Genomic DNA, 47,060 nt, shown 5'->3' on the forward strand with positions numbered 1-47,060 from the left:
AAGAAACAGGCTTGCGTGCGGCGCGCAGCGTCGCATGGGGGGTGCGGGGTGGGAACCCCCCGCCGGGACGCCGCGCCAGCGGCGGCCCAGCTAGCACAGCTAGCTCAGGTCGAACCAGTGGTCGTCCTCGCGGGCGTCGATGACTTCGGCGGAGGGGGCCCAGGCCTCGTAGAGGCCGCGTTCGACGCAGTGGGCGCCGAGGCGGGCGACCTGGTCGCCGTCCGGGCGGCTGAGGCGCAGGCGGAGCCAGTCGCCCTCCTCGCGGATGACGGTGCAGCGCGCGTCGCGCCAGTTCGCGGACGGGACGCGGCGGGCCAGGGCGTCCAGGGGGTAGCGGGCGGCGCGGGTCTTCGCCGCGACCCGGAACTCACCCGGCGGGTCGACGATCGCCTCGTACACGTTGTCGCGGTAGCGGCCCACGTAGCGGGCCAGCGGCGTGGCGGCCGGGAAGTACTCCTGGTCGGTGGCGATGGTGTCGGGCAGCAGGTGGCGCCATTGCGGGCCGTGCATGCGGCTCCAGGCGCGCTGCTCCGGCAGGTACGTGTACAGCGTCACCTCGGTGCCGTCGCCGGTGTAGGCGACCAGTGAGGTGTTCGCCGGGACCGGGAGCTCGGCCAGGTCGCGGGTGACGAACTCGGGCACGATGTGCCGGCCGCTCGGGGCGAAGCCGGTGCCGATGACGGGGGAGCCGAGCCGGTCGTGCGGTGGCATGGAGACGAGGCCGCCGTACGAGTCGGCGAGGGGCACCTCGTAGTCCCACTCGTCGACCGCCCGCCAGCGGATCGCGAAGACGACCCCGCCGTCGGACTCCGGGATGCCGCCGCTGAGGATCGCCAGGTCCATCGGGGTGCGCAGGTGGGCGACGTCGAAGGCGCGGTAGCAGAAGCCGCTGATCGGCCAGCCGCGCAGATGGCCGCCGAGCTGCCGGCCCGTCAGGAATTTGATCATGCGGGTGCCGCGGCGGATGACCGCGGTGCGGCGGATCGGGACGAGCTGGGCGGCGGCGGACGGGGTCTGCGTGAGCTTGTGCAGGCCGGCCCAGTCCAGGGTGCGGGTGACCGGCATCAGCAGCGGCTGGTCCTCGAAGCCCGAGAAGCCGGACATGGCCGCGGCGACCTCGGTGGCGTGCACGAACCGCCGGAACGGCCAGCGGGCACCCGGCCGCGGGTTGGGCAGGAAGCCGGGGGCGGGTTGTGTCGCGTACACCTCGTACGCGGCGCCCTGTGCGATCTCCTCGGCCGGGTAGGTCGTCCCGTCGAGGGTCACGCTGTGGGTCGCCGATCCTTCCGCATGCCCGATCACTGTCACATTCGCGACGCTAAGGCGGGGTGGTGTTGCCCAGGTGAACGAATCGTGAACGCCGGACCGGGGGTGGCATGCTTGTGCCCGATGAGTGCGAGAAAACACAGTCGCGAGGGCACGTTCCCTCCGCCGCCCGAGCCGCTGCCGGTCCCGGTGCTGGACAGCCACACCCACATCGACATCACCCTCGAGGACGACGGAGTCGGCGGTCCATCGACCGTAGCAGATGCCATCGCCCTGGCAGCCGCCGCCGGTGTCGACCGGCTCGTGCAGGTCGGGGTCGACGTGCCGTCGTCGCAGTGGGGGGTACAGGTGGCCGAGGAGCACCCGGGGGTGGTGGCGACGGTCGCCCTGCACCCGAACGACGCCCCCCGCCTCAACGACCTGGACGGGGCGCTGCGGGAGATCGAGCGGCTCGCCGCGCACCCGCGGGTCCGGGGGATCGGCGAGACCGGGCTGGACTACTTCCGCACCGGCGACGACGGCCGCAAGGCCCAGCACGAGAGCTTCCGGGCGCACATCGGGATCGCGAAGCGGCACGGCAAGACCCTCGTCATCCACGACCGTGACTCGCACGACGACATCCTGCGCGTGCTGGACGAGGAGGGCGCCCCGGACCAGGTCGTCATGCACTGCTTCTCCGGCGACGAGGTGTTCGCCCGGGAGTGCCTGGACCGCGGCTTCCTGCTGAGCTTCGCCGGCACCCTCACCTTCGGCAACGCGAAGCACCTGCGGGCCGCGGCGGCGATCACGCCGCTGGACGGGCTGCTCGTGGAGACCGACGCGCCGTTCCTGACTCCGACGCCGTTTCGCGGCCGGCCGAACGCCAGCTACCTGATCCCGCTGACGGTCCGCGCCCTCGCCGAGGTGACCGGGCACGACCTGGACGCGCTGTGCGCGGCCATCTCCGCCAACGGCACCCGCGCGTTCGGCGAGTGGCGATGACGCTGCTCGGGCCGGCCGAGATCCGGGAGCTCGCCGCGTCGCTGGGGATGCGGCCGACCAAGCAGCTGGGACAGAACTTCGTCCACGACCCCAACACGGTCCGGCGGATCGTGCGCGCCGCCGAGCTCACCGACGACGACGTGGCCCTGGAAGTGGGCCCGGGACTCGGCTCCCTCACCCTCGGCCTGCTCGAGGCGACGAAGACCGTGTGTGCCGTCGAGATCGATCCGGTACTGGCGAAGGCCCTGCCCGGCACGGTGGCCCGGTTCGCCCCGGAGCACGCGGACCGGCTGCACGTGATCGAGGGCGACGCGCTGCGGGTGACCGTGGACCAGGAGCCGACCGCGCTGGTGGCGAACCTGCCGTACAACGTCGCCGTGCCCGTCGTGCTGCACCTCCTGGCGACCCTGCCGTCGCTGCGCAAGGGCCTGGTCATGGTGCAGAAGGAGGTCGCGGACCGGCTCGTTGCCGGCCCCGGGGGTCGCGTCTACGGCGTGCCGAGCGTGAAGCTCGCCTGGTACGCGACGTCGAAGCTGGCCGGCAAGGTGTCGCCGAGCGTGTTCTGGCCGGTGCCGAACGTCGACTCGGGCCTGGTGGCGTTCACGCGGCGGGAGCCACCCGAAGGCGCCGACCGCAAGGAGACGTTCGCCGTCGTGGACGCCGCGTTCGCCCAGCGCCGCAAGACGTTGCGGGCCGCGCTCGCGGGATGGGCCGGCGGGCCCGACGTCGCGGAGCGGATCCTGCGCGCCGCGCAGGTCGATCCGGGCGCCCGCGGGGAGCAGCTTACGGTGCAGGACTTCACCCGCATCGCGAGCCAGCGGCAGGCACACCCGTCGCCCAGGTAGGGTGCACCACGTGACCGAGCCGCTCTTCTCCGACGATGACGAGGAGTTCGACCGGCCGCGCCTGGCCGCGCACGGGCCCGTCCGGGTCCGCGTACCCGCGAAGATCAACCTGCACCTGCACGTCGGCCCGGCGCGTGCCGACGGCTTTCACGAGCTGACCACGGTGTACCACGCGATCGGGCTCTACGACGAGATCACCGCCCGCCGCGGCGACACGCTGACCCTCACCATGGAAGGCGAGGGGACCGGCCAGCTGTCGCTCGGCGAGGACAACCTCGTCATGCGGGCCGCGCGGGCACTGGCGGATGAGACGGGCCACGACCCGCACGCCCGGCTGCACCTGAAGAAGCAGATCCCGATCGCCGCGGGCCTGGCCGGCGGCAGCGCCGACGCGGCCGCCGCGCTGGTCGCCTGCGACCAGCTGTGGGGGACCGGGCTGTCCCGCGACGACCTGGCCGGCATTGGTGCGGCCCTAGGCTCGGACATCCCGTTCCTGGTCCTGGGCGGCACCGCGCTGGGCACCGGCCGCGGCGAGCTGGTCAGCCCGATCCTGACCGGCGGGCACGCGTGGCACTGGGTGCTCGCCGTCGCCGAGGAGGGGCTCTCCACGCCGACGGTGTACAAGACGTTCGACGAGCTGGGCGCGCACAGCGAGGCCGGGCCGCCCGACGGGCTGCTCGCCGCGCTGCGCCAGCGCGACCCCGACCTGCTCGCCGCCCACCTGGCCAACGACCTGCAGGCCGCCGCGCTGCACCTGCGTCCGGAGCTGCAAGGGGTGGTGGACGCGGGGATCGACGCCGGCGCGCTCGCCGGACTGGTGTCCGGCTCCGGGCCGACGATCGTCTTCCTGGCCGAGGACGCCAGGCACGCCGCGCTGCTCGCGGCGGACCTGGAGGCCGCCAACTGCTGCCGCGCGGTGCGCACCGCCGTCGGTCCCGTGCCCGGAGCGAGAGTGCTGTAGATGGCCAACATCATCAACCTGGACAAGGTCGGCAAGACCTACCCCGCGGGCCGGATCTTCGACGAGGTGTCGCTCGGCGTCGACGACGCCGACCGGATCGGCGTCGTCGGGCTCAACGGGGCCGGCAAGACCACCCTGCTGCGGATGCTCACCAAGGCCGACGAGCCCGACGAGGGCCGCGTCACCCACCGGCGTGACCTGCGGGTCGCCGCCCTGCCGCAGGCCCTGGACCTGCCGCCCACGGCGACCGTCCGCGACGTCATCATCGGCACCGCCTGGCTGCCCGCCGCGTTCGCCGCGGAGCACGAGTGGGCCGGCGACGCCGGCGTGCGCACCGTGCTCAACGGGCTCGGCATGCCGCACCTGGGCCTGGACGCGCCGGTCGGGCCGATGTCCGGCGGCGAGCGGCGGCGCATCGCCATCGCCGCGCTGCTGGTGCGCCCGTCGGACCTGCTGATCCTCGACGAGCCCACCAACCACCTCGACGTCGCCGGCATCGCCTGGCTGGCGCGGCACCTGCTGCAGCGCCGCGGCGCGCTCATGGTCGTCACCCACGACCGCTGGTTCCTCGACGCGGTCTGCACGACCACGTGGGAGGTCGCCGACGCCACCGTGCGCGCCTACGAGGGTGGCTACGCCGCCTGGACCCTGGCCCGGGCGGAGCGGCTGCGGGTCGCCGCCGAGACCGAGTCCCGGCGGCAGAACCTGCTGCGCAAGGAGATCGCCTGGCTGCGGCGCGGCCCGCCGGCCCGCACCAGCAAGCCGAAGTTCCGCATCGACGCGGCCAACGCGCTGATCGCCGACGTGCCGCCGGCCCGGGACACCGTGTCGTTGCAGCGCATGGCCGTCACCCGGTTGGGCAAGCAGGTCTACGAACTGTCCAAGGTGGACCTGCGGGTCGGCGAGCGGGCCCTGCTGTCCGGGGTGGACTGGCTGGTCGGCCCCGGCGACCGGATCGCGATCCTGGGCGCCAACGGGGCCGGCAAGACGACGCTGCTGCGCGTGCTCGCCGGGGTCCGCGATCCTGACGGCGGCCGGTTCGTGCGCGGCAGCACCGTGCGGGCCGCGTTCCTGTCGCAGGAGCTCAAGGAGCTGCCGGCCGGGCTGCGGCTGCTCGAGGCCGTCGAGGAGGTCGCCAAGCGGGTCAAGCTCGGCGACCGGGAGCTGACCGCGTCGCAGCTGGCGGAGGTCTTCGGCTTCAGCGGCGCCCGGGTCTGGACGCCGGTCGCCGACCTCTCCGGTGGCGAGCGCCGCCGGCTGCAGCTGCTGCGCCTGCTCGCCGCGGAGCCCAACGTGCTGCTGCTCGACGAGCCGACCAACGACCTGGACATCGACACCCTCGCCGCGCTCGAGGACCTGCTCGACTCGTGGCCGGGCACGATCGTGGTGGCCAGCCACGACCGGTACCTGGTCGAGCGGGTCGCCGACGTGGTCTACGGCATGTTCGGCGACGGGAAGCTCGTGCACCTGCCCGGCGGCGTCGACGAATACCTTGAGCGCATCGCCGGTGAGGGGGAGGGCTTCGGCGCGGGCACGAACCCGGCGCCGGCGCTCAGCCGGGAGAAGGCCGCCGACCTGCGCGCGTCGGACAAGGACGCGCGGGCCGCGAAGAAGGAACTGTCCAAGCTGGAGCGCAGCATGGACCGGCTCACCCAGAAGGAGGCGGCGCTGCACGCCCAGCTGGCGGAGCACGCCACCGACTACACCCGGATCACCGCTCTGGACGCGGAGTTGCGCGCGGTACGGGAGGAGATCGCGCTCATCGAGGAGCAATGGCTCGCCCTCGCCGAGATCGCCGGATGACCCCGTCCTAGAATGCGGTCATGGCCGCTCACTTTCCGATCAACCACCACCTCCGGCCCCTGTACCGGCTGCTTTGCGTCGTTGCGGGCCTCTACATGCTGGTCTTCGGCGTGGTCGGCTTCGCCCAGACGTCGGGGAACGACTTCTTCACCCAGGACAAGGCGGAGTGGGTGCTGGGGCTGCGCACCAACGCCGCCTTCGCGCTGCTGTCGCTGGTCGCCGGGGTCGTCGTGCTCGGTGCCAACCTCATCGGCCGCAACCTGGCCCACTACATCAACCAGCTCGCCGGGATCGTGCTGACGATCGTCGGCATGGGCTCGCTCGCGCTGATGCAGACCGAGGCCAACATCTTCGCGTTCTCGATGGTCAACGTGATCGTCACGTTCATCCTCGCGGGCATCACCGGCGTCGCGAGCCTCTACGACCGGGTCGGCAGCGCTTCGGACGCGGAGGCCGAGGAGCACTTCCGGCACGGCGCCCGCGTCGCGGTGAGCGAAGGCGGCGCCGGCGGCGCGTGAGTGAAGGCGGCGCCGGCGGCGCCGCCTTCAGCTACTTGCCCTGCCTGGTGACGAGGGTCGGTTTGCCCTCCATGTTGGACAGCCCGTTCCACGCGAGGTTGACCAGGTGGGCCGCGACGACCTCCTTGCGCGGCTTGCGCACCTCCAGCCACCACCGGCCGGTCAGCGCGACCATCCCGACGAGGGCCTGCGAGTAGAGCTCGGCGAGCTTCGGGTCGAAGCCGCGGCGTTTGAACTCCGAGCCCAGTATGTGTTCGGCCTGGTGCGCGACATCGTTGAGGACGCTCATGAAGTTGCCGGTGGGCGACATCACCGGGGACTCGCGGACCAGGACCCGGAAGCCGTCGGTCTCGTTCTCGATGTAGTCCAGCAGCGCCAGGGCCGCCTGCTCGAGCAGCTCGTGCGGGTGGCCCGCGGTCAGCGCGTTGGTGATCCGGTCGAGCAGGTTGCGGACCTCGCGGTCCACGACCACCGCGTAAAGCCCCTCCTTGCCGCCGAAGTGCTCGTAGACGACGGGTTTGGAGACCTTCGCACGCGACGCCACCTCCTCGATGGAGGTGGCGTCGAATCCCCGCTCCGCGAACAGCTTCCGTCCGATGACGATGAGCTGCTCACGGCGCTGGGCGGCGGACATCCTGACCCGTGACTTCGGCAGTGCCGGCGGCGGCGGTGGGCTCGGTCGTTGAACGGGCGGTGGCTCCTCCGGAAGGTCGGTCACCCGCTCATCGTGCCAGCAGGGCCACTAGCGGCGGCGACCCGCTTCGCATCGAGCCGGTCACGCTTCGGCCAGCGCACGTCGGTGGCCCAGCCGAGCCTCTCGAAGATCCAGATCAGCCGGGCGTTGATGTCGATCTGGCCCTTGTCGACCCCGTGGCGGGCGCAGGTCGGGTCGGCGTGGTGCAGGTTGTGCCAGCTCTCGCCGAAGGACAGGATCGCCAGGGGCCAGAAGTTGCTGGCCTTGTCGCCGTCGCGGGTCTCGAACGGGCGCTCGCCGTAGACGTGGCAGATCGAGTTGATCGACCAGGTCACGTGGTGCAGCAGGCCGATGCGGACCAGGCCGGCCCAGAAGAACGCCGACAGCGCGCCCTGCCACGACCAGGTGACCAGGCCGGCGATGATCGCCGGCAGCGTGGCCGACAGGACGACGATCACCGGGAACGCCTTGTCGATGCGGCGGATGTCCTTGTCGGCGAGCAGATCGGGGGCGAAGCGCTCCCGGTTGGACAGCTCGCGGAAGAACAGCCAGCCCACGTGGGCGTAGAACAGCCCCTTCACCAGGCCGCCGAAGGACTCCCCGAAGCGCCACGGCGAGTGCGGGTCGCCCTCGCGATCGGAATACGCGTGGTGGCGGCGGTGGTCGGCGACCCACTGGGTGGGGCTGCCCTCGATCGCGGTGCTGCCGGCGATCGTCAGCGCGACGCGCAGCCCCCGGTTGGCCTTGAAGGCGCCGTGGGTGAGATACCGGTGGAAGCCCGAGCCGATGCCGAGCCCGCCGATCACGTAGAAGACCGTGCCAAGCGCGACGTCGAGCCAGGTGAGGCCCCACCCCCACGCGACGGGAACGGCCGCCAGGATGGCGACGAACGGCAGGACCACGAAGCCCCAGAGGGCAACCAAAATCCCGATGCTCTGGCGGCCCTCGGTCAGGGCTTTTGGCCCGCGTTCGGAGGTCTGACCTGGAACGGGATCAAGGAGTACAGCGGACATGGCACCTCTCACAGGCTCTTCGCCGGGCGGGGGGAGATCGACGGGCTACGCTTACGTCACCGTAACTTACGGGAGCGTAGGTTCGCCATACGAGCTCCGTGTCAAGCTGATTACCCGCCGTCTTGTGTGATCTTCATCCAGAAGAATCGGCCAGACCGTCCGATGGGTGAGCAAACCGTGCCTCGATACGAGTCGGATTCCGGCGACCGGTAGGCTGCACAGGCAGATCTTTGGGGTGTGGGGTAACGGCAGCCCGCAGGCCTTTGGAGCCTCGCAGTCCAGGTTCGAATCCTGGCACCCCAGCCACCTGACTACGATGAGGCGCACCGACACCGTCGAGGAGCGCGCCCGTGCGAAATGTGATCATCCTGGCCGCCGGCGAGGGAAAGCGGATGAAGTCCGCCCTGCCCAAGGTGCTGCACCCGCTGCTCGGCCGGACCCTGGTGGGCCACGTGCTCGCCGCCGCCGAGGAGGCGATCGGCGGATCCGCCACCGTGGTCGTCGGCCACGGCGGTGAGCTGGTCCGAGCCCACCTGGAGCAGGTCGCCCCGGCCGCCGTGCCGGTCACCCAGATCGAGCAGCGTGGCACCGGCCACGCCGTGCGCATCGCCCTGGACGAGACGCCCGACCTCACCGGGACCGTCGTCGTGCTCGGCGGCGACACCCCGCTGCTGCGCGCGGAGACGCTCAGCGCGCTCGTCCACACGCACGAGAACACCAAGGCCGCCGCCACCGTCCTGACCGCCGAGGTCACCGACCCCACCGGGCTCGGCCGCATCGTGCGCAACAAGGGCGGCGAGTTCACCGCCATCGTCGAGGAGCGCGACGCGACACCCGCCCAGCGGGCCATCCACGAGATCAACTCGGGGGTGTACGTGTTCGACGCCGAGCGGCTGCGCGAGATGCTCGGCAAGCTCTCCACCGACAACGAGCAGGGCGAGGAGTACCTCACCGACGTCATCGGCCTGCTCGCCGCGGCCGGCGCGCCGATCGTCGCGCACCGCGCCCCGGACGCGACAGAGACGCTGGGCGCCAACGACCGCGCCCAGCTCGCCGGGCTGCGGGCGATCATGCGGGACCGGATCAACGACGAGTGGATGCGTGCCGGCGTCGCGATCATCGACCCGGCGACCACCTGGATCGACGTCACCGTCACCCTCTCGCGGGACGCCGTCGTCGAGCCCAACACCCACCTGCGCGGCGCGACCCGCATCGGCGAGGGCGCGGTGGTCGGCCCCGACACCAGCCTCATCGACGTGGTCGTCGGCGACGGCGCCACCGTCGTGCGGACCCACGCGCTGTCCTCCGAGATCGGGCCGCAGGCGTCGGTCGGGCCGTTCGCCTATCTGCGCCCCGGCACCAGGCTCGGGCGCAAGTCGAAGATCGGCACGTTCGTGGAGACCAAGGCCGCCACCGTCGGCGACGGCGCGAAGGTCCCGCACCTGTCCTACGTCGGCGACGCCGAGATCGGCGAGGGCACCAACATCGGCGCCGCGAGCGTCTTCGTCAACTACGACGGGGTGCAGAAGCGCCGCTCGGTGATCGGCGCGCACGCACGGACCGGCGCCGACAACATGTTCGTCGCGCCGGTGCACATCGGCGACGGCGCCTACACCGCGGCCGGCAGCGTGATCACCAAGGACGTGCCACCGGGCGCGCTCGGGGTGTCCCGGGCCCACCAGCGCAACATCGAGGGCTGGGTCGAGCGCAAGCGACCTGGCACAGCCGCCGCGCAGGCCGCGCGCGACGCCCTCGCACGTGAACAAAACCACGTCCTCCCCGGTCAGGTGGCCGACGTGGGGCCGCGCGACGAACAATGAGCCCAACCACGAGATCCGGGAGCGGGCGACCCTAATGGCCAGCATCAGTTCGGAGAACCGCAAGAACCTCATGCTCTTCTCCGGACGCGGGTTTCCCGCGCTCGCTGAGGAGATCGGGGCGGTGCTCGGCGTCGAGCCGACACCGATGGACGCCTACGACTTCGCCAGCGGGGAGATCTTCATCCGCTACCGGGAGTCGGTGCGCGGCTCGGACGCGTTCGTCGTGCAGTCGATGGTCGCGCCGATCAACGACTGGTTGATGGAGTGCCTGATCATGGTCGACGCGCTCAAGCGCGGCTCGACCAAGCGGATCACGGTGGTCCTGCCGTTCTACCCGTACGCACGGCAGGACAAGAAGCACCGCGGCCGCGAGCCGATCTCCGCCCGGCTGGTCGCCGACCTGCTCAAGACCGCCGGCGCCAACCGGATCCTCACCGTGGACCTGCACACCGCGCAGATCCAGGGCTTCTTCGACGGCCCGGTCGACCACCTGTTCGCGATGAACACCCTCGCCGACCACATCGAGGCCAAATACGCCGGGCGCCCGATCACGGTCGTCGCGCCCGACTCGGGCCGGGTCCGGGTCGCCGAGCGCTGGACGGACCGCCTCGGCGGCTGCCCCCTCGCCTTCATCCATAAGACCCGCGACCCGATGAAGCCCAACCAGATCGTCGCCAACCGGGTCGTCGGCGAGGTCGAGGGCCGGGTCTGCCTGATCGTCGACGACATGATCGACACCGGCGGCACGATCGTCGGCGCCGCCGACATCCTCTTCAACGAGGGCGCCGCCGACGTCGTGGTCGCCGCCACCCACGCGGTGCTGTCGGACCCGGCCTGCGACCGGCTCGACGCCAGCCGGATCAGCGAGATCGTGGTGACCAACACGTTGCCACTGCCGGGTGACAAGAAGGTCGACAAGATCACTCAGCTCTCGATCGCCCCGCTGCTGGCCCGGGCCATCCGCGAGGTGTTCGACGACGGGTCGGTCACGACCCTTTTCGGCGGCCTGTCCTGATTTTTCGGCGGGTGCCGCGGCCCGTCCGGTTGACACGGGCGCGTGATCTGCACAACCGGACGGGTGCGATGTGAGGGTGATCGGGAGTCTCGGGTAAGCTAGTGCGGTTGCCACGGCGAGGGTGCTCCAAGGGCCGGGCGTGCGTTCCAGTGACCACCGCGGAAGCGGTCTTCGCCGGTTCAGCATGACGGCCATGTGGGCTCCGTGATCGACGCGGTGCTCCGGGCCTGTGCCCCGTGCGCCTCCTCGCCCGAGCGCCGCACTACGACAACTGTTACCGGTCGCGCCGGCCGGTGCCCGCCGCACAACCGCATCAGGAGTTTTTGCCGTGTCCGAGGTAAAGATCAGCGCCGAGCCCCGCACCGAGTTCGGCAAGGGTGGTGCCCGCCGCACGCGCCGGGCCGGCAAGGTGCCCGCCGTGCTGTACGGCCACGGCGAAGCGCCCCGCCACATCGCCCTCCCCGCCCGCGAGTTCGCCGCCGCCATCCGGCACGGCGGCAAGAACCAGATCTTCAACATTGAGATCACCGGCGGCGGCACCGCGCTCGCCCTGCCGAAGGCGATCCAGCGCGACCCGATCAAGGACACCTACGAGCACGTCGACCTGCTCGTCGTGCGCCGTGGCGAGAAGGTCACCGTCGAGATCCCGGTCCACCTGACCGGTGAGGCCGCCCGCGACACCCTCGTCATGGTGGAGAACACCACCCTCGCCATCCTCGCCGACGCGACCAAGCTGCCCGAGTTCGTCGAGGTCTCCATCGCGGGCCTCGATGCCGGCAGCCACGTCACCGCCGGCGACGTGCAGCTCCCCGCCGGGTCCGAGCTGGCCGCCGACCCGGGCCTCGTCATCGCCGTCGTCACCGGCGCCCCGACCGCCGAGGCACTCGAGGGCGAGGCCGCCGAGACGGCCGAGCCCGCCGAGGCCGAGGCGACCCCGGAGCCGGCCGACGCCTGAGTCGTCATGTCAAGGTCGCGGGCGCCTGACGGCACCCGCGGCCTTGCTGTTTTCAGCTCCCCGAGGCTGGCGCCTCGCGGCTCCGTGGCGGGCTGCGCCACCCCACACCCCCCATGGAAGCTGCGCTTCCACTGAGCCTTGTGAGGGGACCCGATGACGGACACCGCGCCCTGGCTGATCGTCGGGCTGGGCAATCCAGGCCCGGAGTACGCCCGCCACCGCCACAACATCGGCTTCATGGTTGCCGACCTGATCGCGCAGCGGGCCGGGCTGCGGTTCTCCCGGCACCGGCGGGTGGCCGCCGAAGTGGCAGAAGGCCGCCTGCGCATCGGCGGACCGCGGATCGTGCTGGTGAAGCCGCTGACCTTCATGAACCTGTCCGGCGGCCCGGTCGCCGGGCTGGCCCAGTTCTACAAGGTGCCGGTCGCCCAGGTGATCGCCGTGCATGACGAGCTCGATGTGCCCTACGAGCAGTTGCGGCTCAAGCAGGGTGGCGGCGAGGGCGGCCACAACGGGCTGCGGTCCATGTCGACGTCGCTGGGCAGCAAGGACTACGTGCGGGTCCGGTTCGGCATCGGCCGCCCGCCCGGCCGGCAGAACCCGGCGGACTTCGTGCTGTCGGACTTCACCACGGTGGAGCGCAAGGAGCTCGACTTCTTCATCGACCGGGCCGCGGACGCCGTGGAGATGGTAATCGAGCGCGGGCTCGAGCCGGCGCAGAACCAGTATCACGCGTCGTAAGAGCCCCGTTGTCCATCGTCCGTCCGGTCTGAACCTTGCATGCCGATCCGTGTGTCGCCGTGACGCATGTCCGAGTTGCACGTTGTACTCCAAGTCGCACCTTTTGCAAAGAAGGCGGACTTGAGGAGGCGTGCGTGGCGGTCGACAGCGGGCGAACGCGGGACGGCTTCCACCGCCCGGCCCATCTCCGCCCCGAGGACCGCCCCGGCGGCCTGCGCCGCGAGGACCGCATCGCCGGCCCGCGCCGCGACGAGCGCACCGGTGCCCCGGCCCGCGAGGAGCGCCCCGCCGGCACTCGCCGCGAAGAGCGCCCCACCGGCCTCCGCTGGGAGGAACGGCCGGGTGGTCTCCGCCGCGACGAGCGCTCCGGTGGCCTGCGCCGGCCCGAACGGCAGAGCAACGCCCTGCAGGCCGACCACCGGCCCGGCACCGGCGACGTGAAGGCCGCGGAGCCCGTGACCAGGGTCAAGGTCGCGGAGCCCGTGACGCGGGCCAAGGCCGCGGAGCCCGTGGTCAGGGTCAAGGTCGCGGAGCCGGTCCAGCGGGTCAAGGCCGCGGAGCCGGTCCAGCGGGCCGACACCGTCGAGCGGCAGGTGATCCGGCGGCGGCCCAGCCCGATGGGCACCGTCCCGCGGCGCCCCGAGCGACTGCCGTCGGCGGCCGCGCGGACCGTCGCCCCCGTCTCGCCGGCCCCCGGGCCGCCCGTCCCGCCCGCGCACGTGTCCGCCCAGCTCGAAGCCGAGGTCGAGGAGGCCGTCGGCCGGGCGGCCACGTTCGTGCCGGCCGCGAAGCCCGCCGAACCGGTGACCGAACCCGCCAGGGCGCCCCGGCACCGGGCCCGCTGGGCGTGGGAGGGCCGCTACCTGCGGACCCTGCTGCTGATCGACACCGTGATCGGCGTGCTCGCCGGGCTGGTCGCGTTCGAGGTCCGGTTCGGCTCGGTCCTGACCAACTACAACAGCCGCTACGCGCTGCTGTCCGCCCTCCTACCGGTCGCCTTCACCGCGACACTCGCCGCGAACCGCGCCTACGAGAAGCGCTACCTGTTCGTCGGGACCGACGAGTACCAGCGGGTGCTGCGGGCCGGCCTGGCGCTGACCGCCGCGACCATCGTCGGCGCCTACGCCGCGGAGATCTCCATCGCCCGTGGCTGGTTCGTGGTGGCGCTGCCGCTGGTCACGTCGGGATGCCTGGTCTCACGGTTCGTGCTGCGGCAGCTGCTGCACCGGGCCCGCAAGACGCGCGGCGCCTGCATGCGGCGGGTCGTGGTCGTCGGCCACGAGCTGGCGGTCGAGGCGATGACCAGCCAGCTGCGCCGGGAGCGGTATCACGGCCTGAAGGTCGTCGGCGCCTGCCTCGCGAACGAGGGCAGCGTGCCGGACGTGCCGGTGCTGGGCACGTTCGACGAGATCGCCGGCGCGGTGCGCCAGGCCAGGGCCGACACGGTGCTGGTGCTGTCGTGCCCGGAGCTGGACGGGCACGCGCTGCGCCGGCTCGCCTGGCGCCTGGAGCGCGACGACATCGACCTGATCGTGGCGAGCACCCTGATCGACGTCGCCGGCAGCCGGACCACGATCCGGCCCGTCGACGGCCTGCCGATGCTGCACGTCGAGCATCCCACGCTCACCGGCGCGAGGCGGGTGCTGAAGGCGGTGGTGGACCGGGTCGGCGCGGTCATGTTGCTGATCGCGTTGAGTCCACTTCTGGCTGGTCTGGCGCTCGCAGTTCGCGCGGAGTCACGAGGGCCGGTACTGTTTCGTCAAGTACGAGTGGGCAAAGACGGTCGTGAGTTCGTGATCGTCAAGTTCCGCACAATGCACCTGGACGCCGAAGCCCGCCTCGCCGAGCTGCGGCACCTCAATGAAGTCGACGGCGCACTGTTCAAACTGCGCAATGACCCACGGGTCACCCGCGTCGGGCGGCTTCTGCGCAAGTTTTCGCTCGACGAGCTGCCCCAGCTGCTCAACGTGCTCGGGGGCAGCATGTCACTGGTCGGGCCGCGCCCGCCGTTGCCGGAGGAGGTCGCCGTGTATCCGGACGACGCCCGGCGCAGGCTGGCCGTGCGGCCCGGGATGACCGGCCTCTGGCAGGTGTCCGGCCGGTCGGACCTATCGTGGGACGAAGCGGTCCGCCTCGACCTGCAGTATGTGGAGAACTGGTCGCTGTCGCTCGACCTGGTGATCATGCTGCGGACGTTGAGCGCGGTGACCCGAGGGGCTGGAGCGTACTGATGACCGATCTGCCACCCGCCACCGACGGCGGGTTCGCCCGCTGGCTGGCCCAGCGCGCGGGCGACCTGCTGTTGAAGCTGCGCGAGGAGATGGGGTATTCCGACCCCGCCGCCCTGCGCAAGGCGGGTGACCAGCTGTCGCACGAGCTGCTGGTCGCCCAGCTGGAGCGCTGGCGCCCGGCCGACGCGGTGCTGTCCGAGGAAGGCGCCGACAGCGCCACCCGGCTCAGCGCCGACCGCGTCTGGATCGTCGACCCGCTCGACGGCACCCGCGAGTTCGGTGAGGAGGGCCGCGCCGACTGGGCGGTCCACGTCGCCCTGTGGGGGCGCACGTCCGCGCGGATCACCGAGTATGCCGGCGACGGCACCCCGCAGCCGGAGCGCGCCGTCGGCTGGGGCCGGCTCCTCGCCGGCGCGGTGGCCCTGCCGGCGCAGCACTGCGTCCTCGGCACCGACGCGCCGCCGCCGTTCCCCCCGATGCCCGGGGTGCAGGGCGAGCCGATCCGCCTCGCGGCCAGCCGCACCCGCCCGCCGGCGCTGCTCGCCGCGCTGGCCGAGCGGCTGCCGATCGAGCTGGTGCCGATGGGCTCCGCCGGTGCGAAGATCGCCGCGGTGATCGACGGTGCGGTCGACGCCTATGTCCACGCCGGCGGCCAGTACGAGTGGGACTCCGCCGCCCCGGTCGCTGTGGCGGTCGCCACGGGCCTGCACGCTTCCCGGATCGACGGGACTACGTTGGAATACAACCAGCCCGACCCACGGCTGCCTGACCTCGTGGTGTGTCGGAAGGCACTGGCGCCTCAGTTGCTGGCCGCGATCAGCGCGTCTGTCGCTTCCTAGGGAAAGGTTTCGCCAACCATGAGTCGCGCGCCCTACCGCGTCTCGCATCTGGACGCTCTCGAGGCCGAGAGCCTGTTCATCATGCGTGAGGTGGTCGCCGAGTTCGAGCGGCCGGTTCTGCTGTTCTCCGGCGGCAAGGACTCGATCGTCATGCTCCGCCTCGCCGAGAAGGCGTTCGCACCTGCGCGGATCCCGTTCCCGGTCATGCACGTCGACACGGGTCACAACTTCCCGGAGGTCCTCGCCTACCGTGACCGCCGCGTCACCGAGCTCAACGTGCAGCTCATCGTGGCCAGCGTCCAGGAGGCGATCGACAGCGGCCTGGTGCGCGAGTCCGGCGACGGCATGCGCAACCGGATCCAGACCCCGGTCCTGCTCGAGGCGGTCGAGAAGTACCGCTTCGACGCGCTGTTCGGCGGTGCCCGGCGCGACGAGGAGAAGGCCCGCGCCAAGGAGCGCGTCTTCAGCTTCCGGGACGACTTCGGTCAATGGGACCCGCGCAACCAGCGGCCCGAGCTGTGGGGGCTCTACAACGCCCGCATCGCCCCCGGCGAGTCGATCCGGGTGTTCCCGCTGTCCAACTGGACCGAGCTGGACGTCTGGCACTACATCGCCCGCGAGGGCATCGACCTGCCCGACATCTACTACGCGCACGACCGTGAGGTCGTCGACCGCGGCGGCATGCTCTACGCCGTCAATGAGTTCCTGCCGCTGAAGGCGGGCGAGACGCCGTTCGTGGAGCAGGTCCGTTACCGCACCGTCGGCGACGCCTCCTGCACCGCGGCGGTCCGCAGCGACGCGGACACGATCGACAAGGTCATCGACGAGGTCGCCGCCACCCGGATCACGGAGCGCGGCGCGACCCGGGGCGATGACAAGGTCAGCGAGGCGGCCATGGAAGACCGCAAGCGTGAGGGGTACTTCTAAGATGACCGCCGTTGTTGAGACTCCCGCCCAGCGGCAGATGGACCTGCTGCGGTTCGCGACCGCCGGCTCCGTCGACGACGGCAAGTCGACCCTGATCGGCCGGCTGCTGTTCGACTCGAAGGCCATCTTCGAGGACCAGCTGGAGGCGGTCGAGGCCACCTCACGCTCCCGTGGCGACGAATACACCAACCTCGCGCTGCTCACCGACGGCCTGCGGGCCGAGCGGGAGCAGGGCATCACGATCGACGTGGCCTACCGGTACTTCGCCACCCCGCGGCGGAAGTTCATCATCGCCGACACGCCGGGGCACATCCAGTACACGCGCAACATGGTCACCGGTGCGTCCACCGCCGATCTGGCGCTGATCCTGGTCGACGCCCGCAAGGGCCTGGTCGAGCAGTCCCGGCGGCACGCCTTCCTGTGCTCGCTGCTGCGGGTGCCGCACCTGGTGCTGTGCGTCAACAAGATGGATCTCGTCGACTACTCGCAGGAGGTGTACGAGCGCATCGCCGACGAGTTCACCTCGTTCGCGGCGAAGCTCGACGCGCCCGACCTGACGGTCATCCCGATCTCGGCGCTGCACGGCGACAACCTGGTCACCAGGTCCGAGAAGATGTCGTGGTACGAGGGGCCGTCGCTGCTGCACCACCTGGAGCACGTGCACATCGCCTCGGACCGCAACCTGGTCGACGTGCGCTTCCCGGTGCAATACGTGATCCGCCCGCAGTCCACCACGATCGCGGACTACCGCGGTTACGCCGGACAGGTCGCCTCGGGTGTCCTGAAGCCCGGCGACGAGGTCATGGTCCTGCCGTCGGGCTTCACCACGAAGATCACGCACATCGAGACCGCCGACGGGCCGCTGCAGGAGGCCTACCCGCCGATGTCGGTGACGATCCGGCTCGCCGACGAGATCGACATCGCCCGCGGTGACCTGATCTGCCGGCCGAACAACGCACCGGCGGTCGCCCAGGACATCGAGGCGATGATCTGCTGGATGGACGAGACCCGCCCGCTGACGGTCGGCGCCAAGTATTCGATCAAGCACACGACCCGCTCGGCCCGTGCCGTGGTCCGTGGCCTGCAATACCGGCTCGACGTCAACACGCTGCACCGCGACGAGTCGGCGACGTCGCTCGCGCTCAACGAGATCGGCCGGGTCAAGCTCCGCACCACGGTGCCGCTGCTCGCCGACCAGTACCGCCGCAACCGCACCACCGGCGGCTTCATCATCATCGACGAGGCCAGCAACCGCACCGTCGGCGCCGGCATGATCATCGAGGCCGGCTGAGCAAAAGGCACGAGTGCGTAGCGGAGCGGAGCATGGGGGGTGTGGGGAGGTGCAGCCCCCCACGGAACCGCTGGCGAAGCCGACGGAGCAAGTTAGAGCTGGCGCGGGCGGATCACTGACACCCGCGCCACCCGGCGGCCTTCAACGGTGGCGACGCGCAGGTGCCAGCCGTCGTGCCTGACCTCGTCACCCATGCGAGGCAGGCGGCCCAGGCGGGCCATGACGAAGCCGGCCACGGTCTCGTACGGGCCGGTGGGCAGCGTCAGGCCGGTGCGCTCCGCCAGGTCGGCGAGGTTCAGCCGGCCATCGACCTCGGCGGACTCGTCCGGCTGGGGTGGCGCGTCGTACTCGTCGTGGATCTCGCCGACGAGCTCCTCGATGAGGTCCTCCAGGGTCACGATGCCGGCTGTGCCGCCGTATTCGTCCATGACGACCGCGAGGTGGTGGCCCTCCCGGCGCATCTCGGACAGTGCGGCCAGGACGCGCTTGCTCGCCGGCAGCCGCTTCACCTCGCGGGTCAGCTCCCGCAGCCGCAGGAACGGGTCGACCACGGGCAGCAGCGTCAGGTCGCGCACGTGCACGAAGCCGAGCACGTCATCCTGGTCGCCGTCGATCACGGGAAACCGGGAGTGGCGGGTGGCGCGCACCTGCGTCACCGCCTCCGCGACCGTCAGCCCGGCGTCCAGGAACAGGACCTCGGTGCGCGGGACCATCACCTCACGGACGTGGCCGGTGCCGGTGCCGCTGGCGATCAGCGTGCGCAGCTCTGCCTCGCTGACGTCCGAGGACTCGTTGGTAGCGTGAAGACGTTGCGCCCAGCGGCTCAGCACGCCCGCCACGGTTTGCCTGATGGTTCCGGGGCCAAGCTCCGGCATGCCCGAAATTGTAGGTGCCGGGCACTCCACCGTTCACCTCGGACGTGTAAATTTGTTGGTTCCTGATGACTTTTGGAGGAACTCCGTGAAACTGCTCGTCACCGGGGGCGCCGGCTACATCGGCAGCGTCGTCACCGCCCTGCTGCTCGACGCCGGTCACGACGTGACAGTGCTCGACGACCTCTCCACCGGTCACGAGTCGTCCGTGCCGAAGGGTGCCGCCTTCGTCAGGGGCCGGGTGCACGACGCGATCGGTGACGTGCTGACCCGCGACGCCGGGTTCGACGGCGTGCTGCACTTCGCCGCGTTCATCGCCGCCGGCGAGAGCGTGCAGAAGCCCGAGAAGTACTGGGAGAACAACACCGTCGGCACGCTGCTGCTGCTCGACGCGATGCGCGCCGCCGGCACCCGCCGCCTGGTCTTCTCCTCCACCGCCAACGTCTACGGCGACCCCGACGTCGTGCCGATCCCGGAGACCGCCGCGGTGCGGCCGCCGAACCCGTACGCGACCTCGAAGCTGGCCGCCGACCACGCGCTCACCGGCGAGGCCGTCGGCCACGGCATCTCCGCCGTCAGCCTGCGCTACTTCAACGTTGCCGGCGCGCTGCGCCGCCCCGACGGATCGATGATCGGCGAACGGCACGACCCCGAGACCCACCTGATCCCGATCGCCCTGCAGGTCGCCCTCGGCCGCCGCGAGAAGCTCCAGCTCTTCGGCGACGACTACGACACCCCCGACGGCACCAACATCCGCGACTACATCCACGTCGGTGACCTGGGCACCGCCCACCTGCTCGCCCTGGCCACGATGGACGGCCCCGGCCACCGCGTGTACAACCTCGGCAACGGCACCGGCTTCTCCAACCGCCAGGTCGTCGAGGTGGTCCGCGAGGTCACTGGCCACCCGGTCCCGGTGGAGATGGCGCCCCGCCGCCCCGGTGACCCCGCACAGCTCGTCGCGGCGTCGGACAAGGCGAAGCGCGAGCTGTCCTGGACCCCGCAGCACGCGGAGCTGGCCACGATGGTCCAGGACGCCTGGGACTTCATCCGCAGCTGAGGCGGCTGAGCGGCTGGGCGGCTACTGAGCGGTTATTGGGCGTCGAGCTTCTGCCAGGTGGTGCCGTCGACGGAGTACGCGGTGTAGATCGTGGACATGCCGTAGGCGATCCAGCCGATCTGGGTCCTGGCCAGGCGGTCGGTCGGGTGCAGGCCCGAGACGCGCTGCCAGCGGGCGCCGCGGTCGGCGGAGACCAGCCAGTGCCCGGCGCCGTCGACGAACAGCAGGCGGCCGTCCAGGAGCGGGACCAGGTCGCCGCCGATGGTGGTGCCCGTGACCGGCCTCGGGTCGGTGAAGCGGGCACCGCCGTCGGTGGAGGTGGCGACCCCCGTCAGCCCGGGCGGGCTGGTCCGCGGGTCGGTCAGCGCCACGTGCACGTCCGTGCCGAGGAACGCCACCCGGGCCGTGCCGGTGCCGGAGAACGTGGTCGGGGTCCAGGTGACGCCGTTGTCGCGGGAGACCGCCACGGCCGGGTGGCCGTCCACCGCGCCACCGATCCACCAGGACGCGTCGCCGGCGCGGACCGGCGACACCCACGTCACCGACAGCGGCGGCTGGGTGGGCGGTGCGACCAGGCTCGTCCCGTCGTGCAGCAGCGCCGCCAGCCGACCGTCGAGCAGGACCAGGCGGGCGTCGCCGGGCAGGGCGGCCCCCGCGGGAGCGGGTGCGCCGGCGGCGGTGTCCCAGGTGACGCCGTCGGTGCTGCTGGAGCGGGTGCCGTCGGCGCCGACCAGGGTGATCCGGGAGCCGGTGACGACCAGCGACGGCACCGCACCCAGCGAGGGCGTGCCGAACCCGCCCGGGGCACGGGCCGTGCTCCACGTCCGGCCGCCGTCGGTGGTGGTGCTGACCCACGCCGTACACGAGGCGGCGGCGCACTCACGGGTCAGCAGGAAGCCCCGGTCGGCGTCGATGAACTCCGCGTCGTCGATCGTTCCAGGAAGGTCACGGGGCAGGCCGGGCAGGCCGTTGACGGTGATGCCGTCGCCCGTCCAGACGCCGCCGGCCGACGGGGACGCCGCCACCTGCGGCTCGGGGGTGTCGCGGGGCGCGAGGAAGGCCACCGCCGCGACGAGCAGCGTCAGCGCGACCACCCCGCCCTGGGCGGCGCGGCGCCGCCGGCGCAGGGAGCGGGCGCGGGCGGTGATCGTGGACATGGGCGGCTGGATGAAGTCGAGTCGCTGGGCGCGGAGCAGGGTCTCCAGCTCGTCAGGCATGACGCACCTCCGACGGAGCCGAGGAGGACGGCGGGGAAGGCGGCAGGGAAGGCGAGTAGCCGGGCAGCCGCTGGGCGAGGGCGGCGCGCCCCCGGGAGAGCCGCGACTTGACGGTGCCGCCGGGCACGCCGAGCGCGGCGGAGATCTCCTCGACACTGAGGTCGGCGTAGTAGTGCAGCACGATGACCTCCCGGTACGTGCGGGGTATGGCGTCGAGCGCCTCGGTCAGGTCGGTGCGCTCCGGTGACGGACCGGCCTCGACGTGCCGCTGGACGGCGCGCTCGCGGAGCAGGATCAGGTCGAGCAGTTTCCGGCGGCGCCAGCGGCGGCGGACCACATTGACCGCCACGGTGCGCAGCCACGCCTCAGGGTTGTCGATGCCGATGAAGCCGCCTGGGCGGGCGGCGGCGCGCGCGAACGCCTCCTGGACCACGTCCTGCGCCTCGGTGAGGTCGGTCGTGAACGCGTAGAGCTGTGTCACCAGCCTCCGGTAGCAGGCGTGGTAGACCCCCTCGAGCTCGCTCACACCGCTCACGATCCTCGACCGGCCGCCCCGGTTCCAATCTTCTGCGAAACAGCGTTCAGTCGGGCAGGACGGTCTGCGGGATGCTCACGGAGTGCCAGCTGCGGCCGTCGGCGGCCAGCCAGGGTGGGTCGTCGAGCGAGACGAAGCCGTTGTCGACGGGTTCGACGCCGCCGGTCGGGCCGGCGACCACGCCGAAATGCTCCCCGTCGAGGCTCTCCAGGTAGACCGTCTCGGAGTCGCCCCTGACCCAGAGCAGCACGGACCGGTCGGGGCGCACCAGCGCGTCGAACTCGCGGCCGTTGAGGGCACCGTCGTTGCTCAGCGGGGCCGGCAGCTCGATCTTCGTGGTCACCTCCTGCCAGCTGTCGCCGCCGTCACGGGTACGGAAATGCCGGATGCCCTTGCTGTATCGCACGAAGGCATGCGCCGTGACGCCGTCCAGGGTGACGATGGTCGGCGCGTCGATCCCCTGCGGCACGTTGAGCGACCTGGCCAGCCAGTGCCGGCCCTGGTCCTTGCTCACCGCGACGGCGGGCGAGCCGGTGCGCAGGTCCGTGCCGGTGACCCACCAGCCGGCCTGGACCTGCAGGCCGCTGACGACGGTCCGCCGCGCCATCGGCGGCTGGTCGACGAGCAGGCTGAGCGTGCCGTCGCTCTGCCGGATGCCGAAGAGGTCGCCGTACTGCGCGAGCTGCACCGCCCGGTCGGCGGGGCCGAGCGCCTCGCGGGTCTCCGGGCCGAGGACCGGGGTGACCGCCGGGACCACGGACGGGTCGTCGAGGCGGAACTTCACGTTGGTGCGGGAGCCGCCGCTGACCTCGCCGCTGAGCATGAACGTCTGCGGGGAGAGCAGGGCCAGCTCAACGTGGTCGAGCTTGTCCAGCGAGCTCTGCCGCAGCGCGTCCTTCATGAACGTGCTGCGCCACTGCGGTGACTCGGGCCGCAGCGCGACCACCTGGAGGCTGCACCGGCGGGCCTGCGGCACCTCGACGCAGACGTCGACCGCGGCGAGCACGCCGTCGGGCAGGTCACCGGCGACGGCCCGGATCGACCGGGTCGAATCGAAGGTGCCGCTGGGCGGTGCCGACGCCGACGGCAGCGGGCCCCAGGGATCGCCGAGGTCGGGGTTGGGGCCGAGCGCGGCGGGGGACGGCCGGCCGAACACCCCGGCGAGCGCGACCGGCGCGAACACGGCCAGCGTGCCGACGAGCGCGCCGATGACGGCCATCCGGTCGCGCATGCGCACCCGGCCGGCCCGGCGGTACAGCAGGCTGAAGTCAGGCATCCACGTCGCCGACTCGACCTGCGCCCGGAGCGCGCGGAAGTCCAGGTCAGGGCGCATCACGCACCTCCTGGACGTCTCGTTGGGGCAAGACCGGGGGACGCCGGAGGCCACCGGTGTCGGCCCGGTTGTCGGATCTGGGGTCGGCGTCGGTGTCGCTGAGCAGCGCGGCGAGCATGGCGCGGCCCCGCGACAGGCGCGCCTTCACCGTGCCGACGGGCACGCCCAGCGTGTCGGCGACCTCGTGGACCGACATGTCGGCCAGGTGGTGCAGCACGATCGTCTCCCGGGTGGCCTGCGACAGCTGTTGCAGGGCGGCGACCAGCGCGACCCGGTTGGGGTCGACGCCGGGGACGCTCTCCACCGGACGGGCGACCCGCCCGCTGCGGACCAGTGTGTCGAACAGGCGCCGGCGGCGCCACCGGGTCCGGGCGAGATTCATCGCCACGGTGCGTAACCACGCCTCGGGGTCGGCGACGTCGAGGAACTGCCGCGGCCGCGCCAGGGCCCGCGCGTAGGCCTCCTGGACCAGGTCCTGGGCCTCGGCGTGGTCGCCGGTGAGTGCGTAGAGGGCGGCGACCAGGCGCCGGTAGTGCGCCTCATACGCGTCACGGACGGCTTCGCGTGCCTCGAGCTCCTCGCCCACCCCGTCACCCCCTCACCGTTGAAGACCACTGTGGCGTGCTCCCGGTTGCGCCACCGCTGTGGTGGTGCTGACAGAATGGCGCGCATGTCGCCGTCCGTCAGCACCGCCCGCCCTCGGGTGCTCTCCGGGATCCAGCCCACCGCCGACTCGTTCCATCTGGGTAACTATCTCGGTGCGCTGCGCAACTGGGTGGCGATGCAGGACACGCACGACACGTTCTACTGCGTGGTCGACCTGCACGCGATCACCGCCGGCCACGACCCGGCGCTGCTGCGCAAGCGCACCCGGGTGAGTGCCGCGCAGCTGCTCGCGGTCGGGCTCGACCCGGAGCGGTGCACGCTGTTCGTGCAGAGCCACGTGCCGCAGCACGCGCAGCTGGGCTGGGTGATGGGCTGCATCACCGGGTTCGGCGAGGCCAGCCGGATGACCCAGTTCAAGGACAAGTCGAGCAAGCAGGGCGCGGACCGCTCCAGCGTCGGGCTGTTCACCTATCCGATCCTGCAGGCCGCCGACATCCTGCTCTACCAGGCCGACGCGGTGCCGGTCGGCGAGGACCAGCGCCAGCACCTGGAGCTGACCCGCGACCTGGCCCAGCGCTTCAACACGACGTTCGGCCCGACGTTCACGGTGCCCGCGCCGTACATCATCAAGGACACGGCCAAGATCACCGATCTGCAGGAGCCGACCGCGAAGATGTCGAAGTCGGCCTCGACCGCCTCCGGGCTGATCGAGCTGCTCGAGGACCCGGCGAAGGCGGCCAAGAAGATCAAGTCGGCGGTCACCGACACCGGTCGCGAGATCATCTTCGACCAGGCGGCCAAGCCGGGCGTCTCCAACCTGCTCACGATCTACTCGGCGCTGACCGGGCGGAGCATCGAGGACCTGGTCGCGGCGTACGACGGCAAGGGCTACGGCGACCTCAAGAAGGACCTCGCCGAGGTCGTGGTGGAGTTCCTCCGTCCGATCCAGCAGCGCACCAACACCTACCTCGAGGACCCGGCGCAGCTGGACAAGCTGCTCGCGATCGGCGCCGACAAGGCGCGCGCGGTCGCCGGCGCCACCCTGGGCACGGTCTACGACCGGATCGGGTTCCTCGCACCGGGTGCTGCGCACTGACGTGGCTGAGGCGTTGCGGACCACCATCGGCGTCGCGATCGACCTCCCCGACCCGTGGGGCAGCGAGCTCACCGCCGCCCGCCTCGCCGCGGGCGACCCGGTCGCCGCGCACGTGCCGGCACATGTCACCCTGCTCGGCCCGACCGACGTCGACGCGGCCGCGCTGCCCGCGATCGACCGGCACCTCGCCGCGGTCGCGCGCCGGCACGTCCCGTTCACGGTGCGGCTGCGCGGGACCGGCACCTTCCGCCCGCTGACCCAGGTGGTCTTCGTGGCGGTCGCGGCCGGCATCAGCGAGTGTGAGCAGCTGCACCAGGCGGTCCTGGACACCGCCGCGATCGAGGCGACGGTGCCGTTCCCGTACCACCCGCACGTGACGGTCGCGCACAACGTGGCGCCGGAGCGCCTCGACGCGGCCTTCGGCGACCTGGCCGGGTACGAGGCCGCCTTCACGGTCGACGGGTTCACCCTCTTCGAGCACGACGAGAGCGGCCGGTGGCAGCCGCACGCGCAGTACCGGCTCTCACCGCGCCACTCCGCCGCCGATCAGCGACGATAAGAGGGTGAGCCTGCTGGACCGGCTGGAAGCCGGCTTCGACCGGGCGGTGGCCGCCGGCCGTCGCCGCTCCCGCGTGTTCGATCACGTCTGGCGGGCGCAGGAACGCTACTTCGACCTCGACGCCGCCCGTCTCGCCGCCGCCACCGCCTATTACGGCTTCTTCGCCGTCTTCGCCATGGTGGTCGTGGCGTTCTTCATCCTGGGCCGGGTCCTCGGCGGCAACGAGGCCGTCGTCGAGCGGGTCCAGAGCTACCTGGCGGTCAACCTGCCGCAGCTGCACTCCGACCAGATCTTCGCCGGCAGCCAGCAGATCGGGCTCATCGCCCTGGTCGGCCTGGTCATCGCCGGGGTCGGCTGGGTGGAGAACCTGCGCTCCTCCCAGCGCGCGCTGTGGCACCTGCAGGAGCACCCGGGCAACCCGGTGGTGCGCTGGCTGGTGGACCTCGCCGTGCTGGTGGCGCTGGGCCTGCTGCTGATCGTGTCGATCGGCATCTTCGCCGGTGTCCAGGAGCTGCTGTACTGGCTGGCCGGCGACCTCGAGCAGGACCCGGTCCGGGTGGCGCTGCGGGGCACGTCGACGCTGCTGTCCGGCATCGTGGACCTGGTCCTGGGCATGGCGCTGCTGGCCGGGGTGCCGCGCCTGCGGATGTCGCTGCGGCGGCTGCTGCCCTCCGCGCTGCTCTTCGCGGTCGGGCTCGGCCTGCTCAAGTCGCTCGGCAAGCTCTACATCACCCGGACCGAGGACAACCCGGCCTACCAGCTGGTCGCGGGCACGATCGGGCTGCTGCTGTACATGTACCTGCTGCACCAGCTGCTGCTGTTCGCCGCCGCGCTCGCGGCCACTGACACGCACGGCCGGACCAAGGACCTGGCCGGCGGCAAGCCGCGCAGCGACGTGCAGGCCGCCGTGCGCGCCGCCGAGCTGGTCGAGAAGGCCGCGGAGACCACCCAGCAGGTCGCGGCCGAGGTGCGCGCCGAGCATCCGGGCGGTGCCGCGCACGCCGGCAAGGCGGACCCCGGCGCGATGGCGGTGGCCGCGGACATGGCGGGCAGGATGGCCCCGTCCGGCGGTTCGGCGACACCGGAGCCGCGCGAACCGTCATGATGGGCGCCGTGGGTGCACTTGTGACTTTGGACCTGCCGGCCGACGCGCCGGCGCTGACCCTGCCGTGGATCATCACCTTCGGCCCGTTGAACGAGGACGAGGAGTGGGAGCCCGTCGTGTGCGGGCCCTACGAGCGGGCGCACGCGCTCGCCCTCGCCGAGGCCGTGGTGGCCGACGAGGACCTGATGGCGGTGGTCGAGCCGCTCCAGCCGTACGTCACCGCCGACCAGATCCTCGGTGAGATCGCCGCCTCCCGCCTGGCGGCCGAGAACGAGGACCTGGAGACGGCGGCGCTCGACGAGGAGCTCGCCGGCTACGGCGATCACGATCATCACGGCCATGACCACGACCACGACGACCCGGACCACACGCACGAGGCACCGTCGATCGAGGAGATCCGGGCCGGCTTCGCCCGGATCGCGGCGAAGCTGACCGCATAGTTCAGTCCTGCACGGTCCACCAGGCGGTTGTGTCCGGTGGCAGTTCGCCGGCCATCTCGCTGCTGCTCAGCAGCGGGCTGGCCGGCCCCTCGATCCGCACCGGCGCGGCGGTCAGGTTCGCCGCGACGCGGGTGGTCTCGGTCTCGAACAGCAGCACGCCGTCGGGCGCGTCCAGCCAGCGCAGCGTGCTGGCCGGCCGGCGCAGCCGCAGCGCCTCCCGGTAGAGCCGCAGCGTCGAGTGCGGGTCGTCGCGCTGCGCCTCGACCGTCAGCTCGGCCCAGTCCGCCGGCTGCGGCAGCCAGGAGCCGCCGGGCCCGAAGCCGAACGGTGGCGCCCCGCCCGACCAGGGCAGCGGCACGCGGCAGCCGTCCCGGCCGAGTTCGGTGCCGCCGGAGCGGATCCACTGCGGGTCGACCCGCACCTCGTCCGGCAGGTCCAGGACCTCCGGCAGGCCGAGCTCCTCGCCCTGGTACAGGTAGGCGCTGCCGGGCAGGCCGAGCATCAGCAGGACCGCGGCCCGGGCCCGCCGGACGCTGCCGAAGCGGGTCACGTGCCGGCGCCGGTCGTGGTTGGACAGGACCCAGGTCGGTGGTGCGCCGACCGCCACCGCGGCGGCGAGGGAGGCGTCGATGATCCGGCGCAGGACCGCCGGGTCCCAGGGTGCCTCCAGGAAGTCGAAGTTGAACGCCTGGTGCAGCTCGCCCACCGACACGTAGCGGGCCACCCGGTCCGGTGCGGTGTCGAACACCTCGGCGACGGCCATCCGGTCACCGGGGTAGGAGTCGAGGATCTTGCGCCAGCTGCGGTGGATCTCGTGTACGTCCTCGTGGTCGAAGAGCGTCACGCCGGCCAGGTCCTTGATCATGCCGTGGGCGACGTCGACCCGGAAGCCGTCGACGCCGCGGTCCAGCCAGAAGCGCAGGATGTCGTCGAACTCCGCCCGGACCTCCGGGTTGTGCCAGTTCAGGTCCGGTTGTTCGGGGGCGAACAGGTGCAGGTACCACTGCCCGTCGGCGACCTGCGTCCAGGCGGGGCCGCCGAACAGCGACCGCCACCCGTTCGGCTCGTCCCGGAAGATGTACCGGTCGCGCCGGCCCTGCACGAACCACGGGTGCAGCGACGACGTGTGGTTGGGCACGATGTCGACGATCACCCGCAGCCCGAGCCGGTGCGCCTCGGCCAGCAGTGCGTCGAAGTCGGCGAGGGTGCCGAAGACGGGGTCGACGTCGCGGTAGTCGCTGACGTCGTAGCCGCCGTCGACCATAGGGGAGCGGTAGAACGGCGAGAGCCACAGCGCGTCGACCCCGAGGTCGGCGAGGTGGCCGAGCCGGGCGGTGATGCCGGGCAGGTCGCCGACGCCGTCACCGTCGGCGTCGGCGAAGCTGCGCGGATAGACCTGATAGATGACCGCGTGCCGCCACCACTCCACCAGGTCACGCTAACGGGCCGCGGCCTGCCCGGAGGGCGTTCAGGAACCACCCCCACCGGTGCATCGTGGTCGGGACCGGAGGCCACCCGTTGATCACGGCCATGAGCTGCCAGTACCGCTCGGCGCGCGGGTCGACGGCGAGGGTGAGCTGGTCGATGAGCGCCTCGCGCTCGCCCTCGGCGACGCCCCACCGGTGCAGGACGGCGGCGACCACCGGCGCCGCTTCCGGGCTTCCGGGCGCCAGGCCGTCGTCCATGTGCGTGGCGATGTGGCCGGTGAACCACGATATTTCTGACATGTCGGTCGGGGCCAGGCGGCGCTCGTCCGGTGCGAAGCTCCGCTTGCTCATCTCCCGCAGGCGTGCCCGGAAGTCCTGCTCGCGCAGCATCTCGGCGAGCTCGATCCACGCGTCGACCTGCGCGTCGGTGGGGTCGTCGGGCAGGTCGGGGGAGACGCCGCGCATGCGCGCGGTGAACTCCGCGGCCTCGGGCGACTCGGCGATGCCGGCGAAGATGTTGTCGAAGAACTCGTCCACGATCCGGCGGCGCTCATCCGTGCTCGCCTGGGCGATCCGGGTCATCCGGTCCAGCTCCGCGGGGGTCGGGTCGCCCTGCGCCGAGTGCCTGGACACCGCGCGCAGCGCCGCCCGGCGCAGCCGCAGCACCCGGATCTGCACGCCGATCGCCTCGGCGTGCGCGGCGGCGACGGCACCGAGGTCCTCGCCGCGGTCCAGGATCCGCTTGATGGTCGCGATGTCCAGCCCGAGCTCCCGCAGCGTGCGCACGAACTCGAGCCTGACCAGCGAGTCGCGGTCGTAGCGGCGGTAGTTGGCGTGGGAGCGCTCGGCCTCCGGGACCAGTCCGACGTCGGAGTAGTACCGGATGGTCTTGACGGGCAGGCCGGACAGCCGGGACAGCTCGCCGATGTTCATGTCGCCATCGTGGACCCTCCAGTAGGGGGAGAGTCAACGAGGCGTTACCTTGCGCGGGTGGAACCTTTGCGGCTCATCCTCCTCTATGCCCACCTCATCGGGTTCGCACTGCTGCTGGGTGGTTCGATCACCCAGTACCTGACCGGCACGCTGCGCATCAACACGGCGATGCTGTGGGGTGCGACCGTCCAGGTGGTGACCGGCCTCGCGCTGTCCGCACCGTTGCGCGACGGCCACGAGCCGCCGACCGCCAAGCTCGCCGTCAAGGCGGTCATCGGGCTGGCGATCTTCGCCATGGCGTTTTTCTCGCGCAAGCGCGAGCAGGTCAACCGCGGGCATTTCCTGGCTTTGATGGGGCTAACGCTCGTTAACGCCGCCGTTGCCGTCTTTTGGAAGTAAACCGGGCGTTACAAGATCGATCTCAGTAGGCTGGAGGGACGGTCGGCACGTCACGGCCCTATAACGCACTCCTCCCAACCCGGCAGCAAACAGCGGAACTGCCGGTCTGAGGGCGTACGCTCCCGCCGTTGGGATTCACCGCGTTGGGGCGGTGCTTTGGTGAAGGGAGACCGTCTTGCGCCGAGTGCGTGGGATGAAGGTTCTCGCGGCCGCCGCGGTGGCGATTGTCGCGTTGGGCAGCATGGCCGCTTGCGGCGATGACAAGGGCGACGAGCCGGGCAGCACGAGCAGCGGCAGCACGAAGAAGAACGTCAAGGTCGGCCTTGCGTTCGACATCGGCGGCCGCGGCGACAAGTCGTTCAACGACTCCGCCGCAGCCGGCCTCGACCGGGTCAAGACCGACCTCAACCTTGAGGTCAAAGACCTGGCCGCGGTCGCCGGCGAGACCGAGAACGACAAGTACTCGCGGCTGAAGCTGCTCTGCACGACGGGCTACAACCCGGTCATCGCGGTCGGCTTCGTCTACGACGGCGCCGACTCCAAGAACGGCCCGCTGGCCAAGGCCGCCAAGGACTGCCCGAACACCAAGTTCGCCATCGTCGACGGCGGCACCGCCGCCGACAACGTGGCCGACCTCGTGTTCGCCGAGGAGCAGGGCTCCTTCCTGGTCGGTGCGGCCGCGGCGCTGAAGACGAAGACCGGCACGGTCGGCTTCATCGGCGGCTGCCAGGTCGACCTGATCAAGAAGTTCGAGGTGGGCTTCGCCGCCGGCGCCAAGGCCGCCAAGGCCGACGTCAAGGTGCTGACCAACTACCTGTCGACTCCGGCCGAGGCCTGCAAGGGCTTCAACGACCCCGCGGGTGGCAAGACCGCGGCGACCGGTATGTATGACCAGAAGGCCGACATCATCTACGCGGCCGCCGGCGGCTCCGGCACCGGCGTGTTCGAGGCCGCCAAGGCCAAGAACGCCCTGGCCATCGGCGTCGACTCCGACCAGTACAACACCGTGACCGACGCCTCGCTGAAGACGGTCATCATGACGTCGATGCTCAAGCGGGTCGACAATGCGGTGTTCAACTTCGTCAAGGACTTCGCCGACGAGAAGTTCAAGGCCGGTCCGACCGTCTTCGACCTCAAGTCGGACGGCGTGGGCTACGCCACCTCCGGTGGCCAGGTCGACGACATCAAGACCAAGCTCGACGAGTTCAAGGCCGACATCGTCTCCGGCAAGACCACGGTGCCGACCAAGTAATCGATAGCTGGACGTGAGGCGGGGGACTGTGATCCGGTCCCCCGCCATCACTTGTTGAAGGAGCCTCTCGTGACCGCGGACCCACCCGCCGTCGAGCTGAAGGGGATCACCAAGCGGTTCCCCGGCGTCGTGGCGAACTCCGACGTCAACCTCACCGTCCGTAAAGGCACGATCCACGCGATCGTGGGTGAGAACGGTGCCGGCAAGTCGACCCTCATGAAGATCCTCTACGGGATGCAGCCGCCGGACGAGGGCGAGATCCTCATCGAGGGCAAGCCGGTGAAGTTCTCCTCGCCCCAGGGCGCGATCGAGGTCGGCATCGGCATGGTGCACCAGCACTTCATGCTGGCCGACAACTTCACGGTAACGGAGAACGTGGTCCTCGGCGCGGAGAAGCTGCACGGCATCGGCGCCCAGGCGAAGAACGCGATCACCGAGATCTCCGAGCGGTACGGGCTGGGCGTGGAGCCCGACGCGCTGGTCGAGGACCTCGGCGTCGGCGACCGCCAGCGGGTCGAGATCCTCAAGGTGCTCTACCGGGGCGCCCGCATCCTCATCCTCGACGAGCCGACCGCGGTGCTGGTCCCGCAGGAGGTCGACGAGCTGTTCGGCAACCTGCGCGAGCTCATCCGCGAGGGCCTCACCGTGCTGTTCATCTCGCACAAGCTGGACGAGGTCCGCGGCGTCGCCGACGACATCACCGTCATCCGGCGCGGCACGACCGTCGCGTCCGTCAAGCCCGACCAGGTCACCGCCCGCCAGTTGGCGACCCTCATGGTCGGCAGTGAACTGCCCAGCCCCGAGGCCCGCGAGTCGACCGTCACCGACGTGCCGGTCCTGGTCGTCGAGGGGCTCACGGTCCGCGGCCCCGACGGGCGGCCGATCGTGGACGCCGCCACGTTCACCATCCACAAAGGCGAGGTCGTCGGCATCGCCGGCGTCGAGGGCAACGGCCAGGCCGAGCTCGCCGAAGCGATCATGGGCATGCGCGCCTCCACCGGCACCGTCGTGCTCGACGGCGTCGAGATCGCCGGGTGGGACACCCGTCGGCGGCGCGAGGCCGGCGTCGGCTACATCCCGGAGGACCGGCACCGGCAGGGCCTGCTGCTCGACGCGCCGCTCTGGGAGAACCGCATCCTCGGCCACCAGACCGAGCCGCCCAACGCCAGCGGCTTCCTGATCAACGTCGGCGGCGCCCGCCGCGACACCACCCGGATCGTCGCCGAATACGACGTGCGCACGCCGAGCATCGACGTCGCCGCGGTCGCGCTGTCCGGCGGCAACCAGCAGAAACTCATCGTCGGCCGGGAGATGAGCCACCAGCCGAAGGTGCTCATCGCCGCCCACCCGACCCGCGGGGTCGACGTCGGCGCCCAGGCCGCGATCTGGGACCACATCCGAAACGCCCGGATCGCCGGCATGGGCGTGCTGCTCATCTCGGCCGACCTGGACGAGCTGATCGGCCTGTCCGACGCGCTGAAGGTGATCTACGGTGGCCGCCTGGTGGCCGACGCCGACCCGTCGACCGTCACCCCCGAGCAGCTCGGCGTCGCCATGACCGGCGCCACAGGTGAGGAGACCCCTTCATGACCGCTCCGGAGCGCAGCGGAGGTGCCGGTATGGCCGCCGCTGCCGGCATCCGGCGCATCGACGTCGCGAAGCTGCTCCCGCAGCTGATCGCCCCGGTCGCCGCGCTGGTCATCGCCGCCGCGATCTCCTCGGTCGCGTTGCTGATCAGCGACAAGGACCCCCTGCTGGCCTTCCAGCACATGTACGAGTTCGGCACCATGCCCGACTCGCAGGTGGAGATCCTCAACAAGGCCAGCGAGTACTACATCGCCGCCGTCGCGGTGGCGATCGGCTTCAAGATGGGCCTGTTCAACATCGGCGTCGAAGGACAGTCGAAGGTCGCCGCGTTCTTCGCCGGGACCCTCGCCAGCGCGTCCTTCATGACGTGGATGCCCGGCAGCCTGCGGATCGTGCTCATCATCGTGGTCGCCATGATCGTCGGCGCGCTGTGGGCCTCCATCGCGGCGCTGCTCAAGACCCAGCGGGGCGTCAGCGAGGTCATCTCCACGCTGATGCTCAACGCGATCGGCGGCCTGGTGGTGACCTGGCTGCTCAACGACCACTGGGGCGTGACGGAGCCCGGCGCCCAGATCAAGACCACCGGCATCCTGCCGGAGGACTCCTGGATGCCCGGGCTGCCGATCATCGCCGGCACCGATCAGGAGGTCCTCGGCTTCCTGGCCGTCGCCGTGGTCCTCGGCGCCGCCTACTGGTTCACCATCAACCGCACCCGCTTCGGCTTCGACCTTCGGGCCACCGGCTACAACCCCTTCGCGGCGGTCGCCAGCGGCGTCAACGCCAAGCGCATGGTGATCACCGCGATGCTCATCTCCGGCGCCGTGGCCGGCCTGGTCAACCTCCCCCGGATGCTGGGGGAGAGCCACACCTACACGGAGGGCTTCGGCGGCATCGGGTTCACCGGCCTCGCCGTGGCACTGCTCGGCCGCAACCACCCCGTCGGCATGGCGCTCGGCGCGATCCTCTGGGGCTTCCTGGCCCGCTCCCAGCTCATCCTCGACCTGGACGGGATCCCCAAGGAGATCGTCCTGATCATGCAGGGCGTCGCGGTGCTCTCGGTCGTCATCGCGTACGAGCTCGCGGCCCGCATCGGCCGGCGGGCGCAGCAACGGCGGGTCGGCGTGGCCACCGCCACGGCGGCGCCGGCACCCGCGGTAGTGGAGGAGTCGAAGTGAGCACCGACACGATGCTCTCGGCGGCGGCGGCGCAGCCCGCGGCCAAGCCCCGGGGCCGGCGCATGTCCACCGGCACGATCCTGCTGATCGTCGCCGGCGCGCTGATCGGGCTGTCCCTGGTCCATCAGCTCGCCAGCGCCCCCGACGTCACCTCGCAGGGTGCCATCCAGGCCGCGCTCCAGGCGGCGGTCCCCCTCGGGCTCGCCGGTCTCGGCGGCCTCTGGGCGGAGCGCGCCGGCGTGGTCAACATCGGTCTCGAGGGCCAGATGATCCTCGGCACCTGGTTCGGTGCGTGGGGCAGCCTGGAGTTCGGGCCGTGGATCGGGCTGCTCGTCGGCATCCTCGGTGGCGCCCTCGGCGGGCTCGTCCACGCCGCCGCCACGGTCACGTTCGGCGTCGACCACATCATCTCCGGCGTCGCGATGACCATCCTGGCGCCCGGCCTGGTGCGCTACCTGTCCTACATCACCTGGGGCAGCGCCGGCGCGACCCAGTCGCCGACCGTCGTCGACCAGGTGCCCCGGCTCTCGGTGCCCGGCATCAACAGTCTCAAGGGCCTCGAGGCACACGAATGGTTCCTGGTGAGCGACGTCGCCGGGGTGCTGCGCGGCCTGCTCTACGAGGTGTCCGTCGTGACGATCCTCGCGGTGCTGCTCATCCCGCTCACCTGGTGGCTGCTCTGGAGGACCGCCTTCGGCCTGCGCGTCCGGTCGGTCGGCGAGGACCCCCGGGCGGCGGAGAGCCTCGGCCTCAACGTCTACCGCTACAAGTACTACGGCGTGGTCATCTCCGGCGCGATGGCCGGACTCGGTGGCGTCTACCTGTCCACGGTCACCTCGGCGATCTACCGCGAGGGGCAGACCGGCGGTCGCGGGTACATCGGCCTCGCCGCGATGATCTTCGGCAACTGGCGGCCGGGCGGCCTTGCCGTCGGCGCCTCCCTGTTCGGCTACACCGACGCGCTGCAACTGCGGCGCGGCAGCGAGTCCGTGCACGCCCTGCTCATCCTGGTGGGTGCGCTGCTGCTGGCCCTCGCCGTGTGGGAGTTCATCAGGCGCAACAGGGTCGTGGCGATCTCTTCCGCCGTCCTCGGCGTCCTGTCCTACGTATTGTTCTTCTCTGTGGACAAGATCCCGACGGCACTGGTGCAGGCGGCGCCTTACATCACGGTGCTGGTGGTGCTGGCGCTCGCGGCGCAACGGCTCAGGCCGCCCGCCGCGGACGGCAAGCCGTACCGGCGTGGAGGCTGAGCGTGGCGGACGTTGACTGGGTGGCGCTGCGCCGGGCGGCCGTCACCGTGATGGCGCGCGCCTACGCGCCGTATTCCAAGTTTCCGGTCGGCGCGGCCGCGCTCGTCGACGACGGCAGGATGGTCGTCGGCTGCAACGTCGAGAACGCCTCCTACGGCCTCGGCCTGTGCGCCGAGTGCGGCCTGGTCTCCAACCTCCAGGTCACCGGCGGCGGCCGGCTGGTCGCCCTCGCGTGCGTCGACGGCGACGGGCAGCCGCTCATGCCGTGCGGCAGGTGCCGGCAGCTGCTGTGGGAGCACGGCGGACCGGACTGTCTCATCGACCACCCGGACGGCCCGCTGCCGATGTCGGCGCTGCTGCCCCACGCGTTCGACGACACCGACCTGGGCCGGATCACGCCGTCGATCGACCCGGCGCCGACCGTGCCGGCGGCGCTGGCCTTGAAGGTCGGCAGCGGGACGGTGTTCGTGCATCCCGACGTCGCCGACGGCAGGCAGGTCTGGACCGCCTACTGGGAACGCTCGTCCGGTGCCGCCGACGGCGAGCCGGCGGGCATCCTGGAGGAGGGCCCGACCTGGGCCACCGCCGACGAAGGGGTCACCTGGGGCCGGATCCGCACCCCACGCGTGATTGTGGTGGACGCGCAGGGCATGTCCAGGTGGGCCGGGGACACCCCCCGACCGGCGGGCATCGAGCAGGACTGGAGCACGGCATGAGCTTTGCCGCGGTCGACATCATCCGGGCCAAGCGTGACAAGGGCGTCCTGAGCGACGCGCAGATCGACTGGGTCGTCGACGCGTACACCAAGGGCGTCGTCGCCGACGAGCAGATGTCGGCCCTCGCGATGGCGATCCTGCTCAACGGCATGACCGCCGGTGAGATCGCCCGCTGGACCGCGGCCATGATCGCCTCAGGGGAGCGGCTGGACCTGTCCGGCGTCGGCCGCCCGACCGTCGACAAGCACTCCACCGGCGGTGTCGGCGACAAGATCACGCTGCCGCTGACCCCCCTGGTCGCCGCCTGCGGCGCGGCGGTGCCGCAGCTGTCCGGCCGCGGCCTGGGCCACACCGGCGGGACCTTGGACAAGCTCGAGGCGGTCGCCGGCTTCGGCACCAAGCTGTCGAACGAGGCGTTCGTCGAGCAGCTGCGCACCGTCGGCGCCGCGATCTGCGCCGCCGGCGAGGGTCTCGCGCCCGCCGACCGCAAGCTGTACGCGTTGCGCGACGTCACCGGCACCGTCGAGGCGATCCCGCTGATCGCCAGCTCGATCATGAGCAAGAAGATCGCCGAGGGCACCGGCGCGCTGGTCCTCGACGTGAAGTTCGGCTCCGGGGCTTTCATGCGCCAAGTCGCCGACGCTCGCGAGCTGGCCCGCACCATGGTCGAGCTGGGCAAGGCCCACGGCGTGACCACGGTCGCCCTGCTCACCGACATGGAGGTCCCGCTCGGACGGACCGTCGGGCACTCCCTGGAGGTCGAGGAGTCCCTGGAGGTCCTTGCCGGCGGCGGGCCGCAGGACGTGGTCGCGCTGACCCTGGCCCTGGCCCGGGAGATGCTCGACGCGGCCGGCCTCGGCGACGTCGACCCCCTCGCCGCGATCACCGACGGGCGGGCCATGGACTCGTGGCGGGCTCTCGTGCGCGCCCAGGGCGGCGATCCCGACGCGCCGCTGCCGATCGCGAGGGAGATCGAGACGATCACCGCCGGCCGCGACGGCTTCGTGGCCACCATGGACGCCTATGCGGTCGGCGTGGCCGCCTGGCGCCTCGGCGCGGGCCGCGCCCGCAAGGAGGACCCGGTCAGCGCCTCGGCCGGCATCATCCTGCACCGCAAGCCCGGCGAGGCGGTCCGGGCCGGCGACGTGATCATGGAGTTGCGCGCCGAGGACGCCGGCAAACTGCCCGCGGCGCTGTCCGTGGCCCGCGACGCGGTCACGCTGTCGGACACGCCACCACCTTCCCGACCGCTGATTCTCGACAGGATCTCCTGATGCCCGAACTGATCAAGGCCCCGACACAGATCCCCGTCCCCGGCGGCAAGGTCATCGACGAGTACGTCGGCCGCGTCAACTCCGGCGAGTCGGCGGTGTCGATCGCCCGGATGCTGGCACCCGGCGGCTGGACCGAGCCGTTCCAGACCCCCGAGTTCGACGAGTTCACGATCGTGCTGCGCGGCACCGTCCGGGTCGAGCACGACAGCGGCCACTTCGACGTCGAAGCAGGTCAGGCCGTCGTCACCCGCGCGGGGGAACGTGTCCGCTACACCACCCCGACCCCGGAGGGCGCCGAGTACGTGGCGGTGTGTCTGCCCGCCTTCGGACCGGACCTGGCCCGTAGAGACACTGCCTGATCCGGCCGCTACAGTGCCCGGGTGACCGTGACGTCGCCGGATCCGCAGCGGGTGCGGGAGGCGAGCCTCGAAGAGCTGCACCGCCTGCGGCTCCCTCTGCCACCGCCCAACTTCCCGCTCGCCTGGGAGCCGGGCGACCTGGTGGAGCTGCGCTCCGGCGAGGAGATCGAGGCCCGCGCCGCGATCCTCAACGTGGTGCTCGCCCGCGCCTTCGGCATGCCGCCGCAGCTGGCCACCGAGTGGCTGCAGGAGGCGCGGCTGGAGGAGCGGCTGACCCGCCCCGAGTGGCAGTTCGTCGCCGAGAGCGAGGGCGACGAGCGTTCCTTCGCGCTGCACCTGGAGGCGCTCTTCGCGCTGTCCTGGCTGCTCGGCATCGCCATGGACCTCGATCCGCTGCGGCCCTCCGCCGACGGGCTCATGGAGCGCCTGCCCAACCTGCCGCAGGGGGAGACCTTCGGGGCCTGGCGGCAGCGCACCCTGGCCGCGCCCCGCGGTGCGGGTGCCGCCGCCGCCCAGCTCGACCTCTACTACTGCCTCGACTGGTCCTACCTGGAGGCGGAGCGCCGGCGGCTGCCGCTGCCGGGGCAGATCGACTCCAACACCATCGGCCAGCGACGCTGGGCCCTGGAGTGGGCGGTCATCTTCACCGGCCCCTATCACGGTGATCCGCCCGGCTGGGAAGACGTCGACCTGTCAACCTGACGTCCAGGTGCTCAACTGCACCTCCAGCGTGGCCGTGATCGGCTCCGGCATGCCCGCCAGGGTGGCGGCGACCTTCGCCGGGTCGGTGTGCCACGCGCTCGGGCCCATCCCGACGAGCGCCGCCGCGGCGGACCGGTCGAGGGTCAGCTCCGCGCGCAGCGGGACGGCGTCGCGGGGGGTGAGCCACGGCCGCAGGCCCGCCGCGAGGCGTTCCGGCTTCGCCGGGTCGACGCCGACCATGCCCAGCGCCGCCACCAGCTCGGCGAGGTGACCCGGCGCGGGGGTCACCACCACCAGGACGCCGCCGGGGCGCAGCACCCGGGCGAACTCGGGCCCCGAGCGGGGCGCGAAGATGTCGAGGATCACGTCGGCGGCCGCGTCGCGGACCGGCAGGCCCTGCCACACGTCGGCGCGCACCGCGCCGACCCTGGGGTCGACCCGCGCCGCGCGGCGCAGCGCCGGCTTCGACACGTCGACGGCCAGACCCACCCGGTCCGGACCGAGGGCGCGGGACAGGTACCGGCCGGTTCCGGCGCCCACTTCGACGATCAGCCCCGCTCCCGGTACACCTGCCGCCGCCGCTGCCACAGCGTCGGACACGATGTCGAAGTGCCCGGCGTCCAGCAATGACTCCCGGGCCGCGACCATGTCGGCGCTGTCGCCGGCGTGCACCGTCCGGCCGGCGGTCAGGTCCACGTAGCCCTGCCGGGCGACGTCGAACGAGTGGCCCGCGGCGCAGCGCAGCGCCCGGTCGGCGGCTTCGAGCGCGCCGCCGCAGACCGGACACCGCAGATGTGTGATGACGGAAGCGTGCACGCTACTAGTGTCGTTCCATGGTTGCTCCTACCTACGACGAGATCCGTCGCGCCCCGAAGGCCCTCCTCCACGACCACCTCGACGGGGGCCTGCGCCCCGCCACGATCCTTGACCTCGCCGCCGGCATCGGCCACGAGCTGCCCGCCGCGACCCCCGAAGGTCTCGGGGAGTGGTTCGTCGCCGCCGCCGACTCCGGCTCGCTGGAGCGGTATCTGGAGACGTTCGCGCACACGGTCGCAGTGATGCAGACCCGGGAGTCCCTCGTCAGGGTCGCCCGGGAGTGCGCACTGGACCTCGCCACCGACGGCGTGGTCTACGCCGAGGTGCGGTTCGCCCCCGAGCAGCACCTCGCCCAGGGCCTCGTGCTGACGGAGGTGGTGGAGGCGGTCCTGGACGGCTTCCGCGAGGGCTCCGCCGAGGCGGCCGCGGCCGGCAGCCCGATCCGGGTCGGCACGCTGCTGACCGCGATGCGGCACGCGGCCCGCTCGATGGAGATCGCCGAGCTGTCGGTGCAGTACCGCGACGCCGGCGTGGTCGGCTTCGACATCGCCGGCGCGGAGGCGGGCTACCCGCCCACCCGGCACCTGGACGCCTTTGAATACCTCCAGCGCGAGAACTCGCATTTCACCATCCATGCGGGCGAGGCGTTCGGCCTGCCGTCGATCTGGCAGGCGATCCAGTGGTGCGGCGCCGACCGGCTCGGACACGGTGTGCGCATCGTCGACGACGTCGCGGCGGACAATTCCCTCGGTCGGCTCGCCGCGTATGTCCGGGACAAGCGCATCCCCTTGGAGCTCTGCCCGTCGTCCAACGTCCAGACCGGCGCCGCCGCCTCGATCCGGGAGCACCCGATCGGGCTGCTGCGTGACCTGCGCTTCCGGGTCACGGTCAACACGGACAACCGGTTGATGAGCGGGACCTCGATGAGCCGCGAGATGGCACTGCTGGTCGAGGCCTTCGGCTACGGCTGGTCCGAAATGCAGTGGTTCACGGTCAATGCAATGAAAAGTGCTTTCATTCCGTTTGATGAGCGCCTGTCGTTGATCAATGACGTGATCAAGCCGGCGTACGCGAAGTTGATGTCGTAATTTTGTCCTGATTTGTCAGCCGGTATCATCTGCGTGCATCGGGTAAATCGCCCAGCGTAACGGGATGATCGGTTGAAGCACCCGCCAAACGGACTTATTTCCTGACTCGGAACATAACGGCTAGCGGGAGGCCTGGGCTTTCTTCTTGCGACGGGACATGGTGGAATCTCGGAGGTCTGGCCCAGTAGGGTCGGCCGGTCGCGGGTGCCTGCTGTTTCACAAGGCCCCGGTTCGGAGGGCGGTGAAGTGAGCAAACGGCCAACGACGCGGGAGCCGGTCTCGTCGCGTCTGCGTCTCCCGGTGGGCCGGCTCCGAGACCTGCCGATCTGGTCGAAGCTCGGCCTGATCATGATCGTCCCGATCATCGCGACGATCGTGGTCGGCACCAACGGCCTCGTCAACAACATCGGTCAGGCCAACGACGCCGACCGGGCCCGCACCCTTTCGGGGCTGTCGGCCCAGGCCTCTGCGCTCGTGCACGAACTGCAGAGCGAGCGCGCCAACGCGGCGCTGCTCCTCGGTGTGCTCGACCTGCCGTCCAACGTCGAGGCCAAGGCCACCTTCGAGCGGCAGATCCAGAAGACCGAGGACGCCAGCAAGGACTACCGGCTCACCCGGTCCGGCCTTGCCGACCCGCCGGAGGACTTCCGCAAGCAGCTCGCCTCGATCGACACGCAGCTGCTCGACCTGCCGGGCATGCGCAAACAGATCAGTGACGGCGGCAAGGAGATTCTCGCCAGCACCGTCGTGAGCCGGTATCGCACGCTCATCGACGACCTGCTGAGCATCCGCGACTCCGCCGCCGAGCTGTCCAACAACCCGGCGCTGGGCGCTGACATGCGCGCCGCCGCGGCGATCTCCGAGATGAAGGAACAGGTCTCCCTGGAGCGGGTCGTCGTGCTCCGGGTCCTGACGACCAAGGCCTTCACCCCGCAGCTGCGCAAGGAGTTCGACTCCGCGCTCAACGGGCAGGAGCAGGCCGAGGAGCAGTTCCGGGTCGTCTCCGAGCCGTGGCACCGCGACCTCTTCGACAAGAAGATCGCCGGTTCCGACCTGCGTGAGGCGGCCAAGTTCGAGGGCAAGCTCACCCCGCTCACCACCGAGACCCTGCCGCCGCCGACGGAGCTCTTCGGCACCGCCGACTGGGACAACGCGATGGTCAACAAGGCCAACCTGTTGCGCGGCATCGAGATCGAGTTCGACGAGCACAACATCGAGGACGCCACCGCGCACCGCAACGACCTGCAGCGCCAGGTGCTCGTCACCGCCGGCGCCCTGCTGGGCATGCTGCTGCTGGCCATCCTCTTCGCCTGGATCGTGGCCCGGTCGATGGCCCGCTCGCTGCGGGAGCTGCGCCACGGCGCGCTGACCGTCGCGCAGTACGGGCTGCCCCAGGCCGTCCAGAGGCTGCGTGACCCGGCGCTCGCCGGTCAGATGTCGCCGCACCAGCTGGCGCTGCAGATCGCGGAGCCACTACCGGTCCGAAGTCGCGACGAGTTCGGTCAGGTGGCCGAGGCGTTCAACGCCGTCCACCTCGAAGCCGTCCGCACCGCGGCCGAGCAGGCCGCCCTGCGGGCCAGCGTCGCGACGATGTTCGTCAACCTCGCCCGCCGCTCCCAGATCCTGGTCGACCGGCTCATCGGTCACCTGGACCGCCTGGAGCGCGGCGAGGAGGACCCGGACCGGCTGGCCGAGCTCTTCCAGCTCGACCACCTCGCCACCCGGATGCGCCGTAACGACGAGAACCTCCTGGTCCTCGCCGGCGCCGACTCGACCCGCATCCAGCGCGAGCCCGCACCGCTCATGGACGTGCTCCGCGCCGCGCAGTCCGAGGTCGAGCACTACACGCGCATCGAGTTCGGCATGATCGACCGGGACATCGAGATCGCGGCCCACGCGGTCAACGACATGGTCCACCTGGTCGCCGAGCTGCTCGACAACGCGACCGCCTTCTCCCCGCCGGACTCCGCGGTCATCGTGGAGGCCCGCCGCGTCGGCGACCGCTCCGTCCTCCTCGTCGAGGACCACGGCATCGGCGTCTCGCCGGAGCAGCTCAACGAGCTCAACGAGCGCCTCGCCAATCCTCCGATGGTCGACGTCGCCGTCTCCCGGATGATGGGCCTGGTCGTGGTCGCCCGGCTGGCCGCCCGGCACGGCGTCAAGGTCGAGCTGCGGGCCGCGCGGGAGCGTGGCACCATCGCCGACATGACGCTGCCCGCCGGGGTCCTCGTGCCGAGGGCACTGTCCGGCCGCGCCAACGCCGGCATGCCGACCGCGGGCATGCCCGCCGTCGGCCCGAATGACATGGTCCAGGCCCGGCCGATCCCGTCGACGCCCGCGCCGCGGTCCCCGCTTGCCTCGCCGCTGGCGCTGGAGAGCGGTCCGGCCCCGGTCGGCGGCGGCAACGGCGGTGGCCCGCGCTTCGGCACGCTCACCAGCAGCGGCCTCTTCGGCTCCGGTCCGCACACCGGCGAGCGGCCGACGGTCAACGGCGGCTTCGCCAACGGCGCCCCGCCGCGGCGGGAGACGCCGCCGGTGTCCAACGGGCAACCTCCGTACGGTGGGCCCAGCGCCTTCCACGACGGCGGCGGCTTCGGTCAAGGGCCTTCCGGCCCCGCGCCGCGCGACGGCTTCGCCGGTGGTCGCGGCCCCGGCCCGCGGGAGACCGGTCCCGGACCGCGCGACGGTGGCTTCGGTGGCCGCCCGCCGCTCGGCGGCGGACCCGGACCCGGACCGGCTCGCAGCCTGCCCGCGTGGTCCGACCTGACCGGTGTCGACGGCGACCAGGGTCGCCAGTCGCCCGGCGACCTCAACCCGCTGCCGCAGCGCCGCGCCAACGAAAACTGGGACGTCGACGGCGAGGCCGACGACGAGGTCAGCGGCCAGATCCCACGGCAGCGCCCCGAGGTCCCCGGACCGCGCGGCTATGACGCTCCCGCGGCGTACGCCGCCGGTGGGCCGCCACCGGCCTCGGCGGCACCGCCCGCCTGGCCGCCGGCGCCCACGGCGCCCGCGCCCGGCGCGCCGCAGCCCGACCGGTATGCGGCCGCGGCGGCCCAGCAGGCGGACGCCTACGCGCCGCCGCAGCCCGAGGCATACCCGCCGGTCGACATGACCGCGGAGATTCCGCGGGTGCGGCTCGACTGGGACCCCTCGGTCTCCGAGAGCGACGCCGGCGACTCCCGCCAGCGCTTCGTCGACGAGACGATGGAGCTGCCGATCTTCCGCGAGCTGGAGTCGGCCTGGTTCCAGACCACCAGCAAGCGCCCGACCTTCGACGACGAGCCCGTCGCCGCCGCACCGGCCCCCGCGGCGGCGCCGCCGGCGCCGGCACCGGCGGCCAACGGCGGCTCGGCGACGCGGCCGGTTGAAGTGACCTACAGCGACACGGCATACGTGCCGCCGCAGCGATTTGAAACCCGGGTTCCGGGTGAAGCTTCGCGAGGTTCGGCCGACCGGGCATCCGGCGGTCCGGCGGTAAACTGGCAGACTGCGGCAGACGAAGGATGGCAAGCGGCCGCCGCACTTGCCGAGGAACAGGAATTTGCGACGACCGACACGGGTTTGCCAAAACGCGTGCCGCAAGCGCAACTGGTCCCCGGCGGGGTGGAGAAGAACCCTGCCACGGTGCACCGGCGCACACCGGAGTCCGTGCGTGGTCTGTTGTCCGCGTATCACCGAGGCGTTCAGCGCGGCCGCACCCGGTCCGACGACTCGAAAACCCCGGAGCCCACTTCGGCCGGGCCTCAAAACTCGCAGGTTGGCAAGGAGCAAGAGGCATGACATCTACGCAGGATCTCGGTTGGCTGCTCGCCAACTTCGCGGACCGAGTGCCGGGGGTTGCGCACGCGGTAGCCGTCTCGGCAGACGGTCTGCTGTTGGCTGCCTCTCGTGACCTGCCGCGCGACCGAGGCGACCAGCTCGCCGCGATCGCCTCCGGTTTGGTGAGCCTCACACAGGGCGCCTCCCGCTGTTTCGAGGGCGGCGCGGTGCTGCAGACCGTCGTCGAAATGGACAACGGCTTCCTGTTCCTCATGTCGATCTCCGACGGTTCCTCGTTCGCGGTCCTTGCGGCCCGCGCCTGCGACGTCGGTCAGGTCGGATACGAAATGGCGCTGCTGGTCGACCGGGTCGGTGACGCTTTGACACCGCCACCCCGGCCGACGGCATCGATGCTCGGCTGAAACTGAACTAGGTGCTTTACGCGTTAGCTCATGACGACATAGCTGTTGACGCATTAGCTGTTGACGAGGCCCGACGAGTGAGGAGGTGAACGGCGACCATGGCCGAGCGTGATGAACCAACTGGCGCGTTGGTCAGGCCGTACGCCGTCACCCGAGGTCGCACCCGGCCAAAGCTGGATATTGCGATCGAGGCGCTGGTCGAGACCACTGTTCGTGGTCGAGCGGCCAACTCTCGGCCGGGCGGCGCTCACGGACAAGAACAGCAATACATTTCAACGCTTTGCGACGGTCGCTTGCAGTCTCTCGCTGAGATCGCGGCGCGCATGCAGCTACCGCTGGGTGTGGCGCGGGTCATCGTTGCGGACATGGCTGCCGACGGACTCGTCGCGGTGTACGAGCCGACCTCGCTCGACGAAAACGAGTCGGTGGGCACAGAACTGCTTGAGAGGGTGCTGAGTGGACTTCGGAGGCTCTGACGTGGCAGTCCGCCCAGGGCGGGTCACGTCAGCGAAGATCGTCATCGCCGGAGGGTTCGGCGTGGGCAAGACCACACTGGTCGGCTCGGTCTCGGAGATCACGCCGCTGACCACCGAGGCCATCATGACGTCCGCCGGCGTCGGTGTGGATGACACCCGCAATGTCCCCGGTAAGACGACGACCACGGTCGCGATGGACTTCGGTCGTATCTCGATCGACCGTGACCTGATCCTGTACCTGTTCGGCACGCCGGGCCAGACCCGTTTCTGGTTCATGTGGGACGAACTGGTCCGCGGCGCCATCGGCGCTGTCGTCATGGTGGACACCCGGCGTCTCGCCGACTGTTTCGCCGCGATCGACTTCTTCGAGCATCGGCGGCTGCCCTACCTCGTGGCCATCAACTGCTTCGACGGCGTGCAGTATCACAACGCTGACGACGTCCGTGAGGCGCTCGCGATCTCCAGCGAGGTCCCGGTCGTCTCCTGCGACGCCCGCACCCGCGAGTCGACGAAGAACGTGCTCATCTCGCTGGTCGAGTACGTGCTCTCGATGCGCCGCACCCGGGCGACCGCCCCCGCGTAACACCCCCGCACCACCCACCCCTCTCTCGCACGTCCACGCGCGCACCGCGTCCGCCCCCTCAGCACGGCGGACCCGGTGCGCGCGCCTGTCTGTGCGCCCGGGCGCGGGAGATCACCCGCCGGGATGGCGAGCGGACCGTCTGGTTGGCTCTGAGAGCCCGGCGACCGCGCGGGCCACCCTCATTCATGGAAATGCGCGGTGCTGGCGTCCACCGTGCTCCTGAGGCCGGTGACGACCCCTATGCGCTGCGACGAGCCGGCGCCTCCTACGCCGTGATGGCCGACCCGGAGGGAAGCGAGTGCCGCTTGGGCTGAGCGACGGGGAACGTCACCCCGGTGAGGTCTTCGGAGACGGCCCACAGCCGCTGCTGGACGGCCACCTCGTAGGACTCCGCGCTCGAGGTGACCAGCCGGGGGTGGCCCTTGATCTCGTTGCGTCCGCCGGGGCCGTAGTACTGGCCGCCGAGCGTGGCGGGGTCGGTGGCGGCGCGCAGGGTGGGCAGCGCGCCCATCGCCGGCGTCTGGGTGATCAGCGGCGCGAGCCAGGTGAGCGGAAGCCGGAGGGCCGCGGGGGTGTTGCGGGCGAGCTCGGTGCTGGACAGGCCGGGGTGTGCGGCCACCGCAACGGTGGTGCCGTGCGTGGCGAGCCGGCGCTGCAGCTCGTAGGTGAACATCAGATTGGCCAGCTTGGACTGGCCATAGGCGCCGACCCGGCTGTATGAGCGCTCCCACTGCAGGTCGTCGAAGTGGATCGCGGCCCGGATGCGGTGGCCGGTGCTGCTGACCGTCACCACGCGTGAGCCGGGCACCGGCAGCATCAGGTCCAGCAGCAGCCCGGTGAGCGCGAACTGGCCGAGGTGGTTGGTGCCGAACTGCATCTCGAAGCCGTCCCGGGTGCTCTGCCTCGGGGTGTACATCACGCCGGCGTTGTTGATCAGCAGGTCGATCCGGTCGAGCCGGGACCGCAGCGCCGCCGCCGCGGCCCGGACGGAGTCGAGCGAGGTCAGGTCCAGCGCCTGCACGGTCACGTCGCCGGTCATGCGGGCCGCGGCCTGCTCGCCCTTCTCGACGTTGCGCACGGCGAGCACCACGGACGCGCCGCGCTCGGCGAGTGCCTTGGCGGTCTCGTAGCCCAGTCCGGTGTTGGCTCCGGTCACCACGGCCACCCGCCCGCGCTGGTCCGGGATGTTCGCCGTCGTCCACTTCTCGCTCATGTCAGGCTCCCAACTCACTAACGTACCGAAGGTATCTTGTGTCGCCAACGTTAAAGTACTATCGGTACGTTGTCAACGTACCGCAGGTACGTAAGTTAGGCTGGTGATCGTGACGTTCCAGCGGGCGCGAACCGAAGAGCAGCGGGAGGTCCGCCGGCGGGCGATCCTCGACATGGCGTCGGCGATGCTCGACGAGATGCCGGTGGCCGCGGTCACCCTCAACGAGCTCAGCCGCCGGGTGGGCCTGGCGAAGCCGAACGTGCTGCGCTACTTCGAGTCCCGCGAGGCGGTGCTGCTGGAACTGCTGGATCTTTTCCTGCGGGACTGGCTGGCGGAACTGGCCGGCGAGCTCGCCGCTGGCATCGACGAAGATCTCCCCATGGCCGAGCGGGCGGCGGCGGTGGCCGAGATCCTCAGCCGCTCACTCTCCAGCCGGGTGGTGCTGTGCGACCTCTTCGGCGCGCAGGGCAGCGTCCTGGAGCACAACGTCTCCGTCGAGGTCGTAGCACGCTACAAGCGCGCCTCCCTGCAACGCCTGACGACCATGACCGCCCTGATCCAGCGGTACCTGCCGGAGCTGGGCGAGGACGCAACACTGTTCAGCCTGCAGACCATGGTCATGGCCGGCGCGCTGTCGGCGTACAGCACACCGCCACCCAGCCTGCAGGCCGCTTACCAGGCCGAGCCCGACCTGGCCCGCTTCCACCTGGAGCTGAAGGACGCCTTGAAGCTGGCCCTGACCGCGACCCTGCTGGGCGTGCTACCCCGCCGCTGAGCTGCGCCGGCCGGACGGCGGCGAGCAGGACAGCAGTGAGGGGGGGCCCCACCCCGGGGGGGGCCCCCCGGGTTTGGGGGGTGTTGGGGGGGGGGCGGCGGGCGGGGGGGGGTTGGGAAAAGCGGGCC

Annotated in this window: 45 protein-coding genes and 1 tRNA gene; 34 read left to right on the forward strand and 12 right to left on the reverse strand. The window is 71.2% G+C overall.

Features of this window, described 5'->3' with window-relative positions; all coding sequences use genetic code 11:
- Positions 1–99: 99 nt before the first annotated feature.
- Positions 100–1,308: a hypothetical protein gene (locus tag AB0K00_RS50860; protein WP_363537942.1), complete on the reverse strand. Its 1,209-nt coding sequence runs from the start codon at positions 1,306–1,308 to the stop codon at positions 100–102.
- Between the two features lie 81 nt (positions 1,309–1,389).
- Here AB0K00_RS50860 and AB0K00_RS50865 point away from each other — a divergent pair, with 81 nt between their 5' ends.
- The 5 genes from AB0K00_RS50865 to AB0K00_RS50885 all read left to right on the forward strand — a co-directional run bounded on the left by AB0K00_RS50865 (position 1,390) and on the right by AB0K00_RS50885 (position 6,374).
- The gene (locus AB0K00_RS50865; protein WP_363537944.1) at positions 1,390–2,247 is read left to right on the forward strand and encodes a TatD family hydrolase; all 858 of its coding nucleotides are present in this window, start codon (positions 1,390–1,392) and stop codon (positions 2,245–2,247) included.
- Positions 2,244–3,092 (forward strand): 16S rRNA (adenine(1518)-N(6)/adenine(1519)-N(6))-dimethyltransferase RsmA, encoded by an 849-nt coding sequence (gene rsmA / locus AB0K00_RS50870; protein ID WP_363537946.1) that lies wholly within the window; start codon positions 2,244–2,246, stop codon positions 3,090–3,092. The genes AB0K00_RS50865 and rsmA overlap by 4 nt, the downstream gene beginning before the upstream one ends.
- A 61-nt stretch (positions 3,093–3,153) precedes the next feature.
- Positions 3,154–4,053, forward strand: coding sequence for a 4-(cytidine 5'-diphospho)-2-C-methyl-D-erythritol kinase (locus tag AB0K00_RS50875; protein WP_363538019.1), 900 nt, complete (start codon positions 3,154–3,156; stop codon positions 4,051–4,053).
- Positions 4,054–5,856, forward strand: coding sequence for an ABC-F family ATP-binding cassette domain-containing protein (locus AB0K00_RS50880; RefSeq protein ID WP_363537948.1), 1,803 nt, complete (start codon positions 4,054–4,056; stop codon positions 5,854–5,856).
- 20 nt (positions 5,857–5,876) lie between these two features.
- Positions 5,877–6,374, forward strand: coding sequence for a DUF4383 domain-containing protein (locus tag AB0K00_RS50885; protein WP_363537950.1), 498 nt, complete (start codon positions 5,877–5,879; stop codon positions 6,372–6,374).
- Between the two features lie 31 nt (positions 6,375–6,405).
- Here AB0K00_RS50885 and AB0K00_RS50890 read toward each other — a convergent pair whose 3' ends face one another.
- Both AB0K00_RS50890 and AB0K00_RS50895 read right to left on the reverse strand, forming a co-directional pair.
- Positions 6,406–7,008: a TetR/AcrR family transcriptional regulator gene (locus AB0K00_RS50890; protein ID WP_363538021.1), complete on the reverse strand. Its 603-nt coding sequence runs from the start codon at positions 7,006–7,008 to the stop codon at positions 6,406–6,408.
- 80 nt (positions 7,009–7,088) lie between these two features.
- Positions 7,089–8,081, reverse strand: coding sequence for an acyl-CoA desaturase (locus AB0K00_RS50895; RefSeq protein WP_363537952.1), 993 nt, complete (start codon positions 8,079–8,081; stop codon positions 7,089–7,091).
- Positions 8,082–8,312: 231 nt separating this feature from the next.
- Here AB0K00_RS50895 and AB0K00_RS50900 point away from each other — a divergent pair.
- The 9 genes from AB0K00_RS50900 to cysN all read left to right on the forward strand — a co-directional run bounded on the left by AB0K00_RS50900 (position 8,313) and on the right by cysN (position 17,900).
- Positions 8,313–8,387, forward strand: a tRNA-Gln gene (locus tag AB0K00_RS50900).
- Positions 8,388–8,431: 44 nt separating this feature from the next.
- Entirely contained in the window at positions 8,432–9,901 is a 1,470-nt protein-coding gene (gene glmU / locus AB0K00_RS50905) for a bifunctional UDP-N-acetylglucosamine diphosphorylase/glucosamine-1-phosphate N-acetyltransferase GlmU (protein ID WP_363537954.1), read from the forward strand.
- A gap of 34 nt (positions 9,902–9,935) precedes the next feature.
- Positions 9,936–10,916: a ribose-phosphate diphosphokinase gene (locus AB0K00_RS50910; RefSeq protein ID WP_363537956.1), complete on the forward strand. Its 981-nt coding sequence runs from the start codon at positions 9,936–9,938 to the stop codon at positions 10,914–10,916.
- 328 nt (positions 10,917–11,244) lie between these two features.
- The gene (locus AB0K00_RS50915) at positions 11,245–11,871 is read left to right on the forward strand and encodes a 50S ribosomal protein L25/general stress protein Ctc (protein ID WP_363537958.1); all 627 of its coding nucleotides are present in this window, start codon (positions 11,245–11,247) and stop codon (positions 11,869–11,871) included.
- Between the two features lie 153 nt (positions 11,872–12,024).
- Positions 12,025–12,612, forward strand: coding sequence for an aminoacyl-tRNA hydrolase (gene pth, locus AB0K00_RS50920; protein WP_363537960.1), 588 nt, complete (start codon positions 12,025–12,027; stop codon positions 12,610–12,612).
- Between the two features lie 134 nt (positions 12,613–12,746).
- Positions 12,747–14,843, forward strand: a complete 2,097-nt coding sequence (locus AB0K00_RS50925; protein ID WP_363537962.1) for a sugar transferase — start codon at positions 12,747–12,749, stop codon at positions 14,841–14,843.
- Positions 14,843–15,682, forward strand: a complete 840-nt coding sequence (locus AB0K00_RS50930) for an inositol monophosphatase family protein (RefSeq protein WP_363537964.1) — start codon at positions 14,843–14,845, stop codon at positions 15,680–15,682. Before AB0K00_RS50925 ends, AB0K00_RS50930 begins: the two co-directional genes overlap by 1 nt.
- A gap of 18 nt (positions 15,683–15,700) precedes the next feature.
- Positions 15,701–16,609, forward strand: a complete 909-nt coding sequence (gene cysD, locus AB0K00_RS50935) for a sulfate adenylyltransferase subunit CysD (RefSeq protein WP_363537966.1) — start codon at positions 15,701–15,703, stop codon at positions 16,607–16,609.
- Position 16,610: 1 nt separating this feature from the next.
- On the forward strand, positions 16,611–17,900 hold the full coding sequence (gene cysN / locus AB0K00_RS50940; RefSeq protein ID WP_363537967.1) for a sulfate adenylyltransferase subunit CysN: 1,290 nt from the start codon (positions 16,611–16,613) through the stop codon (positions 17,898–17,900).
- Between the two features lie 92 nt (positions 17,901–17,992).
- Here the strand turns inward: cysN and AB0K00_RS50945 are convergent, their stop codons facing one another.
- The gene (locus tag AB0K00_RS50945; RefSeq protein WP_363537969.1) at positions 17,993–18,775 is read right to left on the reverse strand and encodes a hemolysin family protein; all 783 of its coding nucleotides are present in this window, start codon (positions 18,773–18,775) and stop codon (positions 17,993–17,995) included.
- 85 nt (positions 18,776–18,860) lie between these two features.
- Here AB0K00_RS50945 and galE point away from each other — a divergent pair, with 85 nt between their 5' ends.
- Positions 18,861–19,832, forward strand: coding sequence for a UDP-glucose 4-epimerase GalE (galE, locus tag AB0K00_RS50950; RefSeq protein ID WP_363537971.1), 972 nt, complete (start codon positions 18,861–18,863; stop codon positions 19,830–19,832).
- 32 nt (positions 19,833–19,864) lie between these two features.
- Here galE and AB0K00_RS50955 read toward each other — a convergent pair whose 3' ends face one another.
- The 4 genes from AB0K00_RS50955 to AB0K00_RS50970 are packed head-to-tail and all read right to left on the reverse strand — an operon-like array spanning position 19,865 to position 23,503.
- Positions 19,865–21,049, reverse strand: a complete 1,185-nt coding sequence (locus AB0K00_RS50955; protein ID WP_363537973.1) for a sialidase family protein — start codon at positions 21,047–21,049, stop codon at positions 19,865–19,867.
- Positions 21,042–21,575: a sigma-70 family RNA polymerase sigma factor gene (locus AB0K00_RS50960; RefSeq protein ID WP_363537975.1), complete on the reverse strand. Its 534-nt coding sequence runs from the start codon at positions 21,573–21,575 to the stop codon at positions 21,042–21,044. The genes AB0K00_RS50955 and AB0K00_RS50960 overlap by 8 nt, the downstream gene beginning before the upstream one ends.
- A 55-nt stretch (positions 21,576–21,630) precedes the next feature.
- Positions 21,631–22,917, reverse strand: a complete 1,287-nt coding sequence (locus tag AB0K00_RS50965) for a sialidase family protein (protein ID WP_363537977.1) — start codon at positions 22,915–22,917, stop codon at positions 21,631–21,633.
- Complete coding sequence (locus AB0K00_RS50970) at positions 22,907–23,503, reverse strand: sigma-70 family RNA polymerase sigma factor (protein WP_363537979.1); 597 nt, start codon at positions 23,501–23,503, stop codon at positions 22,907–22,909. The genes AB0K00_RS50965 and AB0K00_RS50970 overlap by 11 nt, the downstream gene beginning before the upstream one ends.
- A gap of 75 nt (positions 23,504–23,578) precedes the next feature.
- Here AB0K00_RS50970 and trpS point away from each other — a divergent pair, with 75 nt between their 5' ends.
- From trpS to AB0K00_RS50990, 4 genes are read left to right on the forward strand one after another with little or no spacing between them, the layout of a single operon-like run.
- A complete protein-coding gene (trpS, locus tag AB0K00_RS50975; RefSeq protein WP_363537981.1) occupies positions 23,579–24,619 on the forward strand; it encodes a tryptophan--tRNA ligase in 1,041 nt (346 codons plus the stop codon).
- Positions 24,606–25,178: a 2'-5' RNA ligase family protein gene (locus AB0K00_RS50980; protein WP_363537983.1), complete on the forward strand. Its 573-nt coding sequence runs from the start codon at positions 24,606–24,608 to the stop codon at positions 25,176–25,178. Before trpS ends, AB0K00_RS50980 begins: the two co-directional genes overlap by 14 nt.
- A 4-nt stretch (positions 25,179–25,182) precedes the next feature.
- The gene (locus AB0K00_RS50985) at positions 25,183–26,283 is read left to right on the forward strand and encodes a YhjD/YihY/BrkB family envelope integrity protein (RefSeq protein WP_363537985.1); all 1,101 of its coding nucleotides are present in this window, start codon (positions 25,183–25,185) and stop codon (positions 26,281–26,283) included.
- 8 nt (positions 26,284–26,291) lie between these two features.
- The gene (locus AB0K00_RS50990; RefSeq protein WP_363537987.1) at positions 26,292–26,723 is read left to right on the forward strand and encodes a hypothetical protein; all 432 of its coding nucleotides are present in this window, start codon (positions 26,292–26,294) and stop codon (positions 26,721–26,723) included.
- Between the two features lies 1 nt (position 26,724).
- Here AB0K00_RS50990 and AB0K00_RS50995 read toward each other — a convergent pair whose 3' ends face one another.
- Together AB0K00_RS50995 and AB0K00_RS51000 are read right to left on the reverse strand one after the other, a co-directional pair.
- Positions 26,725–28,155 (reverse strand): alpha-amylase family glycosyl hydrolase, encoded by a 1,431-nt coding sequence (locus tag AB0K00_RS50995; RefSeq protein ID WP_363538023.1) that lies wholly within the window; start codon positions 28,153–28,155, stop codon positions 26,725–26,727.
- A gap of 1 nt (position 28,156) precedes the next feature.
- Positions 28,157–29,083 carry a MerR family transcriptional regulator gene (locus AB0K00_RS51000; RefSeq protein ID WP_363537989.1) on the reverse strand — a complete coding sequence of 309 codons (927 nt, stop codon included), beginning with the start codon at positions 29,081–29,083 and terminating at the stop codon, positions 28,157–28,159.
- A 57-nt stretch (positions 29,084–29,140) separates the two neighbouring features.
- Between AB0K00_RS51000 and AB0K00_RS51005 the strand changes: the two genes are divergently transcribed.
- The 9 genes from AB0K00_RS51005 to AB0K00_RS51045 all read left to right on the forward strand — a co-directional run bounded on the left by AB0K00_RS51005 (position 29,141) and on the right by AB0K00_RS51045 (position 37,797).
- On the forward strand, positions 29,141–29,482 hold the full coding sequence (locus AB0K00_RS51005; protein WP_363537991.1) for a hypothetical protein: 342 nt from the start codon (positions 29,141–29,143) through the stop codon (positions 29,480–29,482).
- 193 nt (positions 29,483–29,675) lie between these two features.
- Positions 29,676–30,734, forward strand: a complete 1,059-nt coding sequence (locus AB0K00_RS51010) for a BMP family ABC transporter substrate-binding protein (protein WP_363537992.1) — start codon at positions 29,676–29,678, stop codon at positions 30,732–30,734.
- Between the two features lie 69 nt (positions 30,735–30,803).
- Complete coding sequence (locus tag AB0K00_RS51015) at positions 30,804–32,324, forward strand: ABC transporter ATP-binding protein (RefSeq protein WP_363537994.1); 1,521 nt, start codon at positions 30,804–30,806, stop codon at positions 32,322–32,324.
- A complete protein-coding gene (locus AB0K00_RS51020; protein ID WP_363537996.1) occupies positions 32,321–33,496 on the forward strand; it encodes an ABC transporter permease in 1,176 nt (391 codons plus the stop codon). The genes AB0K00_RS51015 and AB0K00_RS51020 overlap by 4 nt, the downstream gene beginning before the upstream one ends.
- Positions 33,493–34,746 carry an ABC transporter permease gene (locus AB0K00_RS51025; RefSeq protein ID WP_363537997.1) on the forward strand — a complete coding sequence of 418 codons (1,254 nt, stop codon included), beginning with the start codon at positions 33,493–33,495 and terminating at the stop codon, positions 34,744–34,746. The genes AB0K00_RS51020 and AB0K00_RS51025 overlap by 4 nt, the downstream gene beginning before the upstream one ends.
- A gap of 2 nt (positions 34,747–34,748) precedes the next feature.
- A complete protein-coding gene (locus AB0K00_RS51030; RefSeq protein WP_363537999.1) occupies positions 34,749–35,462 on the forward strand; it encodes a cytidine deaminase in 714 nt (237 codons plus the stop codon).
- Complete coding sequence (locus AB0K00_RS51035) at positions 35,459–36,736, forward strand: thymidine phosphorylase (protein WP_363538001.1); 1,278 nt, start codon at positions 35,459–35,461, stop codon at positions 36,734–36,736. The genes AB0K00_RS51030 and AB0K00_RS51035 overlap by 4 nt, the downstream gene beginning before the upstream one ends.
- The gene (locus AB0K00_RS51040) at positions 36,736–37,095 is read left to right on the forward strand and encodes a cupin domain-containing protein (RefSeq protein ID WP_363538003.1); all 360 of its coding nucleotides are present in this window, start codon (positions 36,736–36,738) and stop codon (positions 37,093–37,095) included. The genes AB0K00_RS51035 and AB0K00_RS51040 overlap by 1 nt, the downstream gene beginning before the upstream one ends.
- Positions 37,096–37,116: 21 nt before the next feature.
- A complete protein-coding gene (locus tag AB0K00_RS51045; RefSeq protein WP_363538005.1) occupies positions 37,117–37,797 on the forward strand; it encodes a DUF4272 domain-containing protein in 681 nt (226 codons plus the stop codon).
- On the opposite strand, the gene AB0K00_RS51050 is transcribed toward AB0K00_RS51045, so the two are convergent.
- Positions 37,789–38,613: a putative RNA methyltransferase gene (locus AB0K00_RS51050; protein ID WP_363538007.1), complete on the reverse strand. Its 825-nt coding sequence runs from the start codon at positions 38,611–38,613 to the stop codon at positions 37,789–37,791. The genes AB0K00_RS51045 and AB0K00_RS51050 overlap by 9 nt on opposite strands.
- A 17-nt stretch (positions 38,614–38,630) precedes the next feature.
- On the opposite strand from AB0K00_RS51050, the gene AB0K00_RS51055 reads away from it, so the two are divergent.
- From AB0K00_RS51055 to AB0K00_RS51075, 5 genes are all read left to right on the forward strand, one after another.
- Complete coding sequence (locus AB0K00_RS51055; RefSeq protein ID WP_363538009.1) at positions 38,631–39,701, forward strand: adenosine deaminase; 1,071 nt, start codon at positions 38,631–38,633, stop codon at positions 39,699–39,701.
- A 300-nt stretch (positions 39,702–40,001) separates the two neighbouring features.
- Positions 40,002–43,484: a sensor histidine kinase gene (locus AB0K00_RS51060; protein WP_363538011.1), complete on the forward strand. Its 3,483-nt coding sequence runs from the start codon at positions 40,002–40,004 to the stop codon at positions 43,482–43,484.
- Positions 43,481–43,885 carry a roadblock/LC7 domain-containing protein gene (locus tag AB0K00_RS51065; protein ID WP_033358336.1) on the forward strand — a complete coding sequence of 135 codons (405 nt, stop codon included), beginning with the start codon at positions 43,481–43,483 and terminating at the stop codon, positions 43,883–43,885. The genes AB0K00_RS51060 and AB0K00_RS51065 overlap by 4 nt, the downstream gene beginning before the upstream one ends.
- A 98-nt stretch (positions 43,886–43,983) precedes the next feature.
- Positions 43,984–44,361 (forward strand): DUF742 domain-containing protein, encoded by a 378-nt coding sequence (locus AB0K00_RS51070; protein ID WP_033358337.1) that lies wholly within the window; start codon positions 43,984–43,986, stop codon positions 44,359–44,361.
- Positions 44,342–44,944, forward strand: coding sequence for an ATP/GTP-binding protein (locus AB0K00_RS51075; RefSeq protein ID WP_363538013.1), 603 nt, complete (start codon positions 44,342–44,344; stop codon positions 44,942–44,944). The genes AB0K00_RS51070 and AB0K00_RS51075 overlap by 20 nt, the downstream gene beginning before the upstream one ends.
- A gap of 265 nt (positions 44,945–45,209) precedes the next feature.
- Here AB0K00_RS51075 and AB0K00_RS51080 read toward each other — a convergent pair whose 3' ends face one another.
- Complete coding sequence (locus AB0K00_RS51080; RefSeq protein WP_363538015.1) at positions 45,210–46,157, reverse strand: SDR family NAD(P)-dependent oxidoreductase; 948 nt, start codon at positions 46,155–46,157, stop codon at positions 45,210–45,212.
- A 109-nt stretch (positions 46,158–46,266) separates the two neighbouring features.
- On the opposite strand from AB0K00_RS51080, the gene AB0K00_RS51085 reads away from it, so the two are divergent.
- Complete coding sequence (locus AB0K00_RS51085) at positions 46,267–46,932, forward strand: TetR family transcriptional regulator (RefSeq protein WP_363538017.1); 666 nt, start codon at positions 46,267–46,269, stop codon at positions 46,930–46,932.
- Positions 46,933–47,060: the final 128 nt, after the last annotated feature.

Source organism: Dactylosporangium sp. NPDC049525 (assembly GCF_040676755.1).
In the GTDB taxonomy this organism is placed as follows: domain Bacteria; phylum Actinomycetota; class Actinomycetes; order Mycobacteriales; family Micromonosporaceae; genus Dactylosporangium.

Excerpts from the sequence above, each read along its gene's own strand:
- AB0K00_RS51070 (WP_033358337.1), top strand. The coding sequence starts at position 43,984 with ATGGCCGAGCGTGATGAACCAACTGGCGCGTTGGTCAGGCCGTACGCC.
- AB0K00_RS51080 (WP_363538015.1), bottom strand. The coding sequence starts at position 46,157 with ATGAGCGAGAAGTGGACGACGGCGAACATCCCGGACCAGCGCGGGCGG.
- pth (WP_363537960.1), top strand. The coding sequence starts at position 12,025 with ATGACGGACACCGCGCCCTGGCTGATCGTCGGGCTGGGCAATCCAGGC.
- AB0K00_RS50945 (WP_363537969.1), bottom strand. The coding sequence starts at position 18,775 with ATGCCGGAGCTTGGCCCCGGAACCATCAGGCAAACCGTGGCGGGCGTG.
- AB0K00_RS51000 (WP_363537989.1), bottom strand. The coding sequence starts at position 29,083 with ATGAACATCGGCGAGCTGTCCCGGCTGTCCGGCCTGCCCGTCAAGACC.
- AB0K00_RS51040 (WP_363538003.1), top strand. The coding sequence starts at position 36,736 with ATGCCCGAACTGATCAAGGCCCCGACACAGATCCCCGTCCCCGGCGGC.
- AB0K00_RS50955 (WP_363537973.1), bottom strand. The coding sequence starts at position 21,049 with ATGCCTGACGAGCTGGAGACCCTGCTCCGCGCCCAGCGACTCGACTTC.
- AB0K00_RS50865 (WP_363537944.1), top strand. The coding sequence starts at position 1,390 with ATGAGTGCGAGAAAACACAGTCGCGAGGGCACGTTCCCTCCGCCGCCC.
- AB0K00_RS50880 (WP_363537948.1), top strand. The coding sequence starts at position 4,054 with ATGGCCAACATCATCAACCTGGACAAGGTCGGCAAGACCTACCCCGCG.
- trpS (WP_363537981.1), top strand. The coding sequence starts at position 23,579 with ATGGCGCGCATGTCGCCGTCCGTCAGCACCGCCCGCCCTCGGGTGCTC.
- AB0K00_RS51055 (WP_363538009.1), top strand. The coding sequence starts at position 38,631 with ATGGTTGCTCCTACCTACGACGAGATCCGTCGCGCCCCGAAGGCCCTC.
- AB0K00_RS51065 (WP_033358336.1), top strand. The coding sequence starts at position 43,481 with ATGACATCTACGCAGGATCTCGGTTGGCTGCTCGCCAACTTCGCGGAC.
- AB0K00_RS51020 (WP_363537996.1), top strand. The coding sequence starts at position 32,321 with ATGACCGCTCCGGAGCGCAGCGGAGGTGCCGGTATGGCCGCCGCTGCC.
- AB0K00_RS51010 (WP_363537992.1), top strand. The coding sequence starts at position 29,676 with ATGAAGGTTCTCGCGGCCGCCGCGGTGGCGATTGTCGCGTTGGGCAGC.
- cysD (WP_363537966.1), top strand. The coding sequence starts at position 15,701 with ATGAGTCGCGCGCCCTACCGCGTCTCGCATCTGGACGCTCTCGAGGCC.
- AB0K00_RS51035 (WP_363538001.1), top strand. The coding sequence starts at position 35,459 with ATGAGCTTTGCCGCGGTCGACATCATCCGGGCCAAGCGTGACAAGGGC.
- AB0K00_RS50910 (WP_363537956.1), top strand. The coding sequence starts at position 9,936 with ATGGCCAGCATCAGTTCGGAGAACCGCAAGAACCTCATGCTCTTCTCC.
- rsmA (WP_363537946.1), top strand. The coding sequence starts at position 2,244 with ATGACGCTGCTCGGGCCGGCCGAGATCCGGGAGCTCGCCGCGTCGCTG.
- AB0K00_RS50965 (WP_363537977.1), bottom strand. The coding sequence starts at position 22,917 with ATGCGCCCTGACCTGGACTTCCGCGCGCTCCGGGCGCAGGTCGAGTCG.
- AB0K00_RS50895 (WP_363537952.1), bottom strand. The coding sequence starts at position 8,081 with ATGTCCGCTGTACTCCTTGATCCCGTTCCAGGTCAGACCTCCGAACGC.
- AB0K00_RS50930 (WP_363537964.1), top strand. The coding sequence starts at position 14,843 with ATGACCGATCTGCCACCCGCCACCGACGGCGGGTTCGCCCGCTGGCTG.
- AB0K00_RS50885 (WP_363537950.1), top strand. The coding sequence starts at position 5,877 with ATGGCCGCTCACTTTCCGATCAACCACCACCTCCGGCCCCTGTACCGG.
- AB0K00_RS50890 (WP_363538021.1), bottom strand. The coding sequence starts at position 7,008 with ATGTCCGCCGCCCAGCGCCGTGAGCAGCTCATCGTCATCGGACGGAAG.
- cysN (WP_363537967.1), top strand. The coding sequence starts at position 16,611 with ATGACCGCCGTTGTTGAGACTCCCGCCCAGCGGCAGATGGACCTGCTG.